This is a genomic window from Lactococcus sp. S-13, assembly GCF_004210295.1.
GTDB lineage: Bacteria > Bacillota > Bacilli > Lactobacillales > Streptococcaceae > Lactococcus.
This window is the reverse complement of sequence record NZ_SDAK01000001.1, coordinates 111,623-169,293: the sequence shown is the minus strand read 5'-3', so window position 1 is coordinate 169,293 and position 57,671 is coordinate 111,623. Positions and strand designations below refer to the sequence as shown.

Here is a 57,671-nt window from a genome sequence, read left to right as displayed (position 1 = left end):
TTGTATAGATTATATGAAACCTTATTAAAATTGTAACTTTTTATCAAAGAAAAATCAAATTATCGTTTTAGAGAAGAGCGAATGCATCAAAAAGTTGTTTTTTATCCCAATAAGGCCTGAACTTCTGTATCCCACGAGCGTACATTCTCAATTGCTGTAATGAGTTCAACTTTACGAACAGCACGAGGTAAAAATTTACGAATATCATCTTCATTGTAACCTACCTGAAGTCGATAATCATCAACAAGCAGGGGGCGACGAAGCATACGATGGTTTTTAATGATTAAATCAACCAGTTGATTCGTTGTTAATTCATCAAACTCAATTGTTTGTGATAATTCCTTATAAATATTACTTCGTTTGGAAATAATTTCTTCCGCTCCAAGTTCGGTTAATGAGAGTATTCTCATAATATCATCTCTTTGTAGACTATTTTCTAATATGTTTATTTCTTTAAATTCTAATTTGTTTGCCATTAACCATTGCTTCATTTTTTTACTTGAGACACAGTTTGTCGAAGAAAACAATTTAATCATAGCTTTTACTTCCATTCTTTTTTATTATTTGTTTCTCATTTATAAATTTATTATATTAAAACAAACAATCAATGTCAATACAAATTATCATTTTTATTTAATTTTTTTGTTATTTTTTTCGTTTTTGTTGTAAAAAAAGAAAAACACCTCTTAAACAGGAGATATTTTTCTTTTATATTATTAAACACTCATAAGTGTATCGATTGATTTAATAGATTGTAATTTTTAGACAACAAGCATAATCGCAGTGACTGGCCAAGCACAATAAGCCAATCAATATCAGCAAAAGGTAAGATTACAGCTACTCCTAGAGGACCAGCAACCAGACCAATCAAGACGTTTGGAATAAAGACGGTACTAATATCCTAAAGATATGGTTACCACTAGCTAGATTAGACAGTAAAATTTGCAAACCTAATAGAAAAGATAAAATGATCAGAAGCTTTAACGTCATCTTTCCAGTAAAAGCTTTCATCTATTTATAGCACAAAACACCAATCTTAATCTTTTAATTACATAGTTTTTCCTATGCTAAAATGAAAAAACACCAAAAATTGGTGTTTTTTTGATTATTTTCTATGTTCAGAGGTCAATGTCTTAAATTTGTGTTTCCATTCATTCTGGAGCCACCGATTTTCAAAAGTGTCGGCAAGGAGTGTATTTCTCTCCTTTTGTTGTTTACTATTTTTGACTACTTTTACTGATACTTTCTTAGACAATTGATTTCCTCCTGTTATCGATCAGTTACGATCTCATCAAACTGGTTTCTTCTTAAAACTACCTTGTATCTTTGTGAAGCTTATCTTTTGTAAAATACTTAGATATTTACTAAACTATTATAACAAAAAAACAAGCATTATTAAACTCAAACGATTTTTTTGCATTTTATTATCTAAAAAATTCCAGCTAATTTTAAATAAAATAAGCAAGCAAGTCCTTCTAGTAACTTGCTTGCTTTTTGTAACTTGAAAAGAATTTCGAAGCAGTCAAAGTTGGATTGACTTTGACTCTACTATTATATCGTATTCTTTAGATTTATAGCAATAGTTAGCCTGAAATTTGGGGTGCTTTTAAGTCATTGATTTATTTTTCCTCCTCCTTTTTACTCTTATTTTTCCAAAAGAAGAGTGAACCAACCATCGCTGTGAATATTGCTCCAAGAGCTACCAACCAACTTGTACTTGCTTCTCCTGTCATAGGTAAGCTCTTCGTTGATTTCATTGCAGCCATAGTACCGCTATTATATGAGTTGCTCATCGGGCTCATACCTGTGGCTTTGCTTGGAAGTTTAAATAACGTAGCTGTACTTTCGTTTCCTGCTGCATCTGTTGCAGTTGCAGATAAAGTCGTAGCATTTTCTGCTTCTGCTGGAAGTTTAACTGTGTAAGTACCATCTGCTCCAACCGTTGTTGTTCCCAGAACTTGCCCTGTTGCTGGATTACGGATTGTGATCGTTGCACCTGATTCACCAGTACCACCTACTGTGTAGCCCGTATCACCATTTCCACCAATATGATCCACTGTCGGTGGGTTTGGTGCCGTGGTGTCTGGAGTATTATTTTGTCCACCAGTTGAGGTTGTATCAGCAGGGGTCATCGCTGAAGTTGGTTGACTTTCATTATTTGCAGCATCAATAGCAATGGCAGTAAATTCTTGCTTCGCTCCAATACTTCCTTTTGCTAAGTTTATCGTGAAGGCGCCATTTCCATCAGCTTTGGCTGTTCCTAGCAGCTTATTGGACTTGTCATACAGTTTAATTGTTGAATTAGCTTCCGCAGTTCCGGTGATAGTATAACCAGCCTGTGAAGTACCCGTAACTTTTGTGATTACTGGTGCATCTGGTGCAGTGGTATCACCAGGGTTGGCTGGGGTTGTGATTGGTGTGGCGTCACTAGCATTGCTTGCCGCATCAGTCGCTGTGACTAACAGGTCAGCATTCGGTCCAACTGAACCTGGAAGGGTAACCGTGAAGTCTCCTGCGGGACTAGTTGTTGTCGTTCCCATGGTATTTCCTGCGGTGTCCTTAATTGCGATGCTAGAGTTAGGTTCTGCTGTACCTGTAACGATATAACCTGCTTGAGAATTACCTGTCACTGAATCAACTACAGGTGCTGCTGGTGCAGTTGTATCTACTCCATCAGAAACAACCAGAAGTTGGACAACGTCACCATAGCCTGCCGCCATGTAGGTCACTAGGTAAGTACCCGCAGCTAATTGACCATTTGTTAGAGTCTCACCCATTGCATTGGTAATCGCTGCAGTAACGGGAACATCAGCACCCTCACTATTTTTCAACGTTGTAGTCAGAGTAGCTGTTGCGTCGGCCGCGCCAACCGCTGAGGTCGTCGCAGTCAGAACACCTGTTGGAGCAATGAGAGTAACATCGGCTGGAGTTTTGATTGGTGTGGCATTACTAGCATTACTTGCCACATCAGTCGCTGTGACTAACAAATCGGCATTCGGTCCAACTGAACCTGGAAGGGTAACCGTGAAGTCTCCTGCGGGACTAGTTGTTGTCGTTCCCACGGTATTTCCTGCGGTGTCCCTAATCATGATGCTAGAATTAGGCTCTGCTGTACCTGTAACGGTGTAGCTTGTTTGAGAATTACCTGTCACTGAATCAACCACGGGTGCTGCTGGTGCAGTCGTATCTACTCCATCAGAGACAACAAGCGTTTGAGTCACTGAATCGTATCCTGTTGCGGAATAGGTGACGCTGTAAGTGCCCGCAGCTAATTGACCATTTGTTACGGGTGTTCCGCTGGTGTTAGTAATCACTGCTGTGACTGGAACATCGTCACCATCACTATTTTTTAAAGTTGTAGGAAGGGTGGCGTTCGCATCGGAGGCACCTGTCGCTGAAGTCATAGCAGTCAAAATTCCCGTTGGAGTGACGAGCGTCGGATCGACCGGGGTACGCGCTTGTGTTGATGCGCTTCTATTTCCTGATGCATCTATTGCTATAAGGAGCAAGCGAGCATCTGGTCCAACTGAGCCAGGAAGGTTAACCGTATAGTCCCCTGTAGAACTAGTCGTGGTTGTTCCTACGGTGCTTTCTGTGGCATTTTCAACGATAACCGTTGAGTTGGGTTCTGCCGTGCCTATAATGGTATAGCCAGTTTGCGAATTTCCAGTGATAGAAGTGACAAGGGGGGCATCTGGTCGCGTAGTATCTGCTGGGTCAGTGACGACAAGGGTTTGGGTCACTGGATCATATCCTGTGGCAGAATACGTGACGGTGTAAGTGCCCGCAGCTAATTGACCATTCGTTACGGGTGTTCCGCCAGTGTTGGTAATCACTGCGTTCACGGGAACATTGACCCCTTCGCTATTTGTTAATGTTGTAGGGAGTGTGGCTGTTGCGTCGGCTGCACCGACAGCCGAGGTCGTCGCAGTCAGATTTTCTGTCGGAGCAACGAGGGTAGGTGAGGCAGCAGCTAAGTAAACATAAGAAACACCATTTGCATTACTAAAGAGGTTAACATCAAGGAGGGAAGTTTGAACGACTGAGCCTGCAAAACGGGCGTCAACATCTCCTTGAAGGCTTGTAGGAACATCAATCTGCGTTGGAATGCTGGCAGTTGTATCTCCCAGCACTGAGGCCTGAGCAAGCTGATTAACAATTTCTCCTGTGCCTGCTGTTAAAGGGGTTAATAGCTCATCAATTGCTGCATTTAGCGGCCCTTTAAGGGTGTCCAAAGCGGGATTCAAGGGAGCACTTAAACCCGTCAACTGCAAGGCATTGACGGCGTTCTTAAGATTGTTTAGAATATCAATCAAATTAGCGGAAGCAACTCTACCGATTTCCCCGTCAAGTTGGCCACTAATTAAAGCTCCATCACTCGTCATGGTAGTTGGAACATTGAGGTTGGCACCACCAATATTTTGAACACTTTGAAGGAGGTTAAGTTGTTGAATAACTGGATTTAAGTCGAGCCCTGTGAGGTTATTACCTAGTCCCGCAACGCCACTCAAAAAGGTGTTCCCTGCTTGGACAAGTGTCGTAAGGAGTGCGACTTGATTGAGGTCAACAGTGATATTTGAGGTCACAGCGCTTGCTGCTGTAGGCGAAACATAACCACGAAGTTCTTGAGGGACGGTTAAGACCACATAACGTGGTGTTGGGTTGACCGTAACACTTGTGACGCCATTTCCCGAGATGGTGAAGTTGACGTTTTGAGTGCCTGCTTGACTATTCCATCGATTGAGTGGGCTGGTATTACTGCTATTGCTTGAACTTACATTTGTCAAAGCATCGACCTCCAGCACTGCGGCTTTGGCCGTAATCGGGAGTGACATGATGCTAAAAGCTGTTGGCAAGAGGGTGCTTGTCATGAGCAGTGCACCTGACATACCAGCGTATAAAAATTTCCGTTTGGTTGGATACATTTTTTTAAGTTTTTTTTGTTGGTTCTGAATTTCCATTTTTTCGTTTCCTCCAAATTTTCTATTCCAGAAAGTGCCGTGCTGATCAGTCACGTTGTTTCGTCTATTTTTGTAATCCATTACATACTTCATTTATACACTATCTTTTTGTAAAGTTTCATAAAATTATTTATATTTTCCTTGACCTTTGCTGACTATTTCAGATATTCTGATGATTTCAGTGATTATCTTTTTTGAGCAAAAAAAATCAGCCATTCCTTTTGAATAGCTGATTTTTAGGTTATTTTTGAGCGCTTTGCTCCAGGATTTTCATTCGCCGTAAAAGTTGATGTTCGCCAAATAAAATGAGAAGCAAAACAAGACTCCAACCACCAATCAAGGCGGCAGACTCAATAAGAGCGTCTCCCTTCTCGGAAATAAAAACGCGATTAGGATGCGCATTGACGACATAAACTGTAAGTTTTTCGCCTTCTTGACCTAATTTTCGAAAATAAACGTCAAGGGGACGCCGCTTGTGAGTTTTACCTTCAAATTCATATTTGACTGCATGAATGGCTTTAACGTCATCGCCACGGATGATTTGCGCCGAAACAGGTGTTTTCGCTAGATATTTATTACTTTGGTGGATGCCAATCAAAAATGCTGCCCCACCAAGCATTGCAATGGCAACAATCAGCATCACAAGACGCAAAATTCGCTGAAAAACTGTGATTATTTTACTCATTTAAATTTCCTATGTTTTCTCTTTTAGAGCCTGCTCGTATATTTTCTGTTTCTTATTTTACTATTTTACCATTTTTTGCAGGCAAAAGCCGATTTATAAATTCTAATCGCCGCCTTTTTTACTGACGAAAATGATTTTTTCAAATCCGTCAGCATTTTCTCTCATCTTTTTTGCTGACGTAAATTTTATCAGCTTTTTTGATTTGAAAATGTAGGAAATATTTGCTTTTTTTTGGTAAAATGAGCTTAGAATTATTTTAAAATTTTCTTATATTTACTGACGCAAAGGTCAGTAACTTTCAAAATGAAAAGAGGCACAAAATGTCCTTTGATGGTATTTTTTTACATCACATGACGACTGAATTGCAGTCGCTTGTTGGTGGACGTATTCAAAAAATCAATCAACCTTTCGATCAAGAACTTGTGTTAACGGTGCGGGCTGCGGGGAAATCGCAAAAGCTTTTATTGTCTGCTCATCCTGTTTTTGGTCGGGTTCAATTGACCCAAACTGATTTTCAAAATCCACAAAATCCTAATAATTTTGTGATGATTTTACGAAAATATTTGTCCGGTGCTTTTATTGAGCAAATCGAACAAGTTGGTAACGACCGGCAAATTATTTTCCATATTTCTACCAAAGATGAAATTGGTGATCGCTTGAAAATCGCACTGATTGCCGAAATTATGGGCAAGCATAGCAACATCATTTTGCTCGAAAAAACATCGCAAAAAATTGTTGAATCTATCAAGCATATCGGTTTTTCCCAAAATCAATATCGAACGATTTTACCTGGTTCGACTTATCTTGCACCTCCTGAAAACTCAGCGCTCAACCCTTTCTTAGCAACAGATGAACAGATTTTTGAGGCACTCCAAACTGAGCAACTGCAGCAAAAATTTCAAGGCATTGGGCGCGATTCGAAAATGGCCTTGACTGGACTTTCCGTCAGTGAATTTAGAGAGAAATTGCTGACGCTTTTGCCGTCAATTTACCCTAACGACACTTTTTCGAGCATCAAATTGGCTGATGATTTCGTAAGTTTCGACACTTTGTCAGAAATGCTTGATCACTACTATGCGGACAAAGCTGAACGTGATCGGGTGAAACAGGTCGCTGCTTCTGTCATCAAAAAAATTCAAAATGAGCTCAAGAAAAATCGTGACAAACTTAAAAAACAAGAACGTGAATTGGCAGCAACTGACAATGCCGAAATTTTCCGCCAAAAAGGGGAATTATTGAACACTTTCTTAAATCAAGTTCCGAATGATAAAATAAGTGTAACATTAGAAAATTATTATACAAACGAGCCTTTAGAAATTGCTTTAAATCCTGCCTTGACACCTGCTCAAAACGCCCAGCGTTACTTCCACCGGTATCAAAAATTGAAGCAAGCTGTCAAATTTTTAGGCGAACAAATTGCCAACACCAAGCAAACCATTCACTACCTTGAATCAGTCGAATCTAATTTGGAAAACGCTGATGTCCCTGAAATTGCAGATATTCGCGAAGAACTCATTCAAACCGGCTATATCAAGCAAAAATACCGCAATAAAAAGCAAAAAATGCTTCCACCTGAAAAGTATCAAGCTGCTGACGGCACCATTATTTTAGTCGGAAAAAACAATTTGCAAAACGAGCAGGTCAGCTTTAAACTGGCGCGTCGCGGAGATTTGTGGTTTCACGTTAAAGACATTCCTGGGAGCCATGTTTTGATTACAGGAAATCCTGACCCTTCTGATGAAACAATCACTTTTGCTGGCGAATTAGCTGCGTATTTCAGCAAAGCTCGTCGCTCCAACCTGGTTCAAGTGGATGTTCTAGACGCTAAAAAATTGCACAAGCCAACTGGAACAGCCCCTGGTTTTGTAACCTATGACCGTGAAAAAACCATCCGTGTCACCCCTGACGAAACTGTCATAAAATCACGTAAATTAAATAAAAAATGAGAAAAAGAAAGAGCTGATCATTACGTCAGCGATTTTTCTCTCATAATATCATAATAATTTTATATTTCGGAGAATTAAATGAGTGAATCATTAAAATGTCCGGTCTGTAACCAGCTTCTCCAACGAACTGAAAAGACCTATTGTTGCGTGAATAAACATACTTTCGACCTAGCAAAAGAAGGCTATCTCAATCTCTTATTAAATGCTAAGAAAACTGCCGGAGATTCCAAAGAGATGATGAACGCCCGCCGTAATTTTCTAGCGAAAGCCTATTACGAAAAATTATCAGACTATGTTAACCAAATTCTTCTCGACACTTTCTCTGCAGAGCAAACAATCATTGATATTGGCTGCGGTGAAGGCTATTACCTCTCTCGTTTCCACCGCCAATTTGCCCCTGCTGCTCCTCATTTTTACGGTCTAGATATTTCAAAACTAGGCGTTCGGATGGCCGCAAAGAAAAATCCTGAATTGCAGTGGCTCGTTGCTAATTTCGCAAATCTTCCATTCACAGACCACTCTGTCCACACCGTTTTATCGATGTTTGCCGAATACTCCGTCGCAGAAATCGACCGGGTACTCACCAAGGATGGCCGAGTTATTATCGTCAGAGCAGCCGCCAACCACCTCATGGAGCTAAAAAATATCATTTATCCTGAAATCCATGAAAAAGCTAAAACCAGCAGTATCAAGTATTTCCCAGGTTTTACCATTACTCAAAAACACTTTAGCTATCAAACTCAGATTGAAAACACTGAAGATTTACTTAGTCTTCTTTTGATGACGCCACACTATTGGAAAATCAAACCCGCAGGCGTTGAAAATCTGAAACAACAAAAACAGCTGACCGTGACCATCAGCATTGAGGTTGATGTTTTAACACGAAAAGATTAATTGAAAGCGTTATTTTTTTCAAAAACTCAATAATTCTGCCGAAAATTTTTTCTTTCATGAAAGCGCATAACTCACAAACTCTAAAAGCACTTTCATATCAGCAACAATTTTGGTATAATTAAGTTTGTAATTTTTATTTATTTACATCATTATTTTTAAAGAAGGAGCCACTATGGCGAATGAAAATGTCATTCAAATGATTGATGTCACCAAACGATTTGGTGATTTTGTTGCCAATGACAAAATCAATTTTGAATTGAAGAAAGGCGAGATTCATGCTTTGCTCGGTGAAAACGGTGCAGGTAAGTCAACCCTGATGAACATCCTCTCAGGACTCCTTGAGCCTACCGAAGGCGAAGTCCATGTCAAAGGGAAATTGGAAAAAATCGATTCTCCCTCAAAAGCCGCAAACCTCGGAATCGGAATGGTTCACCAACACTTTATGTTGGTTGATGCCTTCACGGTTGCAGAAAATATCATTCTTGGAAATGAAATCACTAAAGGGATTAACCTTGATTTAAAAACTGCCAAGAAAAAAATCCTCGAACTTTCTGAGCGCTACGGACTCGCTGTCGAACCAGATGCACTGATTCGTGATATTTCTGTCGGTCAACAGCAACGGGTAGAAATTTTGAAAACACTCTACCGTGGCGCAGATATTCTGATTTTTGATGAACCAACAGCCGTCTTGACTCCGGCTGAAATTACCGAATTGATGAAGATTATGAAAAATCTGATTAACGAAGGTAAATCAATTGTCCTCATCACCCACAAACTTGACGAAATTCGTGCAGTAGCAAATCGAATCACCGTCATCCGTCGTGGAAAATCAATCGAGACTGTTGAACTTGGAGATAAAACCAATCAACAACTCGCTGAACTCATGGTTGGTCGCTCCGTTTCTTTCGTTACTGAAAAAATAGCTGCTCATCCAAAAGATGTTGTTTTAGAAATAAAAGACCTCAATGTCAAAGAAAGTCGTGGTTCTCTCAAAGTCAAAGGACTATCCCTTGACGTTCGAGCAGGCGAGATCGTTGGACTTGCAGGAATTGATGGTAACGGGCAAACTGAACTGATCAAAGCAATCACTGGTTTGATGAAAGTCGATTCTGGAACAGTAAAACTTCATGGTAAAGACATTACTAATCAACGACCACGGAAAATTACTGAGCAATCCGTAGGACACGTTCCAGAAGACCGTCATCGTGATGGCTTAGTTCTCGAAATGACCGTTGCCGAGAATATTGCTTTACAAACTTATTACCGTCCACCAATGAGCAAATATGGTTTCCTTGATTATACTAAAATCAATAGCCGTGCCCGTGACCTGATGACAGAATTTGACGTTCGTGGTGCTGGTGAATGGGTCTCTGCTGCTTCACTCTCTGGCGGAAATCAGCAAAAAGCAATTATCGCCCGTGAAATTGACCGCAACCCTGACTTATTAATTGTCTCTCAACCTACTCGAGGACTTGACGTCGGTGCGATTGAATACATTCATAAACGCCTCATCCAAGCTCGTGATGAAGGTAAAGCTGTTCTCGTCGTTTCTTTTGAACTCGATGAAATCCTTAACGTCTCCGACCGAATCGCTGTTATTCATGATGGTCATATTCAAGGGATTGTAAGCCCTGAAACAACCACTAAACAAGAGCTCGGTATTTTGATGGTCGGAGGTAATATCAATGAACAGTAACACAAAAAAAATTCTCGTCCCTCTCATTGCCATTTTCTTTGGCTTTGTCTTGGGTGCGATTATCATGTTGGCCTTTGGCTACAATCCAATTTGGGGTTATGAAGACCTCTTTATCTCAGCATTAGGAAATGCTCGAGCAATCGGTGAAACCTTGCAGACGACTGGTCCGTTGATTCTGACTGCTCTCTCCTTTGCTGTGGCAATGAAAGCCGGACTTTTCAACATTGGGATGTCTGGTCAAGCACTAGCTGGTTGGATTACTTCAATGTGGTTTGCGTTAAGCTTCCCAGATTTACCAAGAATCCTTCTCATCCCTCTCGTTGTGATTATCGGAATGTTCTTTGGAGCATTGATGGGCTTCATTCCTGGTGTTCTGCGTGCGCTCCTTGGGACATCTGAAGTTATTACAACAATTATGTTAAACTACATCATCCTCTTTTTCTCAACTTTCATGATTCATGATATGTTCCAAAAAGATATCTTGATGGCAAACACAACTGACCAAACCAAACTCATTAGCGCCAATGCTTCTTTCCGAACACAATGGATGTCTTCTTTAACCAATAACTCAACTTTAAACATCGGATTGATTATTGCTTTGATTGCCTTAGTAATTATGGCTATTGTCTTTTCTAAAACAACACTTGGTTTTGAAATCAAGGCAGTTGGTCTTAACCCCGACGCTTCAGAATATGCAGGAATTTCAGCAAAACGTACAATTGTTATGGCTATGGTTGTCGCTGGAGCACTTGCTGGACTTGGTGGTGTTGTTTATGGCTTTGGTTATATGCAAAACTTTGTTTCACAATCTGGTTCATTAGACATTGGATTTAACGGGATGGCTGTTGCCCTTCTTGGTGGTAACAATCCTGTGGGTATCCTCTTTGCTGGTCTTCTTTTCTCAGTGCTTCAAACTGGAGCGCCTGGTATGATGAACGATTCGATTCCACCACAAATCGTCCAAGTCGTTACAGCTGCAATTATCTTCTTCATCGCTATAAGATTTGTTATTGAAGTAATCTTACCAAAAGCGAAAGCAAGTAAAGCTGCTGAGTCTGCTAAGAAGAAAGGAGAAAAAGCATGAATCTCGTAGATACATTGCAAATTATCGTTGCAAATATGCTCATCTATTCAACACCTCTGATCTTCACAAGTATCGGTGGTGTGTTCTCAGAACGTGGCGGAATCGTCAACGTTGGTCTTGAAGGTATCATGACCATCGGAGCTTTTAGCTCTGTTGTTTTCAATCTGACAACCGAAGGAATCTTCGGTAGTTTAACCCCTTGGATTGCCATTCTTTTCGGCGCCTTAGTCGGAGCAATTTTTGCTTCACTTCATGCTGTAGCAACCGTTAACCTTCGTGCTGACCATATCGTTTCAGGGACAGTCCTTAACTTAATGGCACCAGCTTTGGGTGTGTTCTTACTTCAAGTTCTTTATCAACAAGGACAAATTAACATCAATGAACAAATCGGTTACTGGAATGTTCCTTTGCTTTCGAAAATTCCTGTGATTGGTAAAATCTTTTTCAGTCAAACTTCTTTACCTGGTTTCTTAGCAATTCTTATTGCCTTTCTCGCTTGGTACGTGCTTTTCAAAACACGCTTTGGTCTTCGTTTGCGTTCTGTTGGTGAAAATCCCCAAGCAGCTGACACGCTCGGAATCAACGTTTATGCTTATCGTTGGGCTGGAGTCCTTCTTTCTGGTGTACTTGGTGGTATCGGTGGAGCGATCTATGCTCAAGCAATCTCTGGTAACTTTGCCGTTTCTACAATCGCAGGTCAAGGTTTCATCTCTCTTGCAGCAATGATTTTCGGGAAATGGAATCCAATCGGAGCAATGCTCTCATCACTTCTCTTTGGTCTTTTTACATCACTGGCCGTTGTTGGAGGCCAAATTCCAGGGATCAAAGAAATTCCTTCTTCGTTCTTGCAAATGGCACCTTACGTCTTTACAATTATCGTTCTCGCCCTCTTCCTTGGTAAAGCAGTTGCACCTAAGGCTGATGGAGTGAATTATATCAAAACAAAATAAAAAAAATCTGTCGCTTGACAGATTTTTTTTATCGTAAATTTTTAAATGTAAAGAGAGGGCATTATAAAAAAGAGTTTCTAGAAACTCTTTTTTATTTAAAATCTTTTAGTTTTTAACTGCTGCTGCGATTTCAGGATCAGCGAAAGCATTATCAATGATTTCTTTCAATTGTTGTCCTGAAGCTTGCATTTTTTGCATCTCAGCGTCGTTCAATGGGATGTGAATAGCGTTTACAACACCATGTGCACCAACGATAGCTGGTTGACCGATGTAGCAGTCATCAAGTCCGTATTGACCTTCTTGGAAGACAGATACCGGAAGAACAGCATTTTCGTCATCAAGGATTGCTTTAGTGATACGAGCAAGTGCAACAGCGATACCGTAGAAAGTTGCGCCTTTCTTTTTGATGATGCTGTAAGCTGCGTCACGAACACCTTCAAAAAGTTCAATGATTTCTGCTTCATCAAGGTATTTGTTTTCTTGGAACCATTGTTCAAGTTGAACACCAGCAACGTTAGCGTGTGACCAAACGGCAAATTCTGAGTCACCGTGCTCACCCATGATATAAGCGTGGACGCTACGTGCATCAACATCAAGTTTTTCAGCCAAAGCTTGACGGAAACGAGCAGTATCAAGAGATGTTCCTGAACCAACCACACGGTTTTTAGGAAGACCTGAGAATTTCCAAGTAGAGTATGTCAAAACGTCAACTGGGTTAGCAGCAACGAGGAAGACACCATCAAATCCTGATGCCATAACGTTTGTTACGATATCTTTGTTGATTTTAAGGTTTTTACCAACAAGGTCAAGACGAGTTTCACCTGGTTTTTGTGGCAAACCTGCTGTGATAACAACAAGGTCAGCGTCTGCACAGTCTTCATAAGTAGCTGCATAGATTTTCTTTGGTGCAGTGAAAGCCAAAGCGTGGCTCAAATCTTCTGCGTCCCCTTCTGCTTTTGCACGAAGTTGTGGGATTTCTACAATACCCAATTCTTGAGCGATTCCTTGGTTTACAAGTGCGAAAGCGTAAGATGAACCTACTGCTCCGTCACCTACGAGGATAACTTTTTTACGTTGTTTTTCAGCCATGATTTCTGAATTTCCTTTCAAATTTTAAATGAGATTAATTACTTATTTTTAAACGTATAAAGAATACAAAATCGTTTTCAACAATAATGCCTGTCATTTCTGACAGGCATCATCGCCTTATAAAATTGTTAAAACTTATGATTATTTAACAGTGCGGATACGCATTGTGTTTGTGCGGCCAGTACCAACTGGAACACCAGCAACGATAATGATGTTATCGCCAGATTCAACCAAACCTGATGCCAAAGCAGCTTTTTCAGCAACTTCAAACATATCGTCAGTTGATGCAGGACGTTCCATCATCATTGGGATAACACCCCAGTTAATCATCAAACCACGTTCAACTTTTTCGTCAAATGTAACAGCCAAAATGTCTGCGTCTGGACGATGTTTAGAGATCAAACGTGCTGTGTTACCTGACTCTGTCAAAGCAACGATCAATTTAACATCCATTGCTTCAGCAGCATTTTTTACTGATGATGCAACAACTTCTGTTACAGTTGATTTGTCGTAACGTTCTGGGTGGAGACGTCCGTACTCTTTCAACATTGTTTGAGCGTTTTTGTTAACAGTTGCCATTGTACGAACTGATTCACGTGGGTATTTACCGTTAGCTGATTCACCTGAAAGCATTGTAGCATCAGTACCATCAATAACAGCGTTGAATACGTCTGAGATTTCAGAACGTGTAGCACGTGGGTTGTAAGTCATTGATTCAAGCATGTTTGTTGCTGTAACAACGATTTTACCTGCTTTGTTAACTTTGCTTATGATCAATTTTTGGTAAACTGGAACCATTTCAAATGGAACTTCGATACCCATGTCACCACGAGCAATCATGATACCATCAGCAACTTCGATGATTTCATCAAGATTTTCAATCCCTTGTTGGTTTTCAATTTTAGCCAAAAGTTGTACGTGTGGATTTCCTGTTTCTTCACAGATACGACGAACTTCTTTAACGTCGCTTGCAGTACGTACAAATGAAATTGCGATGAAGTTGATTCCACCAGGTTGTGAAAGACCGAAACGGATATCAGCATCGTCACGTTCAGCAAGTGCTGGGAAAGGAATTTTAGTGTTAGGGATGTTAACACCTTTTTGTTTACCAATAACACCGTCGTTTTGAGCTTCAACTTCAAATTCACGAGTTGCTGCATCTTTACCAGTCAATGTCAAACCAAGTTTACCATCGTCAATCAAGATTGTTTGACCAACTTCAACGTCGTCAAAGATATCAAGACCACCAGCAACATTCAAAGCAATTACAGCTGGAGTTGATGTCAAACCTTGTTTTGTAGCAACGCGGAATTTATCTCCTGTTAAAACGTTGATTGCATCAGCACCATCTTCGAAGACTTCTGTACGCATTTCAGGACCTTTAGTATCAAGCAAGAATCCAACTTTACGACCAGCGATTTCTTCAGCGCGGTGAACTGTTGCCATACGTGCGCCTTGTTCTTCATGGTTACCGTGTGAGAAGTTAAAACGGAATACATCAGCTCCTTCTTGAATCAAAGTTGCGATTGTTTTAGCTGATGTTTCGACATCAAGCTCTTCACCCCAGTATCCTTTTTCACCGAATTTTTTTCCACCGCGAGTTTCAACGGCTGGGCCAAGAGTTGAGACGATTTTTACACGTTTATTCATTTTGTGTTTTTCTCCTATAATTTAAGTAATTATATATAATGCTTCTAAATTTAGAGGCAACTGCAATAACATTAGTTAAGGTTGAGGTTGTTCAGCGCTGAGTTAAGACGGTAAAGTTCAAGTCCTGCTTTGTGAGGGTTGTTAACTTTGATGCCACCATCTTCAGTCAAGCTAAAGAGTGCATTTTCTTCTGGTGTTCCAAGAATTGGGCTTTCCAAAAGTTCTTCGTTGTGAATACCTACGGCTACGCCACCGATACCATCACGGAGTAATTCAACGGCACGAGCTCCCATACGTGATGCGAGAACACGGTCACGAGCTGTTGGTGATCCACCACGTTGGATGTGACCAAGTACAGAAACACGTAAATCGCCTTCATAACCAGCTTCTTTAAGTTTTTCAGCAAATTCTTCACCAGACATTACGCCTTCTGCAAGAACAATAATGTGGTGGTTTTTACCTTTTTCGTAACCTTTGTTGATATTGTTTACGACGTTTTCAAACTTAAATTCTTTTTCTGGGATACAGATATCATCTGCACCTGCTGCAATACCTGCGTTAAGTGCGATATCTCCAGCGTTTCGTCCCATTACTTCTACAACGAATGTACGGTTGTGTGATGAAGATGTATCGCGGATTTTATCCAAAGCATCTACAACTGTTGAAACGGCTGTATCGAAACCGATAGTGAAATCAGTTCCAACGATATCGTTATCGATAGTCCCTGGAAGTCCAACTGCTGGGAATCCATGTTCTGTTAAGCGCATTGCTCCGTGGTAAGAACCATCACCACCGATTACAACGACACCTTCGATACCGAATTTTTTCAGTTGCTCAATACCTGCAAGTTGGCCTTCCAAGTATTGGAATTCTGGATAACGAGCTGAATACAAGAATGTACCACCACGACCAATTTTATCACCTACTGATGCTGATGTGAGTGGGAAAATATCTCCTGCAACCATACCCGCATATCCGTGGTTAATCCCGTAAATTTCGATACCTTCAGAAATCGCTTTACGAACAACTGCACGAATAGCCGCATTCATTCCTGGAGCATCGCCCCCAGAAGTCAAAACTGCAATGCGTTTCATTTAAATCTGTCCTCCGAAATTGAGATACATAGTTTCTATTGACGGCTGACGCTTGTCAGCTTTCTACACTATGCTCATTTGTTGTCTAGTTCATTATATCATTTCTCCACAAAAAAATCTTGTAACAAACTGTATAAAACGTTTACATTACAAAAAAATTTTGAAGCCTTAATCTGCAAGGGTTTTCGCAGGTTTTTAGGTGAAATGGTTCTGACAATTCAAAGGTCGAACGGTTAAAATGTTTGCTTTTTTTAGAATTGATCAGCAAATAAAGCCTCAAGTTGCCACATGGGACTTGAGGCTTTATTTCTTATGCTTGATAACGTTTTTCGCCGTCAAGGTAAGTTGCAACAAGCTCTAATTCCTCGTTAAGAACGATGAAGTCCGCATCGTGTCCAACTTTGATTTGACCACAAACATCGTCGATATTTACTGATTTTGCTGCTGTTAAAGAGGCCATCATGATGGCTTGGGCTGGTGTGGCAATTCCCCAGTCAACCACATTTTTCACAGCTGTTTTCAAAGTCAAAATAGATGCCGCGGGACGTCCCGTTGGCAACCAAGCTGCACCATCACGAACTTCTACTTCGTATTCACCTAACATATAAGGACCGTCAGGAAGACCAGCAGCACGCATTGAATCTGTAATCAAAACAACGTGGTCTGCTCCTTTTAATTTCATAACAATTTCTGCTGCTTCTGGACGCACATGATGCCCATCACAGATCAATTCGGCATATGTATTTGGCGTGTTAAGGATTGCGCCAACCATTCCTGGTTCTTTGTGGGTCATTCCTGACATTCCATTAAAAGTATGTACCCACATCGTCGCTCCTGCTTGAACTCCAGCAACAGCTTGTTTGTATGTCGCATTTGAGTGACCAAGTGCGATGACTACTCCAGCTTGTGTGGCTTTGCGAATGAATTCTTCTGAGCCTTCGCGTTCAGGTGCTAAACCAATTTTTTTGAGCATTCCATGAGCCGCTTCTTGCCAATCTTCAAGCTCCCACATTTTGGCATCACGCATATATTTCGGGTTTTGTGCGCCTTTGTGCTCCTCAGTAAAGAATGGCCCTTCAAAGAAGATTCCACGGATTTTCGCGCCACGAGCTTCTTGATAATGTTCGCCAACAACCGTACACACAGCTTTCAGTCCTTCATGATCATCTGTCAAGGGACTTGGCAAAAATGAAGTTACGCCAGCTGAAAGCAATCCTTCAGACATCGTCCCCATGATTCCTTCGACTTGAGCATCTTGGGCATCAGCTCCACCAAAGCCGTGAATATGCGTTTCAACGAGCCCTGGAGCGATCGATTGTCCTGAATAGTCTAAAATTTCTGCATCAGCAGGTGCTTGAGCCGTCCATTCACCAAATTTCCCGTCTTGAATTTCTAAGAATCCACCTTTTTTTACTTCATAAGGATAGAAAAATTGTTCAGCTTTAATGTAATAAGACATAATATTCTCCTGTTTTGTTTTCTTTCATTTTAACACCCTTTTTCCTTTTTGTCAACAAATCGTATATACCAATTTACTGACGGATTTTCTAAAAAAATTACTGACCTTTTCGTCAGTAATTTCTCTGCTATTTATTTGATAATTGTAAGAGTTTTTGTTTGATTTCGTCTTCCATTTTAGATAATTCAAGTTCACCTTGCTGACGTTTTTGACGTCCTTCTGCTTGAATGCGCATGGTTTCTTGAATAGTATCCACCAGATTTTGTTGAGTCAATTTGAGCGTTTCAATATCAACTAAACCGCGCTCATTTTCAATCGCTGCTTCAATGGTTGAATTTTTCAACATTTCTGAGTTTTTCTTGAGCAAATCATTAGTTGTTTCTGATACAATCCGTTGACTGGTCAGCGCATCTTTTTGTTTCAAAAGCGTCAGTGCAATTGCGACTTGGTTTTTCCAAAGCGGTATTGCTGTGTTGATTGAAGTTTGGATTTTTTCCGCTAATTCTTGGTTCGTGTTTTGAATCAAGCGAATCTGTGGCGCTTGTTGAATCGTCAACTGACGCGCCAAACGCAAGTCATGCGCCCGTTTTTCCAAGCGGTTCTTGTAGGCTTCTAAGTCATTGACTTTTTGAACCACAAGGGCGTTATCTGTGGAAGCTTCGGCTTCTTTGCGCACTTTAGGCAAGGTTTCACTTTCAAGTTCTTGAACCTTTAATTCGGCACCAGCAATGTAAACATTCAATGCTTTAAAATAATTGAGATTTTCATCATACAATTTGTCCAGAGTTTCATTATCTTGCAAAAGCCCTTGTTGCTCATTGTTTAATTTGGCGGAAATTTTATCAATTCCTGCACCAATTTTTTGGTATTTTTGTGTGACTTCAAAAATGGAACGCTTCACTTTCCCAAACATTTTGGTGAAAAGTCCCTTATTTTCTGCCACCAATTCATTGGGATTGGCTTCTTGCAAATTGAACATCAAATCCGTCAGTGAACTACCGACTTCGCCCAAATCTTGCGCTTGTACTTTATTGAGGACGCTTTGTGAAAAAGCCGAAATTTTATCTTGCGCATTTGCTCCATAAGTAATCACCGACTGCGCGCTGTTTTCGTCCAATTGTTTGGCTAATTCTTTTGCTTTTTCTAATTCTTCTGGCGAAAGTGCGTCAACTGCTGCTAAAGCTGCACTTTGATGCATTTCGACAATCTCTGATTTTTGTTGTTCATCTAATTGCTCTGCTTCTTTGATGACTTTATCTTTCGTCATCAAATCATCTAAAATTGGATTATCCATGAAATTTATATCCTTTGCACACTTTTCTTATATTATAAACGATTCCTGCCAGAAATGACAGGAATTTTTAACTTTTTTACTGACGAAAATAGAGAATTTACTGACGAATTTATTCTTGCAATCCGTCAGTAATTTGGTCAATCAAACTTGACTTGGTTCTTAATCACTTTCACATCATCCATGAGAATTTCATGATAATTCTTAGAAATTGAAGCTGACAGTGTCTTAATTAAAAGCAATGTTTCATCAAGGTCACGTTTGATTTCCTCGGTCCGAACCGCTTGTTTTTTCATCTCAATAAATTTCTCAGTCAGTTTGACCATGTTTGGCAAATCTTTATAGAGAAATTCATTTTGTTTGGTCAACTCTTGTGGGTTTTGCACAATGTATTTGAAAGTATGCTTGCTCGCATCCAGTCCTCCTGTTACGGACTCAACGACTTGCAAATCATCATCTTTCTTAGTTTGTGCTTCCCACGTTTTAATACTTGTCTTAGCTTCTGCTAAATTTTCTCTAAAAATTTTAATGTCACTGTCAGAAAGACCAGCTTCGTGGTAACGTTCAATGTTTTCTTTTAAACTCATTGCTTTATCTTCGTAACCTCCCATTTTATCTTGACGATTTTTGCGCATAAAAGCAATCCCGATAATCATCTTGATTACCAAGAAAAAAAGGATTAAACCGAAAATCATATTCACCATTCCCCAATGACCGTCCCCTGACATCATTCCTTGATTATGTACAAATAAACTGACTGGCATTTTTTCCTCCTGCTTGCGTCCTGTTCTCACAAGTTTCTAACTTTTAAAATTCTTTTTTTGATTAACCGCTTTGGTTATATCTCTATTTTACCACAATATTTAAAGGCTAAATCATACTTAGGGCTGATTTTTATTCCTGCTTATGTTAAAATGAAAAGGAAAAGAAAACGAAGAAAGGATCATTTCTATGAATCCACAAAAAATCGCTGTCCTTGGCCCAGGGTCTTGGGGAACTGCTCTTTCACAAGTGCTTAATGATAATGGTCACGACGTTCGCATCTGGGGAAATAGTCCTGAACAAATTGCTGAAATCAACACCCAGCATACAAATACACGCTATTTTAAAGAAGTTGTTTTAGATGAAAAAATCAAAGCCTATGATTTATTAGAAGATGCACTTGCTGGTGTTGACGCCATTTTGTTTGTTGTTCCAACGAAAGTCACTCGCCTTGTGGCTCAACAAGTCGCTCAAGTCCTCAAACACAAAGTTCATATTTTACACGCCTCAAAAGGATTGGAACAAGGAACACATGATCGCATTTCAACAATTTTGGAAGAAGAAATTCCTGCTGAAGTTCGAGGCGAAATTGTCGTGGTTTCTGGTCCTTCACACGCTGAAGAAACCATTGTTCGCGATATCACTTTGATTTCAGCCGCTTCAAACGATCATGATGAAGCAAAATATGCGCAATGCATTTTCAGTAATGACTACTTCCGCCTCTATACTAACACTGATGTAGTGGGTGTTGAAACGGCTGGAGCCTTAAAAAATATCATAGCTGTTGGCGCTGGTGCTTTACACGGACTTGGTTTTGGAGATAATGCAAAAGCAGCGATTATCACACGCGGTCTTGCCGAAATCACCCGTCTGGGTGTAGCAATGGGCGCAGAACCATTGACTTACAGCGGTCTGTCTGGTGTTGGCGATTTGATTGTTACTGGTACTTCTATCCACTCACGCAACTGGCGAGCGGGGGATGCGCTTGGCCGTGGTGAAAAATTAGAAGACATCGAACGCAACATGGGCATGATTATTGAGGGCGTCTCAACTACAAAAGCAGCCTATGAACTTGCTCAGCAATTAGAAATCGATATGCCCATTACAGAAACCATCTACAAAGTGCTATACGAAGGGCTAGATGCAAAAGCTGGTATTCTTGATATCATGCGCCGTGAAACACGTGCTGAAAATGAGTTTAAAAATTAAAAAGCAATAGTATTTTTACCCCAAAAGTGCTATAATGTAATCGTTTAATAAAAGGAGCTAATAGGTATTATGGATCAACTTACACATCCGTCATTGAACCCAGCTAAAGCGAAAAAAGTGCGTAAAGCCGTTATTCCTGCTGCTGGACTTGGAACACGTTTTTTACCAGCGACGAAAGCTATTGCTAAAGAAATGTTGCCAATCGTTGACAAACCGACCATTCAATTTATTGTTGAAGAAGCTTTGAAATCAGGAATTGAAGATATTCTGATTGTTACTGGTAAAGCAAAACGTCCAATCGAAGATCATTTTGACTCAAATATCGAATTGGAACAAAATTTACGGGAAAAAGGAAAGATTGAACTTCTTAAACTTGTTGAAGAAACAACTGATATCAATCTTCACTTTATCCGTCAATCACACCCAAAAGGTTTGGGACACGCTGTCTTGCAAGCCAAAGCCTTTGTTGGGGATGAGCCATTTGTTGTCATGCTTGGCGATGATTTGATGAACATCAACGGTGAAGGAATTCCTTTATCTCAAGAGCTCATCAATGATTATGAAAAAACACACGCATCAACCATCGCGGTAATGAAAGTTCCTCATGAAGATGTAGACAAATACGGTGTGATTGAACCAAAAGGTGAGGTTTCTAAAGGACTTTACAACGTTGAACGCTTTGTTGAAAAACCAAATGTTGATGAAGCACCTTCTGATCTTGCAATTATCGGACGCTATCTCTTAACACCAGAAATTTTTGATGTTTTGGAAAATCAAGCACCAGGAGCTGGTAACGAAATCCAATTGACTGATGCAATTGAACGCTTGAACAAAACACAACGTGTTTTTGCTCATGAATTCACTGGTACACGTTATGACGTGGGCGATAAGTTTGGCTTCGTTGAAACAACGATTGAATACGGTCTTGAACATCCACAAATTAGCGATAATCTTAAGGCTTATATCATTGCCAAAGGAAAAGAGCTTGCTCAAGAAGAAAAATCAAAAGCAACTAAAACCGAAAAATAATTTGTAAAAAAGGACTCAATGAGTCCTTTTACTTTTTGTCAAAACAGTCAAAACAAAACCAGCAAATAGGAATCCTATACCAGCAAACCAAGAGGACTGACCTGTTCCAAAGAGATGTTTTAGGAGAATAATTACTCCAATCACCAGAAAAAATCCGCCAAAAAAGGGGAGGATATGGTCTTTTCTCATCTTTCAACCTTCTTTCTAAAAAATGTCGTGTTTTTTCTATTATACGCTCATTTATCACTCAAATCAATGAACAGCTTGAGTTTCTTTGAAGTTTTTGCCTGTTTCTAAGGAAGTCCTTAAGTTCTCTTATGTCAACGACTTTTTGATTGCGTGAAATTTTTCATTAGTTTTGCTATAATAAGTCAATAATGAAATTATTTAAAAACACGATGAGCTTTTTTAAAAGCATCAAAACAAAACCTTTGGACTTTATCATTATTTTCGTGTTATTTTTAGCTTCTTTTTCAACCCTTTTTTTCTTTGCTAGCGGACCTACTGGCGCTCAAGCGCAATTGCGAATTGATGGGCAAGTAAAGCGAACTTTTAACTTACATCAAGATCAAATTTGGACTTATCGGGACAAAGATGGTGATTATAATAAAATTCAGGTAAAAAATGGAGAGATTGCTGTCATTGAAGCGAGTTGTAAGGATCAAATTGATGTTAAGCGAGGCTTTATTTCTAAAGTCGGGGAAACAATTGTCTGTTTGCCTCATAAATTAGTGATTGAAGTCATGAGTGGTCAAAAAGACAAGCAGGTGGATTATACAACATGAATATCAAAGAATATGTCTATGTTTCGCTCCTAACGGCGGTAGCAGTCGTCATGGGAATTATTGAAAATATGCTTCCTCCTTTTTTCGCTTTTGCTCCTGGGGCTAAGATTGGTTTGGCGAATTTAGTAATGGTTATTGCCCTTTTCACTTTAAACTGGCGCAAGGTCTGGGTCATGCAAATTTTACGCTTGCTCATCACTGCGCTCTTTACTGGTTTTTCTGTTTTTCTTTATTCCTTTGCAGGAGGAATTTTATCGCTCTTAGCAATGTATCTGATGAAACAATTGGGGCCAAAATTGGTTTCGATGATTGGTATTTCGGTAGTGGGAGGATTTTTCCATAACTTTGGGCAATTGGCCATGGCTGCGATTTTGGCCAAAGCTGGCTCTGTGATGCTTTATCTTCCCTGGCTAGCCTTTTTTGGAATCCTTGCTGGTTTTGCTATCGGTATTGGTGGAAATCAGCTGATTAGTCGGGTAAGACCGATACAGCAATTATTTATCAAGGAAAGTAAACAATGGACGTAAAAAATACATTTTGGAAAGATTATCCTGCGCTTGAAAAGCAGCTCTCTCGAGTTCAAAAATTGATGAAAAGTCATGTGCTGATTAAAAATAAGGCAATTAAAGCAGCGATTTTTGATATTTTTGATGCGGGTGGAAAGATGCTCCGACCTGCTTATTTATTGCTTTTTGCTGAGTTTACGGATTTGGCCGATGAGGAAAAATTAGCGCTGGCCGCAAGTGTTGAAATGATGCACACGGCAACTTTGGTACACGATGATGTGATTGACCGTGCGGATACAAGACGTGGTGTGCCTACGATTTCGGCCAAATACGGGCCAGAAATTGCGGTTTATGCGGGTGACTACTTGTTTATTGCCGTCTTCAAATTGATGTCGGAACATTCTTTGGAATTATCTAATCTGTCCAAAAATATTGGCTCTATTGAGCGCTTATTAGGGGGAGAATTGGGGCAATTGAATCAACATTTTGATCTGCACCAAACACTTGATGCTTATTTGGAAAATATTTCTGGCAAAACTGGTGAGTTATTTGCGCTTTCTGCTTCTGTCGCTCCTTTGATTGCCAAAAATAATAGTTTGGCAAATCGGGCCTACAAAATTGGGATGAATATCGGGATTGCTTTCCAAATTATGGACGATTATTTGGACTATGCAGCAAGTGCGCAACAACTGGGCAAGCCTGTGCTTGAGGATATTAAGCAAGGAATTTATTCGGCGCCTGTGCTCTTTGCCTTGCAGGAAAATTTTGATGAGTTGGCTACTTTGATTGAGGCGAAACGTTTTGACGAGGTTTACGATTTCATTCGCCACTCTGGCGCCTTGAGTGCGACTAAGGCGCTCGCTCAATCTTACACTCAATCTGCTTTAACTTTGATTGACAAATTACCTAAAGGCGAAAATCGGGAACGAATCGCCGAAATTACTAGAAAACTTTTGGAGCGTACTTTATGACCCCTGATGAATTTTTGACACAATTGGCTACTTTTGATATTACGCTTTCAGAGCGTCAAATTGGCCAGTTTAAACGTTATTTTGAGCTGTTGGTGGAATGGAATGAGAAAATCAATCTGACTGCAATTACTGAAGAATCTGAGGTTTATCTTAAACATTTTTATGATTCCATTGCCCCTATTTTGTATCAACAGATTACAAACCGTCCGGTCAGCATTTTGGATATTGGGGCTGGGGCTGGATTTCCTAGTTTACCGATGAAAATTATTTTTCCAGAACTTCAGGTTACCATCATTGACTCACTGAATAAACGGATCAATTTTTTGGCTTTGTTGACTGAGGAATTGGGACTCGAAAAGGTGACTTTGCTTCATGGACGAGCTGAGGATTTTGGTCAGGACAAAACTTATCGGGGACAATTTGACTTTGTAACAGCTCGGGCGGTCGCACGTTTGTCTGTGCTTGCGGAATTTACGATTCCTTTCTTGAAAAAAGATGGCATTTTACTTTCTTTAAAGGCTGCACAATTTGCCGAAGAGTTGGCTGAGGCCAAAAAAGCAATTGCTACACTTGGCGGAAAATTCAATTCCGAAATTGCTTACGAATTGCCAAATGGTGATGAACGTCACATCGCAGTGATTGAAAAGAAAAAGGAAACGCCTAAAATCTACCCGCGTAAGGCTGGAACTCCAGGAAAAAAACCTATTCAATAATTACGTCAGTAAATTCTCTTAGAAAAAATGCTGACGTAAGTTTAAAATAAAAAATCGGCGCTGATTTGCCGATTTTTTTTTGTTTAATTAGAGCTGGTATCAAGAATTTTTTGTTGATTGCGCCCATTCTATTTTGATGGAATGGTAGGCGTTCACGGGGTCTGCGGCTTGCGTAATTGGACGCCCTACGACAATGTAGTCTGAACCGATTGCTCTGGCTTGACTCGGTGTCATGACGCGCTTTTGATCACCCACTGCTGCGCCTTTAGGGCGAATCCCTGGGGTCAGGCAGATAAAATCTTCGTGGGTTGCAGCTTTGATTTTTTCAACTTCGTGAGCGGAACAGACCACACCGTCAAGTCCTGCTTCGTTTGTTTTTTGCGCGTAGTTGATTACTGACTCTTCAAGGGTCGTCATGATTTTTTGGTCATTATGCATGATTTCTTCAGAGGTTGAGGTGAGCTGAGTCACGGCAATAAGGAGAGGGCGGGTACGACCTGCTGGCGTTCCCATTTCCAAGCCTCGTCTAGCAGCGCTCATCATTTCCAAACCGCCTGCTGCGTGAACATTGACCATATCAACACCGAGTCGGGCGAGGACACGCATGGAAGATTCGACGGTATTGGGAATGTCGTGAAGTTTTAAATCGAGAAAAACACTGTGTCCAAGCGACTTGACGTAGTAGACGACTTGAGGGCCTGCGGTATAAAAGAGTTCCATGCCAAGTTTGATATAGAGTTTTTCTTGAGGGTCAAATTTTTCGAGGAAGTCTTTAACATCAGAAAATTCTGGGAAGTCGAGGGCGATTACGGGTCTATTTTCTTGCATTTTTTCTACTTTCTTTTAAGGGTATTTTGTCTCATCTATTAAGTATGTTTTGAGTTCTGATACGTTGGCTACTAGGGCAGTTGCACCGGCGTTTTCAAGCTCTTTTTTGCTTCCATAGCCATAGAGAACACCGATTGAGGCAAGCTTATTGTCCTTTGCGCCAAGGATATCAAATTTACGATCACCAATCATCACAGTATCGGCAGGAACAATCTGATAAGATTTTAGGGCGTGAGCGATGACTTCTGATTTTTTACTTCGACGATTGTCTAGCGTTGCCCCGACGACAGCCTTAAAATAAGGGGCTAAACCAAAATGTTCGATAATCTGCTTAGCAAAATTTTCTGGTTTGGACGTCGCAACAAAGAGCTGCTTACCTGATTTTTTCAAGGCCTCTAAAAGTTCAACTATTCCGTCATAGAGTTGATTTTCAAAGATTCCTTTTTCGGCAAAATAGCTTCGATAATAGGTGATAGCCTGCTGTGTTTCTTCTTCTGTGAACGCATAAACATTTTTGAAGGACTCTTGCAAAGGAGGGCCAATGAACTGAAGTAATTTTTCTTTGTCCTCTTCAACTCTTCCTAATTTCTCTAATGCGTATTCTAAAGAATTAACAATGCCTTTGGCTGGCTCTGTCAACGTCCCGTCTAAATCAAATAAAATCGTGGTGTAGCTCATTTTCTACTTTCTCTCACTTCTTTAACCAGATTTTCTAGAGTATCAATGCCGTATTGATCCATGAGTTCAGGGAGTTTTTCAATGATTTTTGGACAGACGAATGGGTCGGCAAAATTGGCTGTTCCAACGGCCACGGCTGAAGCCCCCGCCAGATACATTTCTAAAACGTCTTGGGCTGTTGCGACACCCCCCATGCCAATAATCGGAATGTTAACAGCTTGGGCCACTTGATGAATGAGTTTGAGGGCAACAGGCTTGATTGCTGGGCCAGAAAGTCCACCGGTGACATTTGCCAAAATCGGCTGGCGGGTTTTCAAATCGAACCGAACACCCATGAGCGTGTTAATCATCGTGAGCCCATCAGCACCTGCGGCTTCTACTGCTTTAGCAATCGGCACAATGTCCGTCACATTTGGTGAAAGTTTCACATAAAGTGGCACTTTGCTGACCGCTTTACAAGCCTTCACCAAACTTGCGGCAACTTCGGGATTTGTGCCAAATGCTTGCCCGCCGTGCTTGACATTGGGACAGGAAATATTGAGCTCAATGGCTTTGACATTTGGGGCATCACCGATTTTGGCGCAAACGGCGACATAGTCGCTTTCTTCTGATCCTGCGACGTTGGCAATGATGGGTAATTCTGGGAAATGGTCGTGTAGCCAAGGTAGTTTTTCAGCCATGACGACTTCTAAACCGGGATTTTGCAGGCCAATTGCATTGAGCATTCCGCTCGCTGTTTCGGCGACACGCGGCGTTGGATTTCCAAAGCGAGCCTGCAAAGTGGTCGCCTTAATCATAATTGAGCCAAGTTTGTCCAAATCATAATAGCGGGCGTATTCTTCACCAAAACCAAAACAGCCTGAAGCTGGAATAATCGGATTTTTCAAGTCGAGTCCGGGTAATTTTATTGAAAGACGGTTTTTATCAGTCATTTTTTCTCCATTTTTAATTTCGTCAGCATTTTCTCTGGCGATTTTCAGTTTCGTCAGTAATTTCTCTGGTGATTTTAGAGGAAAAGTTGTTTACCACGAAAAACTGGGCCGTCTTCACAGACTTTGAGGGCGTGATTTTCATTTTCTTTGTCGTGTTCAACGCAGGCGTAACAAGCACCGACACCACAGGCCATACGACTTTCCATGGAAATGTAGAGCCGCTCAAGCGCGTCATATTTTCGGGCAACCGCTTTAAGCATAGCAGGCGCACCACAGGTATAGACAGCATCGGCTGTCACTGTAAGCTCGTCCATAAGCAAACCAACATGACCTTGAGTTCCATAAGAACCATCATCTGTGGCGATTTTTAGCTTAAGATTTTTCAAGGCTGAAAATTCAGCTTCTAAAATTTTGACGTCGGCTGAGGCAAAGCCAAGCAGAACGGTCATTTGGCAGCCTGTCGCTTCCAATTGCTTTGCCAATTCGTAAAGGGGTGGCACACCAATCCCCCCACCAATAATCAAAATTTCCTCGCCTGCTTTGACTTCATCAACAGGAAAACCATTGCCCAAAGGCCCTAAAACATCAACGACAGCACCGGCTGTGAGACGTGAGAGGGCGTAAGTCCCCGTTGTTTCATCGCCTACTCGGTATAAAAGCGTGCAAGTTTGAGCCGCTTTATCCCAACTGGAAATCGAAATTGGTCTTCTCAGCAACATTGCCGAATTTGGCACTGTAAGATGTAAAAATTGTCCCGGCAAATCCAACTCAGCGACCATTTCGCCTGTTAAAATCAGTTCAAAAATCTGCTTGGCCACTTCACGTTGGCTGACAATCGTCATCATTTCTTGTAATTGGGGCATTTTTTCTCCATTTCTCTAACAAAAAAACACTTGCGGACGACCTACAAGTGTACTAAAAAATGGGAATTTTCCTGATAAACAGGGCATCCGCGTCAATTTTCCGTATCCTTGTAAGCCTCTCTGGACTTCTTTAAAGGTTTGGTCATATTATAACCTAAATTTAGAGATTCGTCAAAAATTTTTTGAAAATTTTTCTCCGACTTTCGACTGATTTTTAGGAATTTCTGTGTATTCGATAGGTTTTGTCTTAGATTTTTGTTATAATGAAAACGGATAATATTTATTTAGAAAAGGAAAAAAATTATGGGAATTATCAAAGCAGCAACGAGCGCTCTGGGCGGTTCTTTGGCAGATCAATGGCTTGAGGTGATCGAACCAGATGAGATGTCTGATCAAACGGTGTTCACTAAGGGAGTTAAAGTACGAAAAGATGATAAACGCGGCTCTAATCGCAAAGGAACAGCCGATGTCATCACAGATGGCTCCGTCGTTCATGTTTATGAAAACATGATGATGCTCTTGGTTGATGGCGGAAAAATCATTGATTATACAGCTGAACCCGGCTACTATACGGTCAAAAATGACACCGCACCCTCAATGTTTAATGGCGATTTACGTGATTCTATCCAAGAATCTTTCTTCCGCTTTAAATTTGGTGGGGTGACTCCACAAAAACAACAGGTTTTTTATATCAATTTGCAGGAAATCAAAGGCATTAAGTTTGGAACGGCAACGCCTTTGCAGTATTTCGATAATTTTTACAATGCGGAACTCTTTTTGCGCACACACGGCACTTACTCCATCAAAATTACGGATCCACTGGCTTTTTACGCCAATGTCATTCCGAAAAATGCAGACCATGTGGATATTCAAGAAATCAATGAGCAGTATTTGGCTGAATTTTTGACGGCTTTGAACACCTCTATCAACCAGTATTCGGCTCAAGGTGAACGGGTGTCATTTTTAACTTCAAAAAGTATGGAACTCAGCAAATATATGGCTTCTGTTCTTGACGAGGATTGGAAACAATTGCGTGGAATGGAAATCGTGGCGGTTGCTGTGGCGAGCATTTCCTACACGGATGATAGTCAAAAACTCATCAATATGCGTAACCAAGGCGCAATGCTTGGCGATGCCAATGTACGTGAGGGTTATGTGCAAGGGGCTGTCGCACGTGGTCTGGAAGCTGCTGGATCCAATACTGGTGGGGCGATGAATGCTTTTATGGGCATGAATCTGGGCGGACAAAATCTGGCTGGATTTTCCCAAACGAACCAAGCACAGATGCAAGCTCAACAGGAAAATGCTGCTGAAACTTGGACTTGTGCAGACTGTGGCACGAAAAATACAGGGAAGTTTTGCTCCAACTGCGGTCATGCTAAACCGGCATCAGCAGTCGCTATGCCTGAGTTGAAAATGGCCTGTAATGAATGTGGCGCAGTGGTCAATTTGGCAAATGGCGTTCCTAAATTCTGTCCTGAATGTGGCAAAGCCTTTGTGGCAAAAGCTTTGTAGGAGTTAAAATCAACGGACTTCATGAGGACGATTGGGGAGAATTTTAATGTCTGAATCTAATGTATTGACGCACAAATGTCCAAATTGTGGTGGGCCACTGCTTTTTGAACCTAAAAGTCAAAAATTTCACTGTGAATATTGTGGTTCTAGCTTCACCGAGCAAGAGGTCACAGCTTTTGAAGCGCAACAAAACGCTGCCAAGGTTTCAGAGGATTCCGTCAGCGATTTTTCTGCGTCAGCAACCGGAGAAATTACTGACGAAAATAAAATCGTCAGAGAAAATGCTGACGAAACTGAAAAATCGGGAGAAAATGCTGACGAAAATACGGTTGGGCTCTTTCTTTGTCCTTCTTGTGGCGCTGAGCTTGTCACTGACGCAACAACTGCCTCGACTTTTTGCTATTATTGTCATAATCCCGTGGTGTTGACTGAGCGCTTGTCGGGACAATTTTTACCTGAAAAAATCCTGCCTTTCCAGATTGAACGTGAGGAAGCCGAGCAAGAATTTTTGGACTGGGTGGGACGGAAAAAATTTGTCCCCAACAGCTTTTTTAATAAAAAACAGATTCAAAATTTATCTGGGGTTTATTTTCCTTACTGGGCGGTGGATGCTGCTTTGAATGGTGAACTTTCGGCTGATGCGATGAACTTACGCGTTTGGGTAGTCGGCGACACCGAGTATACGGAACATTCCAAATATGCCATTTCACGAGCTGGTCAGACGCAGTTTCGGGATTTGATCAAAAATGCCTTGACCAAAAACTTGTCCGACAAAATGGTAGGGGCTGTTCAGCCCTTTGATATGCGCGCTGCAATTTCTTTTAAAAATCAATATTTATCAGGATTTTTGACTGAAAAACGGGATATTGAGTTTGCCGAGATGAAAGAAAATGTCGAACAGGAATTTCGTCAGTACGCTGACGGACTCATGGAATCGACCATTGTGGGCTACAATTCCGTCAGCAATCTGCGCAGTCGTCAGCAAATAAATTTGCTTGATGAAGCTTATGTCTTGCTGCCCATCTGGCTGGTCACTTATAAAGAAAAAGGCAACAACAAGCTCTTCTACTACGCGATGAATGGCCAAACCGGCAAAGTGGCTGGTGTCTTGCCCATTGACAAAAAGAAATTGTGGCTAGTTTCATCCGCTCTTTCACTTGTCGTTTTACTTTTGGGAATCTTTGTGGGGTATATGATGTCATGAGAAAAAAATTTATTTTTGTTGCGCTGTTTATCGTGAGCTTGGGCTGTTTCTTTTTTCCAAAAACAGCAAGTGCCACAACTTTCCAATCAGGAATTGACGACAGCGCCCAGCTTTTGGGAAATGATTTAGCCAATCTCGAAGCCAGTGCCCAAGGGCTAGCTAGTCAAACCAAAGCAGGCATTTTCGTAGTCACTACTGAATCTGACCAGCCAGCTGATGAAATGGCCCGCTCTTATTTGGCGGACAAGGTCGGCGCTGGCAACAATGGCGCAGTGCTAGTCATCAACATAAATCTGCGCAAAGTTTATATCTGGGCGACTGGAAATCTCAAATATTATCTGCCGTCCAGCCGGATTGAAAGTACGCTTGACGTTGTCCAGCCTGCTTTGAGTGCAAATGATTATCGAGCAGCGGTCAGTGGATTCTTTGACAAGGTCAGCACTTATTATCAAAAGGGCATTCCGACATCCAGAAAATACACCGTAGATTCTGAAACAGGAAAAGTCACTTTTCATCGCAGTTTTCAACCCCTTGCCCTGCTGATTGCATTGCTCATCGCCCTCGTCACTGGCGGCTTGTTTGCCTGGAACATCTATCGCAGCTACCAAATGAAAGACCGTCACGCCGTTTGGCGCTATGATTACGGACACAATGGCGAATTGAAATTGACCAAGCAACAGGACATTTTGGTCAATACTTTCATCACAACACGCCCTATTCCACGTCCTTCCTCTAATAATAGTGGAGGATTCAGTGGTGGCGGCGGTTCTGGTGGCGGTCGTAGTTTTTAAAAAGAAAAAAGGAATCCCAGTGATTCCTTTTATTTTTTGACAATTTTGTAGTCGCCAGACGCCAAGTCGCCCAGCTCATATTCGCCAATTGACCAGCGAATCAGACGCAAAGTCGGAAAACCTACTGCCGCAGTCATGCGACGAACTTGACGATTTTTCCCCTCTTTGATGGACAGCTCAATCCAACTTGTCGGGATGGCTTTACGCTCCCGAATCGGCGGATTTCGCGGCCAGAGCCACTCTGGTTCTTCAATCAATTTGACTTTGGCTGGCAAAGTTTTGCCGTCTTTAAGCAACACACCCTGACGCAATTTTTGTGCGGCCTCTTGCGAAAATTCACCCTCGACCTGCACGATGTAGGTTTTAAACGACTTCGATTTTGGATCGGTCAACAAGTGATTTAATTTGCCATCGTCAGTCAACAAAAGCAAGCCCTCACTGTCTTTATCAAGCCGTCCAGCCGCATAAACTCCAGGAATTTTGATAAAATCCTTCAACGTTTTGCGCCCTTCACCATCCGTGAATTTCGTCAGTACATCGTAAGGTTTATTAAATAAAATAATCATTATTTCTCTTTCAATTTTTATAAAAATAAAGCGAAACTGCCCAAATCAGCTCCAAAAAATTTCGTCAGCAATTTCTCTCACAGAGCATTTGGACAACGCATCATAAGCCTGCACAGCCAAAATCAAAGGATTTTTGCCCGTCAGCTGAATGCTACGTCCATGTGCTGCCCTATCTTTCGCCAAAAAAGCTAAAAAATACCAGTCGTCATCAAATTTTTGCGCCAAAGCACCCACTGCAAAAGCAGAATTTTCCTGAGCCAAAGCCAAAAATTTTCGCTCTGCAAGTGCCATTTGCTCCGTTTCCAAATCAGAAACCTGCCGCAACAAACCAAAAACCGACTCATCATCCATGCGACACACAAGCCCCAAAATCCCCTGTGCAACAGCCGGCACGCAAGCACTCGGACACAAAGGCTCATCAAGCAAACTTTCTCGCTCGCTCAACGCTTGCCAGTCTGCCGGAGCAAGCACCAAACCATCCAATTCTCCACTAGCAAGCTTTGCTCGCCCTTCTTCAAGATTTGCAAGCACAGCTACTTCTTCAAACGGCGGAAAATTTTGCTCCAGCTGAATTTTTTGCCTTGAAGCAGATAGTCCAAGACGCAGGCCACCCTCACTTATCCGTCGCTCAGAACTTGCCGGATAAACCACCACATCCAGCGGATTAGAACGTTTTGGATGCGCCGCAAGCACCAGCCCCTCAGGCAAATCGACTGGCAAATCTATCAAACGATGTACCGCAAAATCAATTTCGCAAGCAATCAAGCGCCGCTCAATTTCTCTTACCACATAAGCATTTTCCGTCAGATTTTCTCGCTGACAGTCCCCCAGTGTAGCCGAGACTTCCACCACTTCAAACGCCAACTCCGGTTGCATCGCTTTGAGCAATTCAATCATTGCCTGTGTTTCTTTCACCTCTGACGCCTTAGTCGCCACTTTTATTTTTCTCATTTTTTATCATTTCCAATCAAAACACTGATTCGTCAAAAAAATCAGCAGAGAATTTACTGACGAAAATTTCCGTCAGCAAAAAAGTCAACTTCTTTGCCAAATTTAGCCCTTAAAACTTTTCGTCAGCAACTTCTCCTATTTTACCAAAAAATTCGCCCATTCGCTCCAAAAAATCAACATTTACAAAGGCAAATAAAAAACTTCCCATTCAAACTGGAAGTTTTCATCAGTAAATTTTTCAATCCAAATCCTTTTTTTGTTGATTCAACTGCTCAATAAGCGCCTCCTGCGCCCTTATTTTTTCCTCAAGCAATTCCTTCTCACGCGCCTCCTGTTTATCTCGCTTATGCCGCCGCCACAAAAGATAAGCCAGCAGTAAGAAAACAAACAAAACACCCAAAAGACTACTGATTAAGAACCACGAATGACCTTCTTTCACCGTCGGATCGCTCTTGTTCAATTTTTCAGCCTTTGCCGCCGAAATGCTAAAGTCCTGATCAAATTTCCACTGATAACGATAAGTCTGCTGCTTGCCCTGCGTTTGTACCTTATATTTTCCCTTTGGATCCGTTCGAGCGCTCACTAGCAAATGTAGCTCATACTCCCCCGCCTTTAGTGGGTCTGAAACGCGCGTTGCCGCAGATTGCGCACTCGTTGGAATTGCCAAATTAAAATTCGTATTCGGAGCCATTTGCATCATCGGATGCGTCAGCGTATATTTAAGCTTCGGATTTGCTTTGGACACAACACTGGCCTCCACATTCATCGTGTTCAGATAAGCCATTACCGGATTTTGTAAATTTGCTTTGATAACATTTCGCCCATTTACCTGCCCCACTTGGATTTTTCCCAATTTAAGTATCGGAGAAACTTCCGTTTTATTTTGCCGCATCACCAAAGCAATCGTATAAGAATAAGTATTCTTTACCGAAATACCACTCGCCTTTTCCCCATCATTTTCTTGCCCCACCTCTGAAAAAGTCACACCTCCAGCAATCACTCCATCAAAATTTTCCGCAGGCATCGCCACATCAATCATCATTTTTTGCCGACTCAGCGCAGGCAAACTCACCCTTTTCGGCACCTTAGCCAAAGTCGTAAGCGGGTATTTCAAAGAAGAATCAGTCGAAATTTTCGTTGGAGCATAATCAACCACCCCAGCATCATTCGTCACCGCATTAGCCAAAGCCACCTCAATTTCCACAGGTTCCTCAGTCGTGTTGGACAACTCTACTTGCAATTGCTGCTTCTGACCCGCAGCCAATAACAAATTGAAATAACCCAGCCCCTCCTCAGCCTGATTGTCAGGAAGTATTGGCTTTACCGTATATTGCGTTGTATCCGCCAAATTTTTTGATCCCATACCCAGCCCGAAAATCAAGACTCCTATCATCAAAATCAACCTAATCTTACGCATAGCAACTCCCCCATTTCTAACCTTTAAAAAAATGAGCTTCTCTAATCGAGAAACCCAATTCAAAAACTTCTAAGTGTTCCCTGGTGCATTATACAAATTCCAATTCAAAGTTGTTGTATAATTCGCAGCCTTAGCCGAACCAGCCGGCACACTTAGCGTGATATTCGGATCAACTTTCTTAACCGTATTATTCACACTATCCAAAGCTTCAGGATCATCAATCAAACTCGCCCCTAATTTCTCACCAAAGTTAAGCAAGTTTGTCCCTGTTCCCGTTCCAGCATCCGCTTGGAAAATATTAACCGCTGTTCCAGGAGTCAAAGCATGAACCGCCGTATTTCCTGCCGAGGTAGCCTTGTTTGCCGAAGCCGAAACAACATTATTTGTCCCATCAGCATTAAAGGTCAAGACCGCATTCGTCAAAGCTCCAGCAGTCCCTCCCTGAAACTGAGCCGTCTGCGTCAAGGCAACTGACCAACCCAAAGGCCCTGTTGGCGTCCCACGGTTATCCGTGACCTGCATAAACTGCGGAATCGCTTTACCCGATCCATCATCAGCAGCCCAAGCATTCCAAGTATGAGCGTTCACCGCATCCACATAATGCGTTCCAAAATTTAATGCTGGAACATAATCAAGCGTTAACCCATCCGTCGAGGCCACCGTTGGTGCATTCGTCATCCCTGGTGTCGTCGGTGTAATCTGCGTCTTACCATCTGCAGGTGAAACTGGTGCTGAAGGTGTTAATTTTGCACGAAAACTAATTTTCGCATCACTCGTCGTATTTCCGACCGTCGCAGCGTGTGCACTTGTAGCCGCTGCACTCAAGAGAAACAACGTTGCAAGCGTTGATCCTGCTAAACTAATTGTCATTTTTTTCATAAGAGTTCTCCTTCTCTTTTTGGCTTGTCAAGCGTCCCCTAGTGAGTGTGGCTATCACAATGATAAAACCAACGATGACCATTCCCCCCGTACTCAGCTCATCATCACTCACTTTTGGCAAACTTTCATTTCCCAAAGTCAATTGACTTTTTGTTTGATTTTCCCGAAATTCCGGAGGCTTTTCGGGCGAATTTTTCTCAATAAACCCAACTTTTCCAACACTATTCGTCGCTTGTTCTCCTTGAGCAAAAGCATAAGATCCCACAAGGAGCAAAAGCACACTCAGTAAACAATAAAAGTATTTTTTCTTCACCTTTGCTCCTTTCCTTACAAGATTTCGCCCTACTTGTGAACAAACTTTCTAGCAAGCTCATATAAAATCATACCAACTCCGAACAGACCAACAATCCCCAGAACAATTTTTAAACCTTTTTCTCGAAATTTATCAGTACCTACTTTACTCACCTGACCCGATGGACTAACTTTTAACCTCTGACTTAACGTTTGCTCGCCTGCCTTAACCTCTAAAAGATAAGTCCCTTTCTTCAAAGGCTTCTCCTGCTCCAATTTCAAAGGAACCAAAGCCTGAGGCACGACAGCCGTCTGCGGAATTTTCACCTCCGATACCAACTGACCCGAAGCCTTTTTCAAACTCGCCCTAATTTTAACCCCTTCCAGAAGCACCTGATTAGGATTTTTGACTTGAACCGTTTGAACACGTGGCTTCAATTCCCCCAACGCCAAATCTAATTTAGCAGCTTTTGCTAACTCTTCACCCTCTAACACAAGAGCAATCGTTTGACTATACACATTCAAAATCCCGTTTTTGCGATCTTTTTCTTGAGGTTTTCGCGTCACGTTAATCCCACCAATGACCTGCCCCTTCAGCGCCTCTTTGGGAAGTTCAAGCTCAAACGACACGAGCTGACTCTCCCCAGGACTCAAACGAAGTTCTGTCTGCTTTGCAGTCTTGGGCAAATCAAATCGGATTCTTTGATTAAAATCAAAATTCTTATGTTCCTTAAGCAAAAACGCCTCCGCTTTTGCCTTTGGCAAACTATAATCAACAACAAAGTTCTGATTATTAACTGCCTGATTGGCCGTCAATTCAAGAATACTTTCCTGACTTCCATTATCAATCTTCAACTTGAGTTCAATTTTTTGATCTTTACCCACTTTCAACCACCAATAAGACAAATTTTTATCTTTTTGATGTTCTTCAAAGATCGGTTGAACACTAAATCCTCCCGTATTCTCTTGCACCTCAACACTTTTAAGACAAATCACACTCAACAAGCTAAGAAATAAAAGAAGAAAGTTTTTTTTCAATTTATTCATTCTTTCCCCCTTTAAAATCTTAAGTTGGCCCATCCACAACCGTATATTGGAAAGTTCCAGCATTCACATTCGTTTGTGCTAACAAGCTATTATTGGCTTTAAGATTAAGTCCACTATCCGTGGGAAAAGTCATCGTATACCAAGAACCCGCTCCCGTCGCCTTGATCCAGTCGGGTAAAGTGTTTGAACTGAGTGAAACAATTTGTACAGCCGTATTCAAACTAAGCAATTGAGCCGCCTTAGTCGTCGGATCTACCCAATAATACTGTAAACCATTAGAAAAATTATTTTGAAGCATTTTCACCTGTACGCGCAAGCTAGGAACCTGCCCACGATCATCACCAATCACCAAAACCTCTGAAGCATTTCCATTGATTAATGGAGACCAAGAACCATCTACTGGCGTTCCATTTTGCGCTGTTGGATCTAAACTGATGTTAAAGCTTCGATTCATATTAGAAAGACTTCCGTCTATTTCCAAACCATTAGGCTGATACCAAGAAATATATTTACCCGAAGCGATATTTCCAACATCTGTTGACGAATAATTATTAGGACTCAAACTCGTCACTTGCAAAGTCGGATTAAACGTAGTCAAAGTCCCTGTGTTTTTACGATACCAAATGTCCGTGCTGCTCGCATTGATTTGTCCCCGATTCGGTCGAACCAAATCATACGACCCGTCAAAAACATAAGAGCTTGATGAAGAGTGTGTCCGCAAGCCCCCTCCAGTTATCGTAATCGGAAAAGTAAGCACTGTCGTTGCAAAAACCGCTCCCCCGTTCGTGTTCAACGTAACAACCTTAGGATCATTCATTGTCAAACCACTGGTCAGCCCCGGTGCTGAGGAGATCAAATTCTGACCCGGACTCAGATTATTCAAAAGCACACTTGATCCTTGAGCAAAATTCCATTTGACTGGAGCCAGTCCAACAAGAGGAATCGATAAGAGACTTCCGAGGTTAATAACCCCACCCGTCGTAGCCTTCAAAGTCGCATTTTGACCCACATTGACATTCCAAGCACTTAAAATATCCAAAGACATAAACCAACCTGTCGATGAGGTAGAGGCAGTGTTTACTGTCCCATTGATAATAAAATTACCGTTGATATTCCAAGTCAAAGGTCCTGTTAAAGCAGAAAGTAATGCCCCCTCATCAGCATAAAGTGTTGCTGTTTTATTGAGATTCCAAACCAGAGAAGCTCCTGCATTAACTTGTAAAAGTGAACCATTATTCGTGTAATATACATTGTAAGGCTGATCATTGCCCCAACTTTGATTGAGTGTTGTTGTCCCACTCAAAACCTCTGTATACCCACCGCCCTGAATCCATTCTCCTTGGTTATCTATCCCAGCTGTTGTTGCATCACTCAACTGATTATTTTGTAAGACATTAAACGTATTGTTTCCTTGGAAAAGCACTTTCCCATTATCGTTTCTAATGGGTTGAGCACCATAAATCGCAGCACCATTTGTCACCGTGACATCTTCATAAGTCACTGTCGCTTGAGCATTAGCACCCTTCATTTGAAAAATGCCACCCGTAACATTGTTGATGATTTTAGCTTTTTTAACCATCAATTTAGTCGTACTCGAAATCGTTCCACTAGAGCCAAACGCTCTCGTCGTACTATCATTACCCGTAATATTTTGAGCTGTTAAATAATTCGTATCATTATCAAGATAAAGGGTATGATTATTTCCTATTATAGTCAATGATTTATCACTAATCACTGTATTAGTAGTATTTATCACCCCACTCCCCGCAATATCAGCACTAATATTAAGATATACCGTATTTTTAGAAGCAGTAGTTGGCGTGACTGAACGGTAAGTATCAATCATATCCTGCCAAGTTGCCGCATTATAGTAAGTCGCTCCAGCGACACCAGTTATACTTCCAGTTGTATCAACACTACCAGTCAAAACAGCGGCCTTAGTCAAGTTGGTTTTTCCTACTGTAAAAACAAAAACACAAAGGCTCCCCAAAAGGAGAATAAATCTTTTAAATGTCATGTCATCTCCTTTCTACTAGGGGCCACTAATCAGCGTCGAACTAATCGTTGCCTTATATGAACCTGTTAAAATAACTTTACTCGCACCATCCACACGAATTTGAGCATTAACAGCACCACTTGTCATCCTTCCATTAGCGCTCGTACCACTACGAATCACCTCACCATTTTGCTTAAAAATATTAACTGCAGAGCTTCCTACCAATTTTCCGTCACTACTATTAGCAACAGTGAGATAAAAAGCCGTAACTGGTAGAATCTGACTACCAGAAGTTAAAGTAAACTCGCTCACAGATTGTTGCAAACTAAAACTTGTACTAGTCCCTGAAAGATTTGTGATATAAATCGGACCACTTGCATTAATATTGAAACTAAGCAAACTTGCAGCTGCCGTTTGACTCCCAAAATCTAAACTCGGTGCGTTAACGGTCCAGATATTGTTAGTTGGAGCTGTCACAGTGATAAAACTCTGAGCACTCGTATTCTGACTGTCTATCTGATTGTCTGCTTTCACATTTTTAGAAAGGATGAGCAATAAGAAAGACAAAAAAGTGAATAACTGAATTATTTTTTTACCTTCATAACCACCACCATCCTTTCTCTACTGTAAGGGCTTTATCGTAATCTTTATAATTCATTTATACCTTATTCCACACACCTTGTCCATTTATCTGTTCATAATTATTTTTTTATATCACAAAAATATTAAGACAAAAAAACTCCTAAAATTAGGAGTTTTTCTACCAATCAATTAAATCATATGAGTTGTAAAACTACGACTTTCCATCACTTTGAGAATCGCCTCTACCGTATCAAGTGAAGTAAACAAAGGAATTCCACGACTGATTGCTTCTTGTCTAATTCGGAAACCATCTGTTTCAGTGGTTAATGATGCTCGGGTGTTCCCCATTGTATTGACAACAGCTTGTACGCGCCCTTGACGAATATCTTCAACCAAAGTTCCTTCTTCATCTGTACCACCAGCTAATTTTTCAACCTCACGAACATATAAGCCATTTTCCTTCAAAAAAGCTGCAGTCCCTGTGGTAGCCACCAAAGAATAGCCAATTTCAGCAAAACCTTTTGCCAAAATCAAACTTTCTTGTTTGTCTTCATCAGCTACTGTAAACAATACCGAACCATGATCTGACATATGCAATTTTGCTGCCTCAAACGATTTATACAAAGCCTTTTCCAGAGTAACATCTGACCCCATTGCTTCACCTGTTGACTTCATTTCTGGACCCAACAAACTATCAACCTTAGCCAATTTTGTAAAACTAAAGACAGGCGCTTTTACGTGAACCAAATCTGGCGTTGGCGCCAATCCCGCTGTATACCCCAATTCGTTCAAGTTTTTACCCAAAATCAATTTTGTGGCTAATTGAGCCATTGGAATATCAGTTACTTTTGACAAGAAAGGCACTGTCCGTGAAGCGCGTGGGTTAACCTCAATCACATATACAGTCTCCTCATGAATAACAAACTGAATATTCATCATTCCGATACAATTCAAGCCCAAAGCCAATCGTTTTGTATAATCAACAATCGTTGCAATAATCTCTGCTGAAAAAGTTTGTGGGGGATAAACCGCCATTGAGTCTCCCGAATGGACACCAGCACGCTCGATGTGCTCCATAATTCCTGGGAGAAGCACTTCTTCCCCATCACAAATCGCATCCACTTCACACTCACGCCCTTGCAGATAAGAGTCCACCAAGACAGGATGTTCTGGAGACGCTTTTACTGCACGCTTCATATAGTCACGTAAGTCTTTTTCATTATTAATAATTTCCATTGCACGCCCACCAAGAACGAACGAAGGACGAATGAGGACAGGATAGCCAATTTTTTCTGCATTAGCGACTGCTTCCTCTTCATTAGTTGCAGTTGCTCCAGGTGGTTGTGGGATTTCTAAATCTTGGAGCGCTTTCTCAAACAAATCACGATCTTCAGCTCGTTCCAAATCAGCCACTTGAGTTCCTAAAATCTTGACCCCTGCCTTAGATAAAGGTTCTGCCAGATTGATTGCCGTCTGACCTCCAAACTGGACAATAACCCCTTCAGGTTGCTCTAAATCAATGACATTCATCACATCTTCAAACGTTAACGGTTCAAAATAAAGCTTATCAGAAATCGAGAAGTCCGTAGATACTGTTTCAGGATTTGAATTGATGACAATTGCTTCTTTTCCTGATGCTTGAATTGCTTTCACACAGTGGACTGTCGCATAGTCAAACTCAACCCCTTGCCCGATACGGATTGGTCCTGACCCCAATACAATGATTTTTTCTTTTTCTGACTTACTTGATTCATTTTCCCACTCATAAGTTGAATAAAAATAAGGGGTTGAACTTTCAAACTCAGCTGCACAGGTATCCACCATTTTATAAACTGGAATAATGCCTTTTTCTTGACGACGACGACGAACCTCAGCTGCGTCAACATTCCACAACTTAGCAATCTCACGATCAGAAAAACCATTTCGTTTAGCTTGTTTCAAAAGTTCAGGATCAAAAACATTGACTTTCAAATCTTTTTCAAGCTCTACAATATGGAGCAACTTATCAAGGAAAAAGAGATCAATTTTAGTTAGCTCAGCAATTTTCTCAATAGAAATTCCTCGGCGAATGGCTTCCGATAGATAGAACAGGCGATCATCTTGAACTTTAACCATTTTTTCATAAAGCACTTCATCCGTCGCTTCCACAGCTTCTTGCGTTTCATTATGAAAAGCACCAATTTCTAAAGAGCGTACTGCTTTAAGCAAGCTTTCTTCAATGTTACGTCCAATTGCCATGACTTCGCCAGTCGCTTTCATCTGTGTTCCTAGATGACGGTCGCCGTGTTCAAATTTGTCAAAAGGAAAACGAGCAATTTTTGCTACAACATAGTCGAGTGCTGGTTCAAACATCGCATATGTTTTGTTTGTCACAGGATTAATAATTTCATCTAAAGTCATTCCCACGGCAATTTTAGCTGACATCTTAGCAATTGGATAACCTGTCGCTTTGGACGCCAAAGCAGACGAACGACTAACCCGTGGATTTACTTCAATGACACGATATTCATAGCTATTCGGATCCAAAGCAAGTTGGACATTACACCCTCCTTCAATCTTGAGCGCACGAATAATATTCAACGATGCATCACGGAGCATTTGATATTCATTATCAGATAAAGTTTGACTTGGCGCAAAAACAATGGAATCCCCAGTATGGACACCCACTGGATCGAAATTCTCCATGTTACAAACCACAATAGCGTTGTCGGCTGAATCACGCATAACTTCGTATTCGATTTCTTTAAAACCAGCAATAGATTCTTCAATCAAACATTGAGTGACAGGGCTGAGTTTGAGTCCATTTGCTACAATTTGACGAAGTTCTTCTTCGGTGTCGCAAATTCCACCACCTGTTCCCCCCATAGTAAAGGCAGGACGAACAATAATTGGATAGCCAATTTTTTCTGCGATAGCCACGGCTTCCTCCACGGTTGTCGCAATATCACTGGCGCAAAGTGGCTCACCAATATCCTCGCAAAGCTCTTTGAAAAGTTCCCGGTCCTCGGCTTGGTCAATAGCAGAGAGTTTTGTACCCAAAAGTTCAACCTGAAGCTCCTCAAGAATACCCGTCTTAGCCAGTTCCATAGCCATATTAAGCCCAGTTTGTCCACCAAGAGTAGGCAAAAGAGCATCTGGACGCTCTTTACGAAGAATTTTACTGACAAATTCGACAGTGATTGGTTCAATATAAACCGTATCTGCAATTTCACGGTCTGTCATGATTGTTGCAGGGTTTGAGTTGACCAGAACAACTGAATAGCCTTCCTCTTTAAGCGCTAGACAGGCTTGTGTTCCTGCATAGTCAAATTCGGCAGCTTGACCAATAATAATTGGTCCAGAACCGATAATCATGATTTTTTTGATGTCATTACGTTTTGGCATTTGAATCTCCTTTATAGAGCAGCTCTGCTGCAAATGGATCACAAGTCGCAGGGCTTCTTGCGTATTTTAACCTTTAACCAATAGGCTAAAAATCAAAATAAAACATCTGCCAGAAACCTAGCAGATGTGTCCCAAAATACTCTTGAGTCTAAAGGGCTTTCAGCCAATTCTGCTCAAGAAAAAATTTTTACCGATTCACAACCTTGCTAGCCTCTCTGGACTAGATTAAAAGTTTTATTACATTCTAGTTTACCAAAAAAAGAGCACCTTTACAAGTATCAAAGCATCCTTTTTGAAATACTTTTTGCTTTCTTAAAGTAAATTTTTGATTGCTTCTTCCATTTCTTTTGGCTCAACTGTCGGCGCAAAGCGAGCCACAACCTTTCCTTCTCGGTCAATCAAAAATTTTGTAAAATTCCATTTAATTGTACTAGAGACGGCCCCCTTGGCTTCTTTTTTCAAAAATTGGTAGAGTGGATGTGCTTCTTTTCCATTAACTTTTATTTTTTGAAACATTGTAAAAGTCACACCATAATTGAGTTGACAAAATTCGTTGATTGCTTCATTTTCACCTGCCTCTTGATTAGCAAATTGATTACAAGGAAAGCCAAGAATTTCCAACCCTTGATCTTTATAAGTTTCATAGAGGCTTTCTAAGCCTTCAAACTGTGGTGTCAACCCGCATTTGCTGGCTGTATTTACCACAACCACTACTTTTCCTTTGTAATCGCTCATTTTTGCGACTTGGCCGTTCATTTTAACAGCACTAAAATCATAAAAATTCATTTTTTTACCTCCAAAGGTATTCTTAACCTTTTTCATCTCTCTATCAATATTTTGGGATAGATGTTCGATTTGATCAGCTAAAATATTCATTTCCCATATTTGTCGCCTGGGCAAATCCGCCTGCCCCTTTAAACGCGATTTAGCATGAAGCAAAACTTTCTGTGTAAATTCTGCTAATTTTCTCTATGAAAAATTAATTTTTTGACATTTTACACTAATTTTACGCTAATGATTTACTCATATGTTATTATCAATTTAGCCTATTTTCAGTATAACAAATATTTATTTTTTAACCAAGAAATCAATTTTTTATGTTAAACTATCTCTATGAAGAAAAAAACTCGGCGAAAAAATAAACATCGGATCGCTCCCTTTTTTGCAAAGCTTTTACTCCTCCTTTTAATCATCGGCGGTGCACTTATTTTCGGTCGTACTTTCACTGACCAAACAGTGAGTAAAACTGCTTTAGAAACTCGTCTAAATAAAATGATTCAATATAATTTTATCGATGAAATCGCTCCCCTTGCCCAAAAGGCACAATCAGAAGATAAAGTTCTAGCTTCAATCACCTTGGCTCAAGCTTGCCTTGAGTCTGATTTTGGACAAAGTACCCTTGCAAGCAAGTATCACAATCTTTTTGGTGTCAAAGCAAGTGGAAATGTGCCAACTGTCAAATTAAACACAAAAGAATATGAAAATGGACAGTGGATTACAATTCAAGGAGAGTTTAGAGTTTATGATAATTTCCAAGCCTCTGTTTCTGGCCATACGAAACTATTTCTCAATGGAACGACTTGGAATCCTAATCAATATAAAAGTGTTCTTGCTGCCAAAGATTATAAAACGGCCGCTAGAGCTGTTCAAACCTCTGGATATGCGACTGATCCTACCTACGCTGAAAAACTCATTCAGATGATTGAGACTTATCAATTAGATAAATATGACTCATATTAAAAAATTACTGACCCTATCGATCAGTAATTTTTCTTTTATTTTTCCAAATTTAAGCGTTTCTGAAGTACTTTGTCATAGTTTCTCACCTGAGGAATAACCCACAGTAAAAATGCAGCGACCACTCCTCCAATTCCGGCAATTACTAACATATTTTGGACACCCAACCAACCAGCAAGTGGTGCCGCAAAAACGAGCCCAACAGGGCCTGCTAAGCCCATTAGAGCTGAAACCAAACTCATAACCCTTCCTAAATATTGAGGTTCAAAAGATTGTTGAGTCATTGCCATATTCATTGAATTAAAAACAGGACTCACTAAACCTGCTAAGAGGTTTAGAAAGAGGAAAATGCCAAAACTGTCCATCGTTCCTGGCAGTAGTCCTGAAAAGCCAATGGTTAATCCAACTACCAGATAAGCCATGATGATCCACGGCATTCGATTTTTGACATTCCCAAAAAATCCTACAAAGAAGCCTCCCAAAAGCATTGCTCCTGCGTAAATGACCTCGACCCATCCCGCATCTACAATAGTTCCCCCAAAATACTTTGTTGTTACTAGTGGATATAGACTAATGCCAGGCATGAAAAGAAGCATAAATAAAGTACCAATCAATGTAATCTTCCAAATTCCTTTATTAGCATATAAAATTTTGAAAGCTTCTTTAGTATCCGCAAGCACTTGAATTTTCTCACCTAAAGATAAGACTTCAGGAATTTTCACTAGTAAAAGCATTCCAGCGCCTAAAATAAAACCAATGACATCTAAGAGAATAACCCAGTGAATGGGGAAAGCCGCAACCATCCAGGCGCCTAAAGCAGGCGATAAAATATAAACTAAAGATTGCATCATCCCAAATTGTCCATTGATTCGTGTTATTTCATCTTCTGGTACCATTGTAGGAATAATCGACTGCACCGTAGGCATTTGAGCCGTTTGCGCCACAGCACGAATACCAATGGTTATAAATACTAGCCAAAGCGGGTAGACACTATGAGTGACTCCATAAACAAACAGTCCTAAAGCTACAATTGCTGCAATAGCATCGTACGAAATCAAAAGCACCTTCTTATTAACGCGATCAATAAATGGTCCCACAAAAGGTGATAAAATAACCATTGGAATCATCCCAATTAGGGTAGCGATTGCAAGCACCGACTCTTTTCCTGACTCTAAAGTAAGGTACCAAATGATTGCATATTGAACCACCATTGACGTGACTCCAGTTAAAAGCTGACCAATTAAAAATAAATAAAAATTTTTACGCCAAGGAGATTTTCCCGTTGGAGAATGTTCCCTTTTAATCTCTTCTTTTTTATTTTCCATCCTAATTTCTTTCTAAAGTTAAACGCTCTCATTCACTGCTTAAAAAAGAGTGCGAAATTTTATCTTCACACTCTTTTTACCACCTTATTTTGGATATTTTTTATCAAAAACAAGTTTTGCACGACGACGCTCGATGATTCCATTGAGTGATTTAAAGATTTCCATGAAAATCACGGCTCCAACTGCAAGTCCTGCTGCGCATACCCATTCTGTCCAACCAAAGCTTGCGGGAATTGAGAAGATTTCACGCAAGAAAGGAAGAGTTGTCAAACTATACAAAGCCAAACAGAAAGTAACTGCACCCAGTACATATTTGTTCGTTGTAAGGCCTAATCGCAAAATATTTTGTGAGTTTGAACGTGCAGCAAAAGTTTGCAGTGTTCGCGCCAAAATCAAAGTGGTAAAGGCCATCGCAACACCCATCTCAACAGAAGTTTTTTGTCCAATATATTGAGAGATAATGGCTGCGACCCCAATCAATGAACCGCGGATTAAGATAATTCGCATCAAACCATTCGCAAAAATCCCTTCGTCCAAGCGACGTGGTGGTTTAGCCATAACATCCGGTTCTGCTTTTTCCATACCTAATGCAATCGCTGGCACAGAGTCATTGACTAAGTTGATAAAGAGCAATTGCAAGGCGGTAAAGGGATTAACCCAACCTACAATTAAAGCAAAGACAATAGCAATGATTGCCCCCAAATTTCCTGAGAAAAGATAACTTATTGATTTTTTAATATTATCATAAACTGTTCGTCCGATACCTACTGCTGTGACAATTGATACAAAGTTATCATCCGTTAAAATCATACTTGAAGCATCCTTTGCCACGTCTGTACCTGACCCCATCGCAATACCAATATCAGCTTGTTTCAAGGCAGGGGCATCGTTGACACCATCCCCGGTCATTGCAGTTACTTGGTGATCTTGTTGCCAAGCACGAACGATTCTGATTTTATTTTCAGGAGAAACTCGCGCATAGACAGAAATATTTGATAACTCGCGGCGCAATTCTTCGTCAGACATTGCGTCTAATTCTTGACCAGTAACTGCCCGATCATCCTCGTCCATCAAACCAATATCTTTTGCAATAGCCTGAGCTGTTGTCTTGTGATCTCCTGTAATCATAATTGTTCGGATACCTGCTTTTTTGGCCTCGGCAATCGAATCATAAACAGCTTCACGTGGTGGATCAATCATAGCTGATAAGCCAATCAGAATCAAATCTTGTTCGTCTTCAAGTGTTAACTCATCCTGTGCTTTTGCAGCTGGTTTATAAGCATAAGCCAGAACACGTAAAGCTTTTCGACTAAAAATCTCATTCTGCTCTTGAAATTTTGCTTTTAATTCAGGCGTTAAGGATTGAACTTGACCGTCTAAGAAAATCCGATTGCAGCGAGTGAATAGGACATCTGGACCACCTTTAACAAAAATTGTTTTTTCACCCTCAAAATCATTGAGCGTGCTCATCAATTTTCTTTCTGAGTCAAATGGAAACTCAGCTAAGCGTGCTGATGCATTACGTAAACTTTGATAAGGGTGGCCGATTTTATCGCTATAAGCAATTAGCGCAACTTCGGTCGGATCACCAAGTGCTTGTCCTTCATTAGAAAAGCTAGAGTCATTACACAATACCATTGCGTTAAGCAAAAGTTTTTGATCGGCTTGCTTCAAATCAGTCAGTTGGTTTGTCGATGCTGAAGGTAAAAACGTTTCGACTACGGTCATTTTATTTTGTGTCAATGTTCCTGTCTTATCAGTACAAATGACTGAAGTTGAACCTAGTGTTTCAACAGCTGGAAGATTACGCATAATCGCGTGTTGTTTTGCCATTTTATTAGTACCAACCGAAAGAACAATGGTAACTACTGAAGAGAGCGCCTCAGGAATAGCAGCGACGGCGACAGCGACAGCAAACATGAAAGAATCAAGGATTGCTTTTTGCATATCTACAACTTGATTTGATGTAAATAAACGCAAGATTTGGACTGCAAATATCAAGGCACAAAGCGCTAAGATTGCCCATCCTAATTGTTTACCGAATTTTTCTAATTTTTGTTGGAGTGGAGTTTGTTTCGCTTCGGCTGTTTCTAAAAGTTGTGCGATTTTACCAATCTCTGTTTGAGTGGCAATGGCAGTAACGACAAAGTCTGCTCGTCCATAAACGACAAGACTTGAGCTAAAGACCATATTTTTACGATCCCCAAGCCCAACTTCACCCTCAATAGAGTCCGAAATTTTTTCGACTGGTTCAGATTCTCCTGTCAGCATTCCTTCTTCAACGCGAAGATTTTGGACTTCTATCAAGCGACCATCGGCAGGAATGAAATCACCAGCTTCAAGAGAAACGATATCGCCCACTACGAGTTCACGGGCAGGAATCGCTTTTTTCTCTCCTTGGCGCAATACCTTTGCTGAGGGTGCTGACATCTGTCTTAAAGCATCCAAGGAGCTTTCAGCTCGTTTAGTTTGAATAACTGCTACTGCAGAATTAATCATCAAAACGATAAAAATAACCAAAGATTCAATAAATTCACCCAGAAAGAGTTGCACAAAAGCAACTAAAAGTAAGATGATAACCATTGGGTCTTTCAGCGTTTCAATAAAAAGTTGCCAAGTAGATGTTTTTTCTTTTTCTTTGAGTTCGTTGAAACCATCTCTTGATTGACGCTGTTCGACCTCTTTGTTGCTCAAACCTTGTGTCGAACTTGTTGTCAATTTAAGGGTTTCTTGACTTGATTGGTTGTAATACTGCACGAGCGTTCTCCTTTTTCTAAGTGTTTTCCAGAGGATTTTTTATAAAATCAACTTTATGAGCTGACTGTTATAAAAAAAGACCTCTGCCAGATATCAAAAACTGGCAAAGGTCTTGCTATACATACATTGTATGTCAATAAAGCCGGTGAGAAACTCACGAACTGACGACTTTATTTCGGTTTATACCGACGCTACTCCCCTTTGGAATATTTAACTTACCTTTATTTTATTAAAATTTTCTCATCTTGTCAAGCTATTGATTTACCAGATTACCCTTTTTTAGCTGAAGGGTAGTTTGGGCTTGGCATAGCTATAGTTAGTCGCAGTATATGAAATTTCAAAATCCTGATTTATTTCGTCTATCACGTGAATAATAGATATAAGGCTCATCTAATCCTTGTTTTTTTAATAATCCTGGAATAGTCTTAAAAATAAATTTTTCTTCTTCAAGATAATCCAAAATTTGAGGTAGAGCCTTTGCATCAGCTTCCTGCATATCATGCATGAGCAAAATATCGCCATCCTTAGCCAAATAAATTTGCTCCACGCACTTGGCCGCATCTCCATGTTTCCAGCTCATCGTATCAAGCGACCAGCAAATCACTGGACGGTTAATCATTGCTAAAAGCTCGGAATCACAATCGCCAAAAGGAGGTCTCACAAAGTCAAGGGATAAGCCCGTCAACTCTTGAACAATCTTGTCTGTTTCTAACAACTCCTGACGAATTTCACTTTCAGACAAATCATTCAGCTGTGGGTGAGTGTAGGTATGATTTCCCAAAGCGAATAACCCACTAGTCGCAACACGTTTTAAAACCTCTGGATATTTTTTCGCATGCTCTCCCCAAATCATAAATGTTGCGGGGATTTTCCGTTTTATCAATATGTCAAGTACTCGAGGTGTTGTCGCACCCCATGGCCCATCATCAAAAGTCAACGCAATTTCTTTTGTCATCTCTTACCACCCTTTTCTATAATTTCCACTCAGAGCAAGCAGAGCAAAAAAGTAAAGTAAATTATCGTAATAACGATATTTCCCCTTCCTAGGCTCTAAATTCCAAAAATAATTAAGGTATTTCAAAGCTAGATCTTTGTCAAAATCAATAGTGACGAGTGAAGCCTGCGCCAAAGTTGCCCAAAGTCCAACTGGATGATGTACTTTCAAAGGTGGAAAATCCTGTGCATTCTGTTCTTCTTTAGTCAAAGCTTCCCCATTTATTTTAAAAACAGGAATTTCTTCTCCATTTTCAAGATAAGGTTTGAAGAATTTTTGAATATTTAAGGCAATCTGACTTTGCCCAATATCTTTTTTCTCCCAGACATAATCTAGCCCGATATTGGCAACCGTCCGATAAGCATCACTAAAGAAAGTCCAATGCCCGTCAATATCATAAGGTTTGCCTTCATAATCAGCATATTCTGGTGTGAGTCCCGTCTTAGCGTCCGCTGACTTTAGCCAAAACTTTCGAGATTCTTCCTCAGCTTTTAAAAAGAAGTCCGCATCTTCTGGATTTCCATATTTTGCATAGAGCTTGTAGAAATGGGGCAAATGATAGGAAGGGTCGGTTATATGGAGCTGAGCGACAAATTTAATATAAGTATTGTCTGGTTCAAACATCGGGTAACCATCCTCTTTTTCTCCCTTATGGACCATCGCGTGAAGCAAAGCTCTCGCTTCATCTCCATACGCTTTGATTTTCCATTTTTGCTCAGCCAGCAACAATGTCGCAGCAAAGTATTCCTCTCCATCTGGTGCCGCTCCATCACTATTGGGACTCCCATCACGCGCACAGGACCAGATAAAATAACCTTCATTCTCATGTCCTTTTGGAACGGTCATATATCTTTTTACCCAATTCCACAGACGAGAAAACATCTTAGGTTTGTCTAGTTGGAGAGCAATCATCATCCCATAAGACATTCCCTCAGTTCGAACATCATCGTTGCCTGTATCAACAATATAGGCTGTATCTGTTGCTTCATAGTAAATACGTTCAGAAGAATTTTGTCCAAAAAGTGTTTCAAAGACCTTTTCCAGCTTCTCTTGAATTTCTTCTGCAGGAGCAACCTGTAATAATAAATTTTCCATATTATCCTTTCTTTATCTCATCATTTTATAAATGCTATACTTTTTCCAAACCCCTTAAAAAATTAAGGTCCCACAGTTTTTAAAAACAAGATTGATACTGTCTCTTTTCTCAATTTAAACCTCTCTATATATCAAACTGAGCCTTAATATTGCAGAAAATCGCTCGTGCATCTCCTCGGTTAAAAATCCCAATCATTGTTCCAACAAATCCTCCAGCTTGTGTACTCCCCAAGAAGCTAATGTTAATAGGATTTTCACCATTGAATGTGGCAATCTGATTTTTGACATTAATTCTTAGAAAAGGGTTCCTACTAGAAGATAAAATTTTTTCAACTCTAGCTGCTTTGACAATTTCGATTTCCCGCTCTGTATAAGTGAGATAATTTTCTTCATTTTGATAGAGAATTAATCCTGCATCAGATGAAACATTCACACTCGCTTCTAACTCAAAATCAAAGGATTGTTGTCGTATCACTAACAAATGTGGTCCGTCTGAACCAACCTCAGTTCCGCCATCAAGTATCCATTTGTCATCTTTCAAAGACCACCACTCTTGATTCGTGGTCTTTAATTGTAAAAGCTCAGAACTTTTATTAAAATCTACAATAATCCGCTCACCTCGTGTTTGCTCAGATAACATTCCTTTTCCCAAACAAGCATAGGGCCAGCCACTGATAAATTCAATCTTCACCAAAAAAGTCTCACGTCCCATATTATCCGCATTTTCCCGAAAACGACTTGCTAGGCAAACCATCCACCAATTTTCTGTACTGTCATCAACCAAATCGCCATGCCCCACATTACGCAAAGGAAAATGTGGCCCCAAATGGCGATGGGTCAAAATAGGATTATGAGGGCAATTTTCATAAGGACCAAATAGCTCATGACTACGTGCCACCATGACCGCATGCTCTGTTGAGGTTCCACCCTCGGCATAAAGCAAGTAGTAATAATCTTTAATCCGATAAATATGCGGTCCCTCAGGCCAAACCGCCCCCCGCATCACTGCTTGCCAAATATCTGTCGAATTAGACAAATTGCCTGTCTTGATATCAAGTTCTGCCAAAAAGATTCGATTGTTTAAACCATCCATTTCTGCACCATTCGGTGCATGCGTCCCGCAATAATAAACTTTATCCTTTTCAAAATATAGGCTTGGATCAATCCCATCAGCCTCTAACCAAACTGGATCTGACCATTCTTTCAAGTTGGACGAGTAAATTAGAAAATTCCCGCCATGTGATATATTTGTACAGACAATATAGAAAGTTCCATTATGGTAGCGAAGCGTTGGAGCAAAGAGTCCGCGTGATGTATCTCCTCCTGAAAAATCCATTTGTTCACTACGGTTAATAGCGAAACTCAAAAATTCCCAATGAATCAGGTCCGTCGAATGATAAATCGGCAAGCCTGGAAAATAAGAAAAGCTGGAATTGCAAAGATAATAGTCATTCACTACTCGACAAATTGATGGGTCTGGCGAAAATCCAGGAATAATCGGATTGAAAACTGAATCTACCCTCTCTTTTCTTTGATTCATTATTTTAACCTCCTATAAATTTTGACTTTTTTAACTCCCCCCCTAAAATAATAAATATAAGAGTTAGTCTAAAAAATTAAACCTTCTGAGTTTCCTCGTAAGGCTTAATTTTTAGTAAATCTTATTGTTAATTATCAGAAGAAAGTACTTATTTCTCTAATATGTCGTGGAAAACAGCGCGTATCAACCTTTCACCCCTCCTGCTGTTCCACCACCGACAATTAGACGTGATAGAATAAGATAAACAATAATAATTGGTGCAATCGCAATTGAAAGTCCTGAATAAACAGCACCCCATTCAACTGTCTTTCCTCCTGCTCCAAGTGCAGTCATTGTTTGTACCATCATGGGTAAGGTATAAAGATGTTTATCAGAAATGAGCATTAAAGGCATGAGGAAATTATTCCAGCTAAAGACAAAGCCAAAAATTGCCATTGTGGCGAGACCTGGTTTCATCATTGGTAACATCACAGAGTGGAAAATTTTAATTTCACTAGCGCCATCTAGCCGTGCAGAATCTGCATAATCTTTATTATAAACTGTTCCCATATATTCGACGAGGAAGAATACTGTAGTCGGTGCACATATCCCTGGAAGAATCAAAGGGATATAATTATTGAGCAAATTTAATTGAATCATGAATTGATAAAATCCAATCATAGAAACTTGCCCAGGAATCATAATGAGCGCAACGACAAAAGCATAGACAAGCCGTTTGCCTTTAAAATCATAGGCTACCAGAGCGTAAGCTCCCAATGCAGAACAATAAAGAGAGAGTACTGTAGAAATAACAGCTACAAAAGTAGAGTTAAACATCCCACGCGCCAGGTTAAAATCGTAACCAAATAGGACACGCAAATTATGGGCTAAAGAGCTACCCGGCAAGAGGGAGACGCCACTATATAATTGAACAACTGAACGAGTTGAATCTACTAACATGACAGCAAAAGGCAGGAGGCTTAGTAGAGTAAGGATTCCAAAGCAGATGTAAATTAAGATACGCCGTGCTCTCAGGGAATTTTGATAACTTTGCTTCATCAGTTTTTACCTCCTATTAAATCTTTGTTGCTCGTACGTTCACGGAAGAATCTAAAGAGCGCAATAGAAACAACAGCAGCGATGATTAAAAGGATAACTGAAGCTGCAGCAGCAATTCCATAATTGCGATATTGGAAAGCTTGATTGTAAATAAACATCGCAAGCGTATAAGTTGAGTTTTGTGGTCCTCCAGCTCCTTGAGATAGCAAATAAGGAATATCAAAGACCTGTAGTCCTCCCACGAAGCTTGTAACGAATGTATACATGATGATTGGGCGAAGCAAAGGCATCGTAATTCTTCGGAAAATTTGTCCATCAGAAGCTCCATCAATCCTTGCCGCTTCAAATAAGCTATCATCAATTGAGGAAATTCCCGCAACTAATACGATTGCTGTGGAGCCATACCACATCCAAAATTGAAGGAAGATAATAATACTACGTGTTCCCCAAATAGATTGGAAAAAGTTAAAAGGCTGACTGAGAATGTGTAAATGTGTTAACAACAGATTAGCAGGACCATTTGGATACCCAAAAATCCCCAAGAATAGTGCTGCGATAGAGGCTGCCATAATCATATTTGGTAAGTAAAAAACTGTTTTCCAAAAACTGTTCCCTTTCAAATTAAGCTTACGATTTGTCCACCAAGCGGCAAGAATAAGCGCCATAAGAATTTGAGGGACAAAGTTAAGAACCCATAAAAGCAAGGTATTGCCTATACTCGTAATGAACAAAGGAGTATTTTTAAATAAAGTTATAAAATTTTGTAAGCCAACATTTGTTGCATCAGAGAAAGTTTGAAAACCATTCATACTAGTAAAACTGATAGCAATAGAATAGATGATTGGATAAAGTTGAAAAACAAGGAAACCAGCAAAGAAAGGAATCAAGAAATAATATCCAAAATGATTATATCTCTCAAAAAGTTTTTTCTTTGATGATTTTTTAGTTGTATTTTCCATAAAAGTTTCCTTTCAAAAAATGAGGAGGGAAATATTACTATTCACCACCTCTATTTCTAAAATTAGTTAACAGTCATAGAAGGATAAGCTGACTTCACATCATTCTTGAAGTTTTTAAGTGCTTTATCTTTAGAGACTTTACCATTGGCATATGGGTTAACAACATCGTTAATCCAAAGGGATTGGATATTTTGGTCATATTGTGTTTGATTTTTACCATTGATTCCTTTTGCAACTTTATTGAAGATAGGATATGGATTTTGTCCACCCAGAAGTTTGACAGAGGCATCTTTACCTACAGTGTTGTTAACAGTACTTACAGCCACAAAGTCACTTTGAGTTTTCGCTTCCCAAGTTTGGAAAGTTTTATCTGTACTCATATAGACAGAGAGTGCTGCTGCACCTTTTTCATTAGCAGAACCTTTAACAGCAGAAAGCCAAGTACCACCCCAAGAGTACGAAACAGGGCCTTGCGTCATACGCCAATTACCAAAAGTCCCTTTAGAGTCATCTTTTAGCCAGTAAAACATACCCCATGAAGGAAGTGCATAAGTACCAATGGTGTTGTTAGACATCCCTGTAAACCAGTCGCCAGATTGTGCTGAGGTATTTTGCGTCCATTTATTAGCAACAAAGTCTTTCATCACATCTAATGACTTCAACATTGAGCTATCAATTTGTAATTTGTTATCTTTAGAAACCCATCCTTCTTTACGTGCTCCAATGACTGGATTATAAATTTCTTCAAGTGAGCTAAAAAGGTAGGCTTGACCGCCAGATTTTTCTTTAATCGTTTGGGCGGTCTTTTCAATTTGATCCCAGCTAGAAAGGGCTTTTTGGGCAGAGGCGATATCATCTGGTTGGATTCCTAAATATTTTGAGAAAACTTGCGTGTTGTAAAAATACGCTCCGGGAGCTGCTTGGTAAGAAATTGAAACTTGTTGCCCTTTGCTATTTTTACCCATATCAAGGGTATACTTGTAATTAGCCTTGGCAGCTTTTGCAACACCATAAGGTGCCAAATCTGTTAGCTTACCCGACTCAACATATTTTTCAACAAATCCTGCATCCAAGGCAATCATATCAGGACCTTTGCTTGTCCCAATAACTTGGTCAAGCTTCGTTTGAAAATTAGCATAGGGAAGGACAACTTCTTTAATAGTCAGATTGGGTTTTAGCTTTTTGAGTTCTGTAAGCTGAGGTTTTAAATCTGTAAACGTCCACACATTAATCGTCTGCTTTTTGTCCAAATTAGAGCTTGCGTTGACAGCTTTAGAACTTGTACTTGTTGATTTTCCACAAGCAGCGAGAGAGATAATAGCAAGCGCTGCGACACTTGCTAGTGCTACTTTTTTGAATTTATTCATTATTGTTTTCTCCTTACATTATTAAGCTAATAGTGTTTCTCTTGTTCAAGAACAAGAGAAAGGGTACCCTTTACTTTTTATTTTTATACGAAAACGTTTACAATGAAAGTTATACTACTTTTCCTAAATCAAAACATTCGTATTTTATACTTTTATCAGTGGAAATGTTGCTTTTTTTGTTTTTTGTAAAAATAAAAAAAGCTCTAATTTTGAGCTTTTTTTATTTTATTTTTGATTGCGGATAAAATTGATGGCTGCACGGTTTTGTTCTTTAAGATCAACTCCTTGTTCTTTGGCTGCATAAATACAACCGCAATAACATTGACGATAGACATCATATTCGCGGCACATTTCAATTGAGCGTTTGTAGCCGTTGTTTTTCTTAAAGTCGCTCGGGAGGTAGTTGACGGAATAAATTTTTTGTATATCTAAGCCAATTTCGTTGATGAGCTGGCTATTTTTCTTTGGAGATAGGGTTAAGGCGCTCCCAAAGTAGTCAAAACCAAGTTCCACGGCTTTTTCGGCGACTAAATCAAGGCGTAATTCAAAACAAGCGCTGCACCGTTTTCCGCCCTCTGGTTCGTTTTCAAGGTGCTTTTGACGCACCATTTGGAGAAAAACGTTTGGTTCGTATTCGGCAGCAATAAATTGAACCTGATGACCTGTCCGCTCGTTAAAAGCTTGGACAAATTGTTCTTGTACGATTTTTCGACGTGTGTACTCGCTTGATGGATGAATGTTAGAATTGGCAAAATAAATTGTAACATCGGCAGATTCGGCAAGGTACTCAAGTGAATAGGTGCTACAAGGGGCACAGCAACTATGGAGTAAGATTTTGGGACGAACTTCTTCTTTGCGCCAACTTTCACGAACCTTTTGAAAAACGCGGTCGTAGTTAATTTTTTGATTGGGGTTCATCTTTTCGATAATATTGAGGCTATTTTCCATAATTTTTATCCTTTGAGCTAGCTTTTTCTTTGAATATTATAGCATATATTTGGAGTTTTTTATTTTGTCGGGGATAAGATATGGATGCCTCTGATAAATTTGAGCTAGCTAGTGCAGAGTGGTCATGGAACTGGAAAAATTTCTCGTTTATCTAAAAATAGCAAACTATTCTTTTGATTACGATTTCGGTTTCTGGTATTATGAGAGTATAAACTTATGGAGGACACCCAGTAGTGCGGGGGAAGCAATATATTGCCATTTAAACTATTAAGTGAATGGGTTCGATTCCCATCTCCTCCTTATAACATAGATGCTCCTTTTCCTCCTATTATTAACTTAATAAGAGGTTTTATTTTGTTCTGCCCCAGAATTTGCCCCATTAATATATGCATACTTTGCTATAGCTCTTTTATCCTTTTAAATCCTATGTCACGAGTTTCTGACAACAATGTTTGTATGTTCCTGTTAACTCCTTCACGGAATGCCCTAAATGTGACGACGAATACCTTGTCGAGTGCAGTAAGATTAAAGACTATATCAACCTAAATATCACGGAATCTGGGGCACCACGACCAACATTGCTGTGATTAGAAATCCAGCATATTTATGAAACTTCTTACTACGAAATATTTAAAAAAGAAGTCCGTAAGTAATACCCTTCAGCTGGAAGATTGACTAGTAAGATTTCGCAGGATAATAAAAAAGGATTAGATTTTTCTAAGCCTTTTTTATTATTCATTTTATTGTGATATTTCTTGTCATTGTATAACCACTCTATCCCCAAAACCGAAATTGCTTGCCTTAACTTCTCCAAACTATACTGGTGCATTATTTTCGATAGTAGTTAACATCTACCTCCCTTAGGGTTATGTGATTTATAATAGGATTAGTTTCAGCTTTATCACATACTCAAAGTGTAATTGTTACTTAAGGAAAATTGGGATTTATAAAACAAGACCTCTAGATTAAATAGATAAAACAGTGACTATTCTTATAGGGTTTTGTCATTAAAAAGCGTAAATTTAGCGTAGAGATTTTCTATATCCTGCAGCCTGAGCCTTTTCTTCAGTATTAAAATATACAGTATTTTTGATTTCACATAATATCCAGCTTGTCCTGAAACGTGATAAATTTTAGAATCAACATTTCTACTATTCTCTTAACGGTATTCCTAACTTATCACAACATTTCCAACGATACATTAGGAAATACC

48 protein-coding genes (1 of these 48 cut by a window edge) are annotated in these 57,671 nt (G+C 40.3%); 15 read left to right on the top strand and 33 right to left on the bottom strand.

Translation table 11 applies throughout. The features are described 5' to 3' along the window. Positions 1-101: 101 nt before the first annotated feature. From EQJ87_RS00895 to EQJ87_RS00885, 3 genes are all read right to left on the bottom strand, one after another. Complete coding sequence (locus EQJ87_RS00895) at positions 102-536, bottom strand: Spx/MgsR family RNA polymerase-binding regulatory protein (protein ID WP_130124548.1); 435 nt, start codon at positions 534-536, stop codon at positions 102-104. A gap of 1,083 nt (positions 537-1,619) precedes the next feature. Further along, entirely contained in the window at positions 1,620-5,042 is a 3,423-nt protein-coding gene (locus EQJ87_RS00890; RefSeq protein WP_223804466.1) for a phage tail tube protein, read from the bottom strand. Between the two features lie 160 nt (positions 5,043-5,202). After that, positions 5,203-5,646 carry a hypothetical protein gene (locus EQJ87_RS00885; RefSeq protein ID WP_130122912.1) on the bottom strand — a complete coding sequence of 148 codons (444 nt, stop codon included), beginning with the start codon at positions 5,644-5,646 and terminating at the stop codon, positions 5,203-5,205. A gap of 320 nt (positions 5,647-5,966) precedes the next feature. On the opposite strand from EQJ87_RS00885, the gene EQJ87_RS00880 reads away from it, so the two are divergent. The 5 genes from EQJ87_RS00880 to EQJ87_RS00860 all read left to right on the top strand — a co-directional run bounded on the left by EQJ87_RS00880 (position 5,967) and on the right by EQJ87_RS00860 (position 12,216). Beyond that, positions 5,967-7,592, top strand: coding sequence for an Rqc2 family fibronectin-binding protein (locus EQJ87_RS00880; RefSeq protein WP_130122911.1), 1,626 nt, complete (start codon positions 5,967-5,969; stop codon positions 7,590-7,592). 78 nt (positions 7,593-7,670) lie between these two features. Further along, on the top strand, positions 7,671-8,486 hold the full coding sequence (locus tag EQJ87_RS00875; RefSeq protein WP_130122910.1) for a putative RNA methyltransferase: 816 nt from the start codon (positions 7,671-7,673) through the stop codon (positions 8,484-8,486). A 172-nt stretch (positions 8,487-8,658) separates the two neighbouring features. Next, on the top strand, positions 8,659-10,182 hold the full coding sequence (locus tag EQJ87_RS00870) for an ABC transporter ATP-binding protein (RefSeq protein WP_130122909.1): 1,524 nt from the start codon (positions 8,659-8,661) through the stop codon (positions 10,180-10,182). After that, complete coding sequence (locus EQJ87_RS00865) at positions 10,172-11,266, top strand: ABC transporter permease (protein WP_130122908.1); 1,095 nt, start codon at positions 10,172-10,174, stop codon at positions 11,264-11,266. The genes EQJ87_RS00870 and EQJ87_RS00865 overlap by 11 nt, the downstream gene beginning before the upstream one ends. Further along, the gene (locus tag EQJ87_RS00860; RefSeq protein ID WP_130122907.1) at positions 11,263-12,216 is read left to right on the top strand and encodes an ABC transporter permease; all 954 of its coding nucleotides are present in this window, start codon (positions 11,263-11,265) and stop codon (positions 12,214-12,216) included. The genes EQJ87_RS00865 and EQJ87_RS00860 overlap by 4 nt, the downstream gene beginning before the upstream one ends. Before the next feature lie 105 nt (positions 12,217-12,321). Here EQJ87_RS00860 and EQJ87_RS00855 read toward each other — a convergent pair whose 3' ends face one another. From EQJ87_RS00855 to EQJ87_RS00830, 6 genes are all read right to left on the bottom strand, one after another. Next, positions 12,322-13,308, bottom strand: a complete 987-nt coding sequence (locus tag EQJ87_RS00855; protein ID WP_130124546.1) for an L-lactate dehydrogenase — start codon at positions 13,306-13,308, stop codon at positions 12,322-12,324. Between the two features lie 138 nt (positions 13,309-13,446). Continuing rightward, complete coding sequence (pyk, locus tag EQJ87_RS00850) at positions 13,447-14,955, bottom strand: pyruvate kinase (protein ID WP_130122906.1); 1,509 nt, start codon at positions 14,953-14,955, stop codon at positions 13,447-13,449. 71 nt (positions 14,956-15,026) lie between these two features. Beyond that, the gene (gene pfkA, locus EQJ87_RS00845; RefSeq protein ID WP_130122905.1) at positions 15,027-16,049 is read right to left on the bottom strand and encodes a 6-phosphofructokinase; all 1,023 of its coding nucleotides are present in this window, start codon (positions 16,047-16,049) and stop codon (positions 15,027-15,029) included. 310 nt (positions 16,050-16,359) lie between these two features. Then, positions 16,360-17,508, bottom strand: a complete 1,149-nt coding sequence (gene nagA / locus EQJ87_RS00840; RefSeq protein ID WP_130122904.1) for an N-acetylglucosamine-6-phosphate deacetylase — start codon at positions 17,506-17,508, stop codon at positions 16,360-16,362. A gap of 127 nt (positions 17,509-17,635) precedes the next feature. Next, a complete protein-coding gene (locus EQJ87_RS00835; RefSeq protein ID WP_130122903.1) occupies positions 17,636-18,802 on the bottom strand; it encodes a toxic anion resistance protein in 1,167 nt (388 codons plus the stop codon). A gap of 137 nt (positions 18,803-18,939) precedes the next feature. After that, the gene (locus tag EQJ87_RS00830) at positions 18,940-19,563 is read right to left on the bottom strand and encodes a 5-bromo-4-chloroindolyl phosphate hydrolysis family protein (protein WP_130122902.1); all 624 of its coding nucleotides are present in this window, start codon (positions 19,561-19,563) and stop codon (positions 18,940-18,942) included. A gap of 187 nt (positions 19,564-19,750) precedes the next feature. Here EQJ87_RS00830 and EQJ87_RS00825 point away from each other — a divergent pair, with 187 nt between their 5' ends. From EQJ87_RS00825 to rsmG, 6 genes are all read left to right on the top strand, one after another. Continuing rightward, positions 19,751-20,770, top strand: a complete 1,020-nt coding sequence (locus tag EQJ87_RS00825; protein ID WP_130122901.1) for an NAD(P)H-dependent glycerol-3-phosphate dehydrogenase — start codon at positions 19,751-19,753, stop codon at positions 20,768-20,770. A gap of 69 nt (positions 20,771-20,839) precedes the next feature. Beyond that, complete coding sequence (gene galU, locus EQJ87_RS00820; RefSeq protein ID WP_130122900.1) at positions 20,840-21,799, top strand: UTP--glucose-1-phosphate uridylyltransferase GalU; 960 nt, start codon at positions 20,840-20,842, stop codon at positions 21,797-21,799. Positions 21,800-22,176: 377 nt separating this feature from the next. Beyond that, positions 22,177-22,584: a NusG domain II-containing protein gene (locus tag EQJ87_RS00815; protein ID WP_130122899.1), complete on the top strand. Its 408-nt coding sequence runs from the start codon at positions 22,177-22,179 to the stop codon at positions 22,582-22,584. Continuing rightward, positions 22,581-23,111, top strand: coding sequence for a Gx transporter family protein (locus EQJ87_RS00810; protein ID WP_130122898.1), 531 nt, complete (start codon positions 22,581-22,583; stop codon positions 23,109-23,111). The genes EQJ87_RS00815 and EQJ87_RS00810 overlap by 4 nt, the downstream gene beginning before the upstream one ends. Continuing rightward, on the top strand, positions 23,102-24,061 hold the full coding sequence (locus EQJ87_RS00805; protein WP_130122897.1) for a polyprenyl synthetase family protein: 960 nt from the start codon (positions 23,102-23,104) through the stop codon (positions 24,059-24,061). The genes EQJ87_RS00810 and EQJ87_RS00805 overlap by 10 nt, the downstream gene beginning before the upstream one ends. Beyond that, positions 24,058-24,774 carry a 16S rRNA (guanine(527)-N(7))-methyltransferase RsmG gene (gene rsmG / locus EQJ87_RS00800; protein WP_130122896.1) on the top strand — a complete coding sequence of 239 codons (717 nt, stop codon included), beginning with the start codon at positions 24,058-24,060 and terminating at the stop codon, positions 24,772-24,774. The genes EQJ87_RS00805 and rsmG overlap by 4 nt, the downstream gene beginning before the upstream one ends. A 99-nt stretch (positions 24,775-24,873) precedes the next feature. On the opposite strand, the gene pyrF is transcribed toward rsmG, so the two are convergent. The 4 genes from pyrF to EQJ87_RS00780 all read right to left on the bottom strand — a co-directional run bounded on the left by pyrF (position 24,874) and on the right by EQJ87_RS00780 (position 28,075). Then, positions 24,874-25,602: an orotidine-5'-phosphate decarboxylase gene (gene pyrF, locus EQJ87_RS00795; protein WP_130122895.1), complete on the bottom strand. Its 729-nt coding sequence runs from the start codon at positions 25,600-25,602 to the stop codon at positions 24,874-24,876. A gap of 15 nt (positions 25,603-25,617) precedes the next feature. After that, positions 25,618-26,280 carry an HAD family hydrolase gene (locus EQJ87_RS00790; protein WP_130122894.1) on the bottom strand — a complete coding sequence of 221 codons (663 nt, stop codon included), beginning with the start codon at positions 26,278-26,280 and terminating at the stop codon, positions 25,618-25,620. Further along, positions 26,277-27,212 (bottom strand): dihydroorotate dehydrogenase, encoded by a 936-nt coding sequence (locus EQJ87_RS00785; RefSeq protein ID WP_130122893.1) that lies wholly within the window; start codon positions 27,210-27,212, stop codon positions 26,277-26,279. Before EQJ87_RS00785 ends, EQJ87_RS00790 begins: the two co-directional genes overlap by 4 nt. Positions 27,213-27,286: 74 nt before the next feature. Further along, positions 27,287-28,075, bottom strand: coding sequence for a dihydroorotate dehydrogenase electron transfer subunit (locus tag EQJ87_RS00780; RefSeq protein WP_130122892.1), 789 nt, complete (start codon positions 28,073-28,075; stop codon positions 27,287-27,289). Positions 28,076-28,378: 303 nt separating this feature from the next. On the opposite strand from EQJ87_RS00780, the gene EQJ87_RS00775 reads away from it, so the two are divergent. From EQJ87_RS00775 to EQJ87_RS00765, 3 genes are read left to right on the top strand one after another with little or no spacing between them, the layout of a single operon-like run. Further along, positions 28,379-29,590 (top strand): SPFH domain-containing protein, encoded by a 1,212-nt coding sequence (locus EQJ87_RS00775; RefSeq protein ID WP_130122891.1) that lies wholly within the window; start codon positions 28,379-28,381, stop codon positions 29,588-29,590. A 46-nt stretch (positions 29,591-29,636) separates the two neighbouring features. Continuing rightward, positions 29,637-30,794, top strand: a complete 1,158-nt coding sequence (locus EQJ87_RS00770) for a TFIIB-type zinc ribbon-containing protein (protein ID WP_130122890.1) — start codon at positions 29,637-29,639, stop codon at positions 30,792-30,794. Continuing rightward, positions 30,791-31,585, top strand: coding sequence for a TPM domain-containing protein (locus tag EQJ87_RS00765; protein ID WP_130122889.1), 795 nt, complete (start codon positions 30,791-30,793; stop codon positions 31,583-31,585). The genes EQJ87_RS00770 and EQJ87_RS00765 overlap by 4 nt, the downstream gene beginning before the upstream one ends. A gap of 29 nt (positions 31,586-31,614) precedes the next feature. On the opposite strand, the gene EQJ87_RS00760 is transcribed toward EQJ87_RS00765, so the two are convergent. From EQJ87_RS00760 to EQJ87_RS00710, 10 genes are all read right to left on the bottom strand, one after another. Continuing rightward, positions 31,615-32,151: an rRNA large subunit pseudouridine synthase E gene (locus tag EQJ87_RS00760; RefSeq protein ID WP_190289012.1), complete on the bottom strand. Its 537-nt coding sequence runs from the start codon at positions 32,149-32,151 to the stop codon at positions 31,615-31,617. A 45-nt stretch (positions 32,152-32,196) separates the two neighbouring features. Then, the gene (locus EQJ87_RS00755; RefSeq protein WP_130122887.1) at positions 32,197-33,102 is read right to left on the bottom strand and encodes a type 2 periplasmic-binding domain-containing protein; all 906 of its coding nucleotides are present in this window, start codon (positions 33,100-33,102) and stop codon (positions 32,197-32,199) included. A 238-nt stretch (positions 33,103-33,340) separates the two neighbouring features. After that, positions 33,341-34,519, bottom strand: coding sequence for a DUF916 and DUF3324 domain-containing protein (locus EQJ87_RS00750; protein ID WP_130122886.1), 1,179 nt, complete (start codon positions 34,517-34,519; stop codon positions 33,341-33,343). A 69-nt stretch (positions 34,520-34,588) separates the two neighbouring features. Further along, complete coding sequence (locus tag EQJ87_RS00745) at positions 34,589-35,398, bottom strand: WxL domain-containing protein (protein WP_130122885.1); 810 nt, start codon at positions 35,396-35,398, stop codon at positions 34,589-34,591. Beyond that, positions 35,379-35,711 carry a hypothetical protein gene (locus tag EQJ87_RS00740; protein WP_130122884.1) on the bottom strand — a complete coding sequence of 111 codons (333 nt, stop codon included), beginning with the start codon at positions 35,709-35,711 and terminating at the stop codon, positions 35,379-35,381. The genes EQJ87_RS00745 and EQJ87_RS00740 overlap by 20 nt, the downstream gene beginning before the upstream one ends. Positions 35,712-35,740: 29 nt before the next feature. Then, the gene (locus EQJ87_RS00735; protein ID WP_190289011.1) at positions 35,741-36,736 is read right to left on the bottom strand and encodes a DUF916 domain-containing protein; all 996 of its coding nucleotides are present in this window, start codon (positions 36,734-36,736) and stop codon (positions 35,741-35,743) included. A gap of 19 nt (positions 36,737-36,755) precedes the next feature. After that, entirely contained in the window at positions 36,756-38,753 is a 1,998-nt protein-coding gene (locus tag EQJ87_RS00730) for an RTX toxin (RefSeq protein WP_190289010.1), read from the bottom strand. A 15-nt stretch (positions 38,754-38,768) separates the two neighbouring features. Further along, positions 38,769-39,299, bottom strand: a complete 531-nt coding sequence (locus EQJ87_RS00720; protein WP_223804465.1) for a hypothetical protein — start codon at positions 39,297-39,299, stop codon at positions 38,769-38,771. A 204-nt stretch (positions 39,300-39,503) separates the two neighbouring features. After that, positions 39,504-42,698 carry a carbamoyl-phosphate synthase large subunit gene (gene carB / locus EQJ87_RS00715; RefSeq protein WP_130122881.1) on the bottom strand — a complete coding sequence of 1,065 codons (3,195 nt, stop codon included), beginning with the start codon at positions 42,696-42,698 and terminating at the stop codon, positions 39,504-39,506. A 312-nt stretch (positions 42,699-43,010) separates the two neighbouring features. Next, complete coding sequence (locus tag EQJ87_RS00710) at positions 43,011-43,484, bottom strand: glutathione peroxidase (protein ID WP_130124544.1); 474 nt, start codon at positions 43,482-43,484, stop codon at positions 43,011-43,013. 327 nt (positions 43,485-43,811) lie between these two features. Between EQJ87_RS00710 and EQJ87_RS00705 the strand changes: the two genes are divergently transcribed. Further along, positions 43,812-44,438 carry a glycoside hydrolase family 73 protein gene (locus EQJ87_RS00705; protein ID WP_130122880.1) on the top strand — a complete coding sequence of 209 codons (627 nt, stop codon included), beginning with the start codon at positions 43,812-43,814 and terminating at the stop codon, positions 44,436-44,438. A gap of 35 nt (positions 44,439-44,473) precedes the next feature. Here the strand turns inward: EQJ87_RS00705 and EQJ87_RS00700 are convergent, their stop codons facing one another. The 10 genes from EQJ87_RS00700 to pabB all read right to left on the bottom strand — a co-directional run. After that, entirely contained in the window at positions 44,474-45,760 is a 1,287-nt protein-coding gene (locus tag EQJ87_RS00700; RefSeq protein WP_130122879.1) for an MFS transporter, read from the bottom strand. An 84-nt stretch (positions 45,761-45,844) separates the two neighbouring features. Next, positions 45,845-48,517 carry a cation-translocating P-type ATPase gene (locus tag EQJ87_RS00695; protein ID WP_130122878.1) on the bottom strand — a complete coding sequence of 891 codons (2,673 nt, stop codon included), beginning with the start codon at positions 48,515-48,517 and terminating at the stop codon, positions 45,845-45,847. Between the two features lie 337 nt (positions 48,518-48,854). Then, on the bottom strand, positions 48,855-49,472 hold the full coding sequence (locus tag EQJ87_RS00690) for a polysaccharide deacetylase family protein (RefSeq protein ID WP_130122877.1): 618 nt from the start codon (positions 49,470-49,472) through the stop codon (positions 48,855-48,857). A gap of 3 nt (positions 49,473-49,475) precedes the next feature. Next, complete coding sequence (locus EQJ87_RS00685; protein ID WP_130122876.1) at positions 49,476-50,606, bottom strand: glycosyl hydrolase family 8; 1,131 nt, start codon at positions 50,604-50,606, stop codon at positions 49,476-49,478. Positions 50,607-50,730: 124 nt separating this feature from the next. Continuing rightward, positions 50,731-52,146, bottom strand: coding sequence for a glycoside hydrolase family 43 protein (locus EQJ87_RS00680; RefSeq protein WP_130122875.1), 1,416 nt, complete (start codon positions 52,144-52,146; stop codon positions 50,731-50,733). A gap of 183 nt (positions 52,147-52,329) precedes the next feature. Next, entirely contained in the window at positions 52,330-53,184 is an 855-nt protein-coding gene (locus EQJ87_RS00675) for a carbohydrate ABC transporter permease (RefSeq protein ID WP_130122874.1), read from the bottom strand. Next, a complete protein-coding gene (locus EQJ87_RS00670; RefSeq protein ID WP_130122873.1) occupies positions 53,184-54,143 on the bottom strand; it encodes a carbohydrate ABC transporter permease in 960 nt (319 codons plus the stop codon). The genes EQJ87_RS00675 and EQJ87_RS00670 overlap by 1 nt, the downstream gene beginning before the upstream one ends. 62 nt (positions 54,144-54,205) lie before the next feature. Beyond that, positions 54,206-55,510, bottom strand: coding sequence for an ABC transporter substrate-binding protein (locus tag EQJ87_RS00665; protein WP_130122871.1), 1,305 nt, complete (start codon positions 55,508-55,510; stop codon positions 54,206-54,208). A 225-nt stretch (positions 55,511-55,735) separates the two neighbouring features. Continuing rightward, on the bottom strand, positions 55,736-56,458 hold the full coding sequence (locus tag EQJ87_RS00660; protein ID WP_190289009.1) for an epoxyqueuosine reductase QueH: 723 nt from the start codon (positions 56,456-56,458) through the stop codon (positions 55,736-55,738). Positions 56,459-57,659: 1,201 nt separating this feature from the next. After that, on the bottom strand, positions 57,660-57,671 hold the 3' portion of the coding sequence (gene pabB / locus EQJ87_RS00650; protein ID WP_130122867.1) for an aminodeoxychorismate synthase component I. 1,875 nt of this gene lie beyond the right edge of the window; only the last 12 of its 1,887 coding nucleotides appear in the window; its start codon lies beyond the right edge, outside the window — the gene reads right to left on this strand; the stop codon is at positions 57,660-57,662.

Bases quoted from the DNA above. Each gene is read 5' to 3' on its own strand.
- EQJ87_RS00815 (WP_130122899.1), top strand. From the start codon at position 22,177: ATGAAATTATTTAAAAACACGATGAGCTTTTTTAAAAGCATCAAAACA.
- EQJ87_RS00825 (WP_130122901.1), top strand. From the start codon at position 19,751: ATGAATCCACAAAAAATCGCTGTCCTTGGCCCAGGGTCTTGGGGAACT.
- EQJ87_RS00710 (WP_130124544.1), bottom strand. From the start codon at position 43,484: ATGAATTTTTATGATTTTAGTGCTGTTAAAATGAACGGCCAAGTCGCA.
- EQJ87_RS00790 (WP_130122894.1), bottom strand. From the start codon at position 26,280: ATGAGCTACACCACGATTTTATTTGATTTAGACGGGACGTTGACAGAG.
- EQJ87_RS00870 (WP_130122909.1), top strand. From the start codon at position 8,659: ATGGCGAATGAAAATGTCATTCAAATGATTGATGTCACCAAACGATTT.
- EQJ87_RS00805 (WP_130122897.1), top strand. From the start codon at position 23,102: ATGGACGTAAAAAATACATTTTGGAAAGATTATCCTGCGCTTGAAAAG.
- EQJ87_RS00835 (WP_130122903.1), bottom strand. From the start codon at position 18,802: ATGGATAATCCAATTTTAGATGATTTGATGACGAAAGATAAAGTCATC.
- EQJ87_RS00750 (WP_130122886.1), bottom strand. From the start codon at position 34,519: ATGCGTAAGATTAGGTTGATTTTGATGATAGGAGTCTTGATTTTCGGG.
- EQJ87_RS00745 (WP_130122885.1), bottom strand. From the start codon at position 35,398: ATGAAAAAAATGACAATTAGTTTAGCAGGATCAACGCTTGCAACGTTG.
- EQJ87_RS00730 (WP_190289010.1), bottom strand. From the start codon at position 38,753: ATGACATTTAAAAGATTTATTCTCCTTTTGGGGAGCCTTTGTGTTTTT.
- EQJ87_RS00760 (WP_190289012.1), bottom strand. From the start codon at position 32,151: ATGATTATTTTATTTAATAAACCTTACGATGTACTGACGAAATTCACG.
- rsmG (WP_130122896.1), top strand. From the start codon at position 24,058: ATGACCCCTGATGAATTTTTGACACAATTGGCTACTTTTGATATTACG.
- EQJ87_RS00665 (WP_130122871.1), bottom strand. From the start codon at position 55,510: ATGAATAAATTCAAAAAAGTAGCACTAGCAAGTGTCGCAGCGCTTGCT.
- EQJ87_RS00755 (WP_130122887.1), bottom strand. From the start codon at position 33,102: ATGAGAAAAATAAAAGTGGCGACTAAGGCGTCAGAGGTGAAAGAAACA.
- EQJ87_RS00895 (WP_130124548.1), bottom strand. From the start codon at position 536: ATGATTAAATTGTTTTCTTCGACAAACTGTGTCTCAAGTAAAAAAATG.
- EQJ87_RS00675 (WP_130122874.1), bottom strand. From the start codon at position 53,184: ATGAAGCAAAGTTATCAAAATTCCCTGAGAGCACGGCGTATCTTAATT.
- EQJ87_RS00735 (WP_190289011.1), bottom strand. From the start codon at position 36,736: ATGAATAAATTGAAAAAAAACTTTCTTCTTTTATTTCTTAGCTTGTTG.
- pfkA (WP_130122905.1), bottom strand. From the start codon at position 16,049: ATGAAACGCATTGCAGTTTTGACTTCTGGGGGCGATGCTCCAGGAATG.
- nagA (WP_130122904.1), bottom strand. From the start codon at position 17,508: ATGTCTTATTACATTAAAGCTGAACAATTTTTCTATCCTTATGAAGTA.
- EQJ87_RS00705 (WP_130122880.1), top strand. From the start codon at position 43,812: ATGAAGAAAAAAACTCGGCGAAAAAATAAACATCGGATCGCTCCCTTT.
- EQJ87_RS00890 (WP_223804466.1), bottom strand. From the start codon at position 5,042: ATGGATTACAAAAATAGACGAAACAACGTGACTGATCAGCACGGCACT.
- EQJ87_RS00865 (WP_130122908.1), top strand. From the start codon at position 10,172: ATGAACAGTAACACAAAAAAAATTCTCGTCCCTCTCATTGCCATTTTC.
- EQJ87_RS00670 (WP_130122873.1), bottom strand. From the start codon at position 54,143: ATGGAAAATACAACTAAAAAATCATCAAAGAAAAAACTTTTTGAGAGA.
- galU (WP_130122900.1), top strand. From the start codon at position 20,840: ATGGATCAACTTACACATCCGTCATTGAACCCAGCTAAAGCGAAAAAA.
- EQJ87_RS00770 (WP_130122890.1), top strand. From the start codon at position 29,637: ATGTCTGAATCTAATGTATTGACGCACAAATGTCCAAATTGTGGTGGG.
- pyrF (WP_130122895.1), bottom strand. From the start codon at position 25,602: ATGCAAGAAAATAGACCCGTAATCGCCCTCGACTTCCCAGAATTTTCT.
- EQJ87_RS00860 (WP_130122907.1), top strand. From the start codon at position 11,263: ATGAATCTCGTAGATACATTGCAAATTATCGTTGCAAATATGCTCATC.
- EQJ87_RS00685 (WP_130122876.1), bottom strand. From the start codon at position 50,606: ATGGAAAATTTATTATTACAGGTTGCTCCTGCAGAAGAAATTCAAGAG.
- EQJ87_RS00885 (WP_130122912.1), bottom strand. From the start codon at position 5,646: ATGAGTAAAATAATCACAGTTTTTCAGCGAATTTTGCGTCTTGTGATG.
- EQJ87_RS00775 (WP_130122891.1), top strand. From the start codon at position 28,379: ATGGGAATTATCAAAGCAGCAACGAGCGCTCTGGGCGGTTCTTTGGCA.
- pyk (WP_130122906.1), bottom strand. From the start codon at position 14,955: ATGAATAAACGTGTAAAAATCGTCTCAACTCTTGGCCCAGCCGTTGAA.
- carB (WP_130122881.1), bottom strand. From the start codon at position 42,698: ATGCCAAAACGTAATGACATCAAAAAAATCATGATTATCGGTTCTGGA.
- EQJ87_RS00765 (WP_130122889.1), top strand. From the start codon at position 30,791: ATGAGAAAAAAATTTATTTTTGTTGCGCTGTTTATCGTGAGCTTGGGC.
- EQJ87_RS00680 (WP_130122875.1), bottom strand. From the start codon at position 52,146: ATGAATCAAAGAAAAGAGAGGGTAGATTCAGTTTTCAATCCGATTATT.
- EQJ87_RS00830 (WP_130122902.1), bottom strand. From the start codon at position 19,563: ATGCCAGTCAGTTTATTTGTACATAATCAAGGAATGATGTCAGGGGAC.
- EQJ87_RS00875 (WP_130122910.1), top strand. From the start codon at position 7,671: ATGAGTGAATCATTAAAATGTCCGGTCTGTAACCAGCTTCTCCAACGA.
- EQJ87_RS00700 (WP_130122879.1), bottom strand. From the start codon at position 45,760: ATGGAAAATAAAAAAGAAGAGATTAAAAGGGAACATTCTCCAACGGGA.
- EQJ87_RS00880 (WP_130122911.1), top strand. From the start codon at position 5,967: ATGTCCTTTGATGGTATTTTTTTACATCACATGACGACTGAATTGCAG.
- EQJ87_RS00780 (WP_130122892.1), bottom strand. From the start codon at position 28,075: ATGCCCCAATTACAAGAAATGATGACGATTGTCAGCCAACGTGAAGTG.
- EQJ87_RS00690 (WP_130122877.1), bottom strand. From the start codon at position 49,472: ATGACAAAAGAAATTGCGTTGACTTTTGATGATGGGCCATGGGGTGCG.
- EQJ87_RS00785 (WP_130122893.1), bottom strand. From the start codon at position 27,212: ATGACTGATAAAAACCGTCTTTCAATAAAATTACCCGGACTCGACTTG.
- EQJ87_RS00810 (WP_130122898.1), top strand. From the start codon at position 22,581: ATGAATATCAAAGAATATGTCTATGTTTCGCTCCTAACGGCGGTAGCA.
- EQJ87_RS00660 (WP_190289009.1), bottom strand. From the start codon at position 56,458: ATGGAAAATAGCCTCAATATTATCGAAAAGATGAACCCCAATCAAAAA.